Raw genomic sequence first — 57,671 nt, forward strand, 5'->3', positions numbered from 1 at the left:
CTGGAAGGGGTACCAGGAGTACGCCAAGGACAAGCTGGCGACGCGGACGCCGAAGATGTGGGGTTTCCAGGCGGAGGGCGCGGCGCCGATCGTGCGGGGCGCGATCGTCGAGAAGCCGGAGACCGCGGCGACCGCGATCCGGGTCGGGAACCCGGCGTCCTGGACGCTGGCCGAGGCGGCGCGGGACGAGTCCGGCGGGCGGATCGACCTGGTCACCGACCAGCAGATCCTCGACGCCCAGCGCGAACTCGCCGCCCGCGAGGGCGTCTTCGTCGAGCCGGCGTCCGCGGCGGGCGTCGCCGGCCTGCTGCTCGCCAAGTCCAACGGCGAACTCCCCGGCGGTTCCACAGTGGTCATCACCGTCACCGGTCACGGCCTGAAGGACATCGACACAGCCCTCTCACACGCCACCTTCGAAGAACCACCGGTCACCCCCGCGGACACCGATGCCGTCGCCCGGATCGCAGGTCTGGTCTGAGATGGAAGAGGTGGAGGCTGCCCGGCGGCCGTGTGATCAGGTTCGGGTGCGGGTGCCGGCTACCAGTGCGAATCTTGGGCCTGGGTTCGATGCGTTCGGGCTGGCTTTGACGTTGTACGACGAGCTGGTTGTCACCCCGGGCGGGTCCGGGGTGACGGTTCAGGTCAGCGGATGCGGTGAGGGTGAAGTGCCGCTGGACGAGTCGCATCTGGTGGTGCGGTCGATCCGGGCGGGGCTGGACGCGTTGGGGGCCTCGGTTCCGGGGTTCACGTTGCGGTGTGAGAACCGGATCCCGCACGGTCGTGGGCTCGGCTCCTCGTCGGCCGCGATCGTCGGCGGGCTGGCCGCGGCGTACGCGCTGGCCTGCGAGCAGCTCGACCGCGAGCGTCTCGTCGTACTCGCGAGCGAGATCGAGGGGCATCCCGACAACGTCGCCGCCGCCGCACTCGGAGCGTTCACTATCGCTTGGACAGACAGCGAAACCGGCCGCGCGGTGAAGTTGCAGCCGGCGGCCGGAATTGCTGCGACTGCTTACGTACCGGACAACCGCGTGCTCACCAAGGAGGCGCGCGGGCTGCTGCCGAGCGTTGTTTCCCACAGTTCGGCGGCAGCCAATGCGGGGAAGGCCGCATTGCTCGTCGCCGCGCTGACCGGGCGCCCGGAGTTGCTGTTCACCGCGACCGAGGACCTACTGCACCAGGAGTACCGCGAGCCGGCGATGCCGGAGAGCCTCGCGCTGGTACACAAGCTCCGCGGCGCCGGCCACGCCGCGATCATCAGTGGCGCCGGCCCCACGGTCGCCGTACTGGGGGCCGCCGGTACGCCGGACGCGCCGGACGGGTGGACGAAGTACGAGCTCGGGATCGATCCAGTGGGCGTACAGGTCTGGTCGATGGAGGCGGGCTGACCGGGAATGCGCCGCGGCGGACACGCGTTGAACCGGTTGGAGTCGGCAGAAGGCCCCGTAGTGGTGCTAGTCTCGACTCACCCGATCCCCTCCAGGTGATCGGTGTGCTCTCGCCACGATCCGGGCTGTGCTCCCGGCACCCTGTGTTGTGTGGCGACCCTCCTGTGGATGTGACCTTGCGCCGCCTGCGTCGGAGATGTCCGGGGGGACTCAGATCGAGCGAGAGACCTCCTGTACCCCGCGTGCCCGTTGTGTGGCCGTGGGTGGAATGAAATTTGGTCGATGAGCCTTGCGGGCCTTCGACGATCCGTGTGGGAAGGACCTCACGTGACAGAAACTGTTGAAGCCTCCAGCGCAGCGGACGCAGCGGCTACCACCGCCACGCGTCGCCGGAAAGCTGGCGGCGGCCTCGAGGGCATGCTGCTCCCCGAGCTCAAGCAGCTCGCCGGGACGCTCGGCATCAAGGGCACCGGCGCACTGCGCAAGGGCCAGCTGATCGAGGCGATCAAGGCCGCTCAGGCGGGGTCTCCCGCGAGTGGCTCTACCGGCCGTAGCCGGGCGAAGGCGACCCAGCCGACGCTCGACGAGGCGGCCGAGGCGCCGGCGGCGAAGACCGCCGAGGCGCCGGCCAAGCGCGAGGGCGGCAGTCGCCGGACCCGCGCCGCCGCGCAGAAGGACGCGGCCACCGACGGGGCGCCGAGCGATGCGCCCGTCCAGCAGAACGTGCAGCACGACGTACAGCAGAACGTGCAGCCCGAGGCCCGGCAGAACGGTGCCGCCCCCGAGGCCGCCGTCGAAGCGCCCGCGGCGCGGCAGACCCAGCCGGAGCCGTCGGTGCAGTACGGCGCCGACGAGCGTACGGACGACCGTGGTGAGAGCCAGGGCCGCAGCCGCGACCGGAACAACAACCGGAGCCGCGACGCCCAGAACCGTGACCAGAGCCGCGACCAGAACCGTGACCAGGGCCGGGACACCAACCGGGACGGTCAGCGCGACGGTCAGCGTGAGGGTGGCCGGGACCAGGGCCGCGACAACCAGGCCCGGGACAATCAGGGCCGGGACAACCAAGGCCGGGACAACCAGGGCCGCGACGGCAACCGGGACGGCGGGCGCGACAACCAGCGGAACCGTCAGGACCGGCAGGACCGGCAGGACCAGAGCGATCGGGGCGAGGAGGGCGACGGCCGGCGGCGGCGGCGCCGGGGCCGCGACCGGGACCGGAACCGCGACGGCCAGCCCAGCCGCGACGGTGGCCGGGACAGCGCGCGCGACGGCGGTCGTGACGGGGGCCGGGACAACACCCGCAACCGCGGCCGCGGCGAGCGGTACGACGCCGAGCCGACGATCACCGAGGACGACGTACTGGTCCCCGCGGCCGGCATCCTCGACGTACTCGACAACTACGCGTTCGTCCGGACCAGCGGCTACCTGCCGGGCCCGAACGACGTGTACGTCGCGCTCTCGATGGTGAAGCGCTACGGCCTCCGCAAGGGCGACGCGATCACCGGTGCGGTGAAGCAGCCGCAGGAGGGCGAGCGCAAGGAGAAGTTCAACCCGCTGGTCCGGATCGACACCGTGAACGGTGCGGACCCGGAGATCGCCAAGCAGCGGCAGGACTTCAACAAGCTCACCCCGCTGTACGCGACCGAGCGGCTCCGGCTGGAGACCGAGCCGGGCATCCTGACCACCCGGATCGTCGACATCGTCAGCCCGATCGGCAAGGGCCAGCGCGGCCTGATCGTCTCGCCGCCGAAGGCCGGCAAGACGATGGTCCTGCAGGCGCTTGCGAACGCGATCACCACGAACAACCCCGAAGTGCACCTGATGGTCGTGCTGGTGGACGAGCGGCCCGAAGAGGTCACCGACATGCAGCGCACGGTCAAGGGCGAGGTCATCGCCTCGACGTTCGACCGGCCGGCCGACGACCACACCACGGTCGCGGAGCTGGCGATCGAGCGGGCCAAGCGGCTGGTGGAGCTCGGCCACGACGTCGTCGTACTGCTGGACTCGATCACCCGGCTCGGGCGGGCGTACAACATCGCGGCTCCGGCCAGCGGGCGGATCCTGTCCGGTGGGGTGGACTCGTCGGCGCTGTACCCGCCGAAGCGGTTCTTCGGTGCGGCCCGCAACATCGAGGACGGCGGTTCGCTGACGATCCTCGCGACCGCGCTGATCGAGACCGGCTCGAAGATGGACGAGGTGATCTTCGAGGAGTTCAAGGGCACCGGCAACATGGAGCTCCGGCTGCGCCGCGAGTTCGCCGACCGGCGGATCTTCCCGGCGATCGACGTGGTCGCCTCCGGTACCCGCCGCGAGGAGCTGCTGATGTCGAAGGACGAGACCCAGGTGGTCTGGAAGCTCCGCCGGGTGCTGTCCGCCCTCGACGGCCAGGCCGCCCTGGAACTCCTGATCGGCAAGCTCAAGGAGAGCAAGTCGAACATCGAGTTCCTCCTCCAGGTGAACAAAACGACCCCGTCCACCGGCAGCACCCACAGCACCACGAACGGCGACTGACAAAAGACTGGGGGAGGCCGGCGGCCTCCCCCTTGTCGGTTGCTGAGGGTAGCTGAGAGAAGTTGTTCCAGGGGTTCATCTGGACCTCACCGAAGGTTTCTCCCCGGTGGAGATGTCTATCCCGTCAAGTAATCACTTCGGCGGGAGTTGTAATGCGCACAAGATGGCGACTGGCCACGGCCGCCGGGATCGCGCTGGTGGCGGTCACCGGTGTCGCGGTGGCGAACGTGGTGCCGGCCCGGCACGCGGGTCCGCAACCCGACGGTACGGCGAACACGACGTACGGCTGGCGGGTGACGCCGGCCGGCGACCAGACCAAGCTCGGCGAGAAGCCGTTCGGTTCGGCGCTCAGCCCGGACGGCAAGTACCTCGCGGTCAGCAACGACGGCACCCGGACGCAGAGCCTCTCGCTGGTCGAGGCCGCGACCGGCAAGGTCGTCCAGAACCTCCCGTACGCGAGCCCGGAGGCCCTCTTCATCGGCCTCGCCTGGAGCCCGGACGGCAGCAAGCTGTACGCCGCGGCCGGCGGCAACGACAAGATCCGCGTCTACACGCAGGCGAACGGGCTCCTCACCGAGACCACCCCGATCGCCCTCCCCAAGGGCACCTTCCCGGCGGGCCTCACGCTGAACGCCGACGGCAGCAAGCTGTACGTCGCCGGCAACGGCGCCGCCGCGATGTCCGCGATCGACACCGCGACCGGCAAGGTCCTCGGTAAGGTCGCCACCGGCCCGAACCCGTTCACCGTCGGCCTCACCGCCGACGGCAAGACGGCGTACGTCTCGAACTGGGGCACCAACACGGTCTCGGCCGTCGACACCACGACGCTGACCGTCCGCAAGACCCTCACCGTCGGCAGCCACCCGACCGCGATCCTGCGGAATCCGGCCACCGGCGAAATGCTCGTCGCGGTCACCGACGCCGACCAGGTGATCGGCATCGACCCGGCCACCGACGCGGTCACGCGCACGATCGAGCTGGCGCCGTACCAGCACGCCCCGGTCGGCTCGAGCCCGCAGGGCCTGGCGATCGACGGGACCACGCTGTACGTCGCGAACGCCGGCAACAATGACGTCGCGGTGGTGAACCTGCGGACCAACCACGTCACCGGGCTGATCCCGACCGGGTGGTACCCGACCACGGTCACCGTCACGCGCGACCGCCGGCTGCTGGTGACGAACGCGAAGGGTCTCGGCGCCGGCCCGAACCCGGCCGGCCCGCAGCCGACGAACCCGGTCGTCGACTACTCGCAGTACGTCGGCTCGATGATCATGGGCACGCTGTCGGCGATCGCCGTACCGGGCCGGGACCAGCTCGCGCACTACACGCAGCAGGTCCGCGAGAACGACGGCTTCAACGGCGCCCCGCACCCGAACGGCCCGGCGAACGTCGTCCCGGTCCGGCCGGGGGACGCGAGTCCGATCAAGCACGTGATCTACGTCGTGAAGGAGAACCGCACGTACGACCAGGTGTTCGGCTCGCTCGGCAAGGGCGACGGCGACCCGTCGCTGAACCTGTTCGGCGACGACTCCGCCCCGAACCAGCGGCAACTGGCGCGTCAGTTCGTCACGCTCGACAACTTCTACGCCGACGGCGCGGTCTCCTCGGACGGCTGGGAGTGGGCGACCGCGTCGGAGTCGAACGCGTACAACGAGCACCTCTGGCCGGTCGCGTACAGCGGCCGCGGCCGGGGCGACGACGTGTACACGAACCAGGCGACCGACCCGGGCAAGCTCACCGGCGACTCGCGGATCTGGGACCGGCTCGACGACGCCGGCATCTCGTACCGCAACTACGGCATGTGGGCGGGCGGCCCGTTGCCGGCCAAGGTGTTCGCGACCGAGCCGCGGCTGGCCGCGCACACCGACCCGAACTACGCCGCCCAGAACGGCGACATCCGGGACAACTCGCGCGTCGACGAATGGCTGAAGGAGTTCAACGCGTCCGGCACCCTGCCCACCATGCAGTTCGTCCGGCTCGGCAACGACCACACGTTCGGTACGTCGGTGGGCAAGCCGACGCCCAAGGCCGCGGTGGCCGACAACGACCAGGCGCTCGGGCGGATCGTCGACGCGGTGTCGCACAGCAAGTACTGGAAGGACACCGCGATCTTCGTCACCGAGGACGACGCGCAGAACGGGCCGGACCACGTCGACGCGCACCGGACCGTCGCGCTGGTGATCAGCCCGTACACGCAGACCGGCATGGTCGACTCGACCATGTACAGCACGGTGTCGATGATGCGGACGATGGAACTGATCGCCGGGATCGGCCCGCTGACCCAGTTCGACGCCGGCGCGACCCCGATGACCGCGAGTTTCACCGGGCAGCCGAACCTGGCGCCGTACGACGCCCGGACGCCGTCGCAGTCGCTGGACGAGAAGAACACCGCGTCCGCGCCGCTCGCCGCGGAGTCGTCGAAGATGAACTTCAGCGCGGCCGACCTGGCGCCGGAGCAGCAGCTCAACGAGGCGATCTGGAAGAGCGTGAAGGGCGCGAACAGCCCGATGCCGGCGCCGCGGGGCGCTCCGGCGAGCGGGGCCGAGGCGGCCGAGGAAGGCGGGCGCTGAGTGGCTTCCCGGCCCCGGATTTCCGCGTCCTCGGGCGCTCGTGGCACACTAGATGGCTGGTTCCGGTTCACGTTCGTACCGTGCGGACGACCCGGGGCACCTGATCCTAGGAGACTGTCTTGAAGAGCGACATCCACCCGACGTACGTGGAGACCACGGTGACCTGCACCTGTGGCGCCACGTTCACCACGCGCTCGACCGCGGAGAACGGCGTCATCCACGCCGACGTGTGCTCGCAGTGCCACCCCTTCTACACCGGCAAGCAGAAGATTCTGGACACCGGTGGCCGGGTCGCCCGCTTCGAGAAGCGGTACGCGAAGAAGTAGCTGTCTTTCCGCGCGCCGGTTCCGCATTCACTTGCGGAACCGGCGCGCGGTTTGTCATATCAGGGACGCTTGAAGGGAGGAGTGCGGCATGTTCGAAGCGGTACAGACGCTGAAGGCGGAGTACGCCGAGCTGGAGCGGCAGATGGCGGAGCCGGAGTTGCACTCCGACCAGGCCAACGCCCGCCGGGTCGGGAAGCGGTACGCCGCGCTCGCGCCGGTGGTGCGGACGTACGACGAGTGGCTGCAGACCGGCGACGACATCGAGGCGGCGCGTGAGCTGGCGGCCGAGGACCCGGCGTTCGCGGAGGAGGCCACCCGGCTGACCGCGCGGCGCGAGGAACTGGCGGACCGGCTGCAGACGCTGCTGGTCCCGCGGGACCCCAACGACGACAAGGACGCGATCCTCGAGATCAAGGCGGGCGAGGGCGGCGACGAGTCGGCGCTGTTCGCCGGGGACCTGCTGAAGATGTACCTGAAGTACGCCGAGTCGCAGAACTGGAAGACCGAGGTGCTCGACTCGGCCGAGTCCGACCTCGGCGGGTACAAGTCGATCACGGTCGCGGTGAAGGCGAAAGGTACGCCCGAGCCGGGCGACGCGCCGTACGCGAAGCTGAAGTTCGAAGGTGGCGTGCACCGGGTTCAGCGGGTGCCGGTGACCGAGTCGCAGGGGCGGATCCACACGTCCGCGGCCGGGGTGCTGGTGCTGCCGGAGGCCGAGGACGTCGACGTCGAGATCGACCAGAACGACCTGCGGATCGACGTGTTCCGGTCGTCGGGGCCGGGCGGGCAGAGCGTGAACACGACCGACTCCGCCGTACGCATCACGCACCTGCCGACCGGGATCGTGGTGTCGATGCAGAACGAGAAGTCGCAGCTGCAGAACCGCGAGCAGGCGATGCGGGTCCTGCGGGCTCGGTTGCTGGCGGCGGCGCAGGAGGCGGCGGACCAGGAGGCGTCGGACGCGCGGCGTTCGCAGATCCGTACGGTGGACCGCTCGGAGCGGGTCCGCACGTACAACTTCCCGGAGAACCGCTTCTCCGACCACCGCGTCGGCTACAAGGCCCACAACCTCGACCAGGTCCTCGGCGGCGACCTCGAACCGGTGATCAAGGCGCTGACGGAGGCGGACCTGGCAGCCCGCCTCGAGTCCGTCGACTCCCAGTGAGCCCAGAAGAAACCCGCCCCCTCGCTCCGTTCGGGGGCGGGGGAGTGGAGGGCGGCGTCGTCCCGGGGGCGGGTGCTCGGGTGCGGGAGCTTGTTGCCGCGGCGGCCGAACGCCTGCGGGAGGCGGGGGTTGCTTCGCCGGAGTTTGACGCCGGGGAGTTGCTTGCGTTCGTCACCGGGTCCAGTCGGTTGATGTTGCGTGAACCCAGTGCTGATGAGCTCGCCAAGTACGAGGAACTGGTCGGGCGGCGGGTACGGCGGGAGCCGTTGCAGCATCTGACCGGTACGGCGGCATTCCGGTACCGGGAGCTTGCGGTGGGGCCGGGGGTGTTCGTGCCGCGGCCGGAGACCGAGGTGATGGTCGGGTGGGTGCTGGAGCGGATCGCCGGCGTACCGAATCCGCTGGTTGTCGATCTGTGCAGCGGGTCGGGGGCGATCGCGGGCGCGGTGGCGACCGAGCGGCCGGACAGTACGGTGCACGCGGTGGAGCTGTCCGCCGACGCGGTCGCGTGGGCCCGGCGGAATCTGGAAGGTACCGGGGCGATCCTGCACGAGGGCGACATCGACGGGTGCCTGCCGGAGCTCGACGGGCGGGTGGACGCGGTGATCTCGAACCCGCCGTACATCCCGCTGACCGCCTGGGAGTCCGTCACGGCCGAGGTCCGCGACCATGATCCGGCGCTCGCGTTGTGGTCCGGTGACGACGGCCTCGACGAGATCAAGGTGGTCGCCGCCACGGCCGGCCGCTTGCTGAAGCCCGGCGGCTGGTTCGCCTGCGAACACGCCGACGTCCAGGGCGAGTCGGCCCCCGCGGTCTTCGCCGCCACCGCCCTGTTCACCGAAGTCCGGGACCAACTCGACCTCTCCGGCCGCCACCGCTTCACCACCGGCCGCCGGATCTAGCGACTGAGACCGCGGCGACCAGTTGCGGGACGAGCAGGTGGTCTGGCCAGATCCAGCGTGCGGCCGGTGGTGGGGGCGACCGGTGGTTGGTGGGTGAGGCGGCAGACGATCAGGTGGTGGTCGGCGCCGGGGAGCTGGACGACCTGCGTCTCGCGGGTGACCAGGTCGCGGGTGGAGAACAGCCGGTCGATCGAGCGGCCGTCCGGTGTCGTGGCCGGCGGTGGATCGCCGAACGCGTCCACCATCCCGAGTCGCTCACCGAAGAACTCCCGCGGGTTCGGCATGTTCAGATCACCCGCGACGACACCCCGCCGTACGCCCCGTGCCGCCAGCTCCGCCTTCAAATACCCAGCCATCTCCACCCCGTAGGCATGCCCTACCCCCTCGCGATACGAGTACTCGACCCCCTCGGCACTCCGGAACATGTGAATCGGACACACCTGCCCACCGACGATGTCGACCCCGCCCTCGGTCCGCGCGACCACGAACCCCTTCGGATGCGGATCCATCGGCTCCCCGGTCCGCCAGTGCCGGAAGTCGATCGGCGGATCCGGCAGGTCGATCCGCTCCAGCTCGGTCAGGCGGTACGTGGACACGATCCCCACGCCCAGCCGTTCCACCCCCGGGATGTGCGAGTCCGAGAACTCCTGCCGCGCGAACGACAGCTCCCGCCCCGGCATCGCCGCCGCCCCCAGCCGTTCCAGCTGGTCGCTCCGGGTGTCCAGCTCGGTCACGATCAGTACCTCGGCCCGCAGCCCGGCGAGCGCCCGCCCGAAGTCCGCCGTACGGTCTTCGCCGAGGTAGCCGGCCGGCCCGACCAGGCGCCCGCCGGCGACGTTCGCGAACGCGATCGAGATCATTCGTAGACCACCAGCTCCGGTCGCGGTTTCAGGGCCAGTACCTGCGGGGGCGTCATCAGCGGCCCGTGCCGCGTGTCCTCGGTGTAGAACAACTTGAACCCGGCATGCACCGACGCCGGCAAGTGCACGGTCAGCTTCGCCCACGTCTTCAGCTTGTCCTTGCGCGCACCGATCCCGTCGACGGACTTGATCGTCACCACGCCCGGGTGGGCCTTCAGCGCGCTCTCGCCGCTGACGATCTTCGTCGACAGCTGATGGAACACGAACACCTTCTCCGGCAAGCCTTGCGCCGTCACCAGGCCCGAGAGGTACGCCGCAATACTGTCGAGCTCGGCGCCCGTCGTATGCCCGAACACTTTGCCCGGCACCTGCGTCGGCCCGATCGCCCACTCCGGATCGAACGCCAGCCCGACGTCCGGCTCCTTCAGCCACCGCTCCAGCCGCTGTACCTCCGGCAGGATCTTCGCCCGGCCCGGCTGGATGTCCAGCAACAGCAGCATCTTGTGCTTTCGAGCAACCGAGAGGTACTGCGCGATCTTCGCGTCAGGCAGCCGCCCGCGGTACAGCCCGTCCTTCCCTCGCGACCCCCGCGCCACCACGGTGATCAGCTCCAGCACAGGCTGCGGCGTACGCCCGGCCGCGTAAGAACGCGCCAGGGTCTCCAACTTGGCGGCCTTCGCGTCCAGGTCCTTGTCCAGAGGCCCCAGCGCAGGAGAACCGGGCAGACCGACGTACGCGACCAGCTGGTACTTCGGGAACAGCACGCGCCCGCCCCGCGGCAAACCGCCGGGTGCCGCCGGAAGAGTCGGCGTGGGGGAGCTAGGCGGCGGAGGCGCCGCGGCCGGTGCCGGCTTGTCGCTGCAGCCCGCCAGGGCCAGCAGTACGACGGCTACCACCGCACAGGCTCTCCGCATCAGCCCAGCCAACCACACGTCACGCCGATGAACGCTCCAGCCCGTCAGCAGCCCGCTGGACCATCGACTCAGGACCCTCGCTCAACGCCAGCTCCAGTGCACGCGCGAAGTGCGGCCGTGCCTGTGCGAGATCCCCCTTGTCCAGAAGGCTTTCCGCCAGCCGCAAGTACGCGTTCTGCTGCGACTGCCGCGATTCACTCTCAAGCGCCAGCTCCAACGACCGACGCCCGACCTCGACCGCCTCGTCCCACCGCTCCTGCCGCGCGTACGCCGTACCCAGGAACGCGTAGGTGTAGATGAGGCTGTAGTCCGCGCCACGCTCCACCCCAAGGCCCCGGGCCGTGGTCAGCGCCTCAACAGCTTCGTCAACGCGTCCCAGCGCCAGCAGACACTCACCGATCCCGTTCAGCACCTCCGCCTGTACGGCGGGCTCCCCAAGCGCCAACGACTCCTGGTACGCCGCCAGCGCCTCCTCGAACTCGCGCCGGTCCCCGTACGCGACCCCGAGGTACGCCAGCACCCGCGACACGATCCCGACGTCGTCGGCCTGCCGCGCAACCGCCAACGCCTCGTCCAGTACGGCGATCGCGTCGCCGTCCGGATCCAGCTTCGCCTGGCTGTACCCGATCGACGCGAGCAGCCGCGCCCGCAACGTCAGGTCCGCGTCCGCCGGCAACTTGTCGCGGGCCTCCTGCAGCGTCCGCAGACTGGCCTCTGCGCCCCGCCGATATCGCCCGAGGCTGCCGATAGACAGCAGTACGCGCGCCTGCGCGGAAGCGTCTGGCGCCGCCCGCAGCGCCAGGTCCAGCGCCTCGTCCAGCTCGTACACCCGCCCGCGCTGGAAGAAGCAGGGCGCGATCGCCAGGCCCAGCTGCCACGCGTGATCAGCAGCACCGCTCGCCGCGGCGTACGCGATCGTCGCCAGCACGTTCGCGCCCTCGGTGTCGACCCACTCCAACCCGTCCGCGGCCGACGCGAATTCAGGCACCCGCACCGGAGGCGGCGACTGCTGTTGGCTGCCGAAGATCGCAGTACTCGCGGCCGTCGTCGCGTGGAGGTAGTAGTCGAGCAAACGCCGGACAGCATCCGGCTCCGGGTGCAGCGTCCGTGCGTACTGCCGCAGCAGGTCGTGGAACTGGAAACGCCCAGGGCGTAGCTGCAGCAGCAGGTTGGCGTCGACGAGCCGCTCGAGCAGGTCCTCCGCTTCGAACGCATCCACGTCGGCCAGTGCGGCCGCGGCGTACACCTCGATGTCCTGGCCGGTCATCGCGCCCAGCAGGCGGAACAGCCGCTGCTGGTCCGGTGGCAGGTGCTCGTACGACAAGGCGAACGCGGGGGAGACCCCACCGCTGTCCGTGCTGAGCTCAGCCAGCCGCCTGTCCTCCGCGTCGAGCCGTTTGCTCAGGTGCTCGATCGTCCAGCTCGGCCGGTGCCGCAACCGCGACCCGGCGACCCGAATCGCCAACGGCAGGTACCCGCACTGGCTGACAACCTGTGCCGCAGCAGGGTCCTTGGCGCGGTCGGGCCCGACGATCTCGGCCAGCAACTCCTGCGCGTCCTCTGCCCGCAGTACGTCGACCGCGAACCGGGCTGTCGCGTCGAGCCCGGACAACTGCCGACGGCTGGTCACCAGCACCCCACACCGCGGACTGCCGGCCAGCAACGGCAGCACTGCGGCACTGTCCGGCGCGTTGTCGAGTACTACGAGCATGCGTCGTCCTGACAGCTCAGAACGCCACAGGGCCGCCCGTTCCTCAAGGTCAGCGGGTATGCGGTCCGCCGGGACGGACAGGGTGCGCAGCAGACGATCCAATGCGTGCAGAGCGGACACAGGCTCGTGGCCAGGCGTGTAGCCGTGCAGATCAATGAAGAGTCGCCCGTCCGGGTACATGTCCGCCAGCTGACGCGCTGCCCGCACGGCTAGCGCCGTCTTGCCCACACCAGCCATACCGTCGATCGCCACGACCACAGGCGCCGGCGTACGCAGGGCAGCGACCACTTGGTCCAGCACGTCGTCCCGGCCGACGAACGCGGCACCGTCGTACGGCAGCTCGTCACGAACCGCCTGCCGGGCCAGGGGCTCGTCGTTGCGCAGCACGCGTTCGTGGATCGCCCGCAGCGCCGGACCGGGCTCCACACCGAGCTGGTCGATCAGCGTCTGCCGCGTCTGCGTGTAGGTGGCGAGCGCGTCCGAGCTCCGCCCGCTCCGCCAGTACGCCAGCATCAGCTGCCCGGCAAACTGCTCCCGCAGCCGATCCGCCTCGACCAGTGCGACCAGCTCCGGCACCAGGTCGGCGTACCGCCCGCGCTCGAGGTCCGCGTCGATCCGCTCCGCGAGTACCTTCAGCCGCCGCTCCGACAACCGGTGCCGCTCGACGCCCAGGTAGTGCCCGGGCAGGCCGCTCAACGGCTCGCCCCGGAACAACGCCAGGGCTTCCGCCAACCGGTCCGCCCGTACGTCGACGTCGTCCGTCGCATGCGCCTCGCCGACCAGCGCCTCGAAGCGGGTCAGGTCCGTTCCGACAAGCCGCAGGCTGTACCCGTCTCGCGAACGCACGAGCACGTCCTTAGGCAGTAACTGCCGCAACCGGTAGACGTACGGCGCGACAATGCGCGCGCCACTACCGGGTGGTGCGTCGTTCCACACCAAGTCGACCAACTCGTCGGCGGACAGCACCCGGTTGGCACGCAACGCCAGCACAGCCAGCAGCGCCTGCTGCCGCAACGGCCCGAGCTCGACCTCGCGCTCGCCTGCCCAGCCGCGCAACGGACCGAGCAGGTCGAGCCGCAGGTCGTCCGTCACGGACGACAGTTTGGCAGCTACCCGGCGTTGTTGCGTACGTACGTGTCGATCTCGGACACCAGGGCCGACTTCACCGAGTCCTCGGCGAACGACTCGCGGACCGCGGTCTTCGCCAGCTCGCCGACACCGGCCTCGTCCAGGTCGAGCAGCTTGGCCGCCACGGCGTACTCGTTGGTCAGGTCGGTGCCGAACATCGGCGGGTCGTCGGAGTTGATCGTCACCACCAGGCCGGCGTCGACCATCGCGCGCAGCGGGTGCACGTCGTACGAGTCGACCGCCTTGGTGGCGATGTTGGACGTCGGGCTGACCTCGAGCGGGATCCGGTGCTCGCCCAGGTAGTCGACCAGCGCCGGGTCCTGCATGGTCGACGTACCGTGGCCGATCCGCTCCGCCTTCAGCACCCGCAGCGCGTCCCAGATCGTCTGCGGACCGGTCGTCTCGCCCGCGTGCGGCAGGCTGTGCAGCCCGGCCGCGACCGCCGCCTCGAAGTGCGGCTGGAACTGCGGCCGCGGTACGCCGATCTCCGGGCCGCCGAGCCCGAACCCGATCAGCCCCTCGGGCCGGATCTCGGTGGCGATCCGCAGCGTCTCGTCGGCGGCCGGGATCCCCGCCTCGCCGGAGATGTCGAAGATCCACCGCAGCACCAGGCCGAACTCCTTCTCGGCCGCCACCCGGGCGTCCTCGATCGCCTCGCAGAACGCCTCCGCCTGGATCCCGCGGACGACCGACGTGTACGGCGTGACGGTCAGCTCGGCGTACCGCAGGCTCTGCTGCTCGGACATCTCGCGGGCGATCTCGTACGTCAGCAGCCGGACGTCCTCCGGCGTCCGGACCAGCTCGACGACGGACAGGTAGATGTCGATGAAGTGCGCGAAGTCGCTGAACTCGAAGTACTCCGCCAGCGCCGCCGGGTCGGCCGGCACCGGCGAGTTCGGGTGCCGGGCGGCGAGCTCGGCGACGATCCGCGGCGAGGCGGACCCGACATGGTGGACATGCAACTCGGCCTTCGGCAATCCGGCGAGGAACTCACGGCTCACAGTCATGGCAGGGATCCTAGGGATTCGGCGGCCCGGTCCGCGCGGAAGCTGACAATCGTTTGTCAGCAACGACCCGGGTAGAGCCGGGGCCCGCGTGAGTGGCACGATTCACTCCGTGAGTGAGCGCTTCGACTTCACCGGGGACGAACTGGCACCGGCGTACCGCGCAGCGGTGGACGCCATCGAGGCCGGCGACCTGGTCGTGCTGCCGACCGACACCGTCTACGGCATCGCCGCCGATGCCTTCAAGGCGGACGCCGTGCAGCGGCTGATGGACGCCAAGGGCCGCGGCCGGGACATGCCGCCGCCGGTGCTGATCTCGGTGGTGGAGTCGCTGGACGCGCTCGCCACCGACGTACCGGACGCCGGCCGGAAGCTCTGCGAGGAGTTCTGGCCCGGCCCGCTGACGGTGATCTGCCACGCGCAGAGCTCGCTGATGTGGGACCTGGGGGAGACCCAGGGCACGGTCGCGCTCCGGGTGCCGGACCACGAGAACACCCGCGAACTCCTGTCCCGCACCGGCCCGCTCGCCGTCAGCTCGGCGAACACCTCCGGCAAGCCCGCGGCACTGGACGTGTACGACGCCGAGGAGCAGCTGGGCGAGTCCGTCGCGGTCTACCTGGACGGCGACCGGGTCAGCGGCGGCCGCCCCTCCACCATCGTCGACATCACCGGCGAAACCCCCCGAGTCCTCCGCATCGGCGCCCTGTCCCTGGACCAACTCCGCACCATCGCCCCCAACCTAACCTCAGACGACGACCCCACCCCAGCCCTCGCCCCCACCTCACCCGGCGAAGCTGCCCCGTCCGCCGAAGCCGAGCCGGCCGAAGCAGCCAAGCCAACCGAGCCGGCCGAAGCACACGCCGTCGCCCCCGACCCCACCCCGGCCGACGCCCCTGCACCCACTCTGTCCACCGGAGCCGAGCCGACCGAAGCAGCCGCGCCGGCTGAGCCGGCTGAGGCGGGCGCCGGTGCCGCCGATCTCACCTCGGACGACGCGCCTGCACCCACCCCGGCCGCCGACGCCGCCTCGCCCGCCGGAGCCGAGTCGGCTGAAGGAGCCGGGCCGGCTGAGTCGGTCGAAGCGGGCGCCGGTGCCGCCGATCTCAGCTCGGACGGCGACTCCGCACCCACGCCGTCCGCCGAACCCGCCCCGGCTGGGCTGGCCGAAGGAGCCAAGCCGGCCGAGCCCGCCGAAGCCGCCCCGGCCGGAGCAGGCGAACCGGCTGATGAGCTTGCGGCTGGGGAGCCAACTGGAGGGGCGGTTGAGGCGTCCAACAAGGGCGAGGGGAAGTCGACCGATTCAGATGTGAGGCCTGCGGACTAGTGCGCGAGTACCTGCTGGTCCTGTTCGTGGCGATGGCCACGACCTTCCTGCTGACCGGCGTCGCCCGGCAGATCGCGATGCGGTACGGCGCGGTCGCCAAGGTCCGGGCCCGGGACGTGCACAAGGTGCCGATCCCGTACTTCGGCGGCCTGTCGATCCTCGGCGGCCTGATCGCCGGGTACGCGGTGGCCAGCAACCTGCCGTTCCTCGGCAACAGCCTGCAGGTCGCGCACGACGCCCGCGCGATCCTGGTCGGCGGCGTGGTGATCTGCGCGGTCGGCGTGGTCGACGACCTGTACGAGCTGGACGCGATCACCAAGCTGGCCGGCGAGGTGCTCGCGGTCGGCGTACTCGTTGTCCAAGGCATCCAGTTGTACTGGCTCCCGCTGCCCGGCGGCGTGATCTCCCCGTCGCCCGCGCAGCTCGCCGTACTCACCGCGGGCATCCTGCTGGTGTCCTGCAACGCGGTGAACTTCGTCGACGGTCTGGACGGTCTGGCGGCCGGCGTGACCGCGATCGGCGCCACCGCGTTCTTCATCTACTCGTACCTGCTGAACGTGCACGAGAACCTCGACCGCGCGACCACGTCGACGCTGATCACGGTCGCGCTGGCCGGTGCCTGCCTCGGGTTCCTGCCGCACAACTTCTTCCCCGCAAGGGTTTTCATGGGCGACTCCGGCGCCCTGCTGATCGGCCTGATGCTGGCCGCGTCGACGATCAGCCTGACCGGCCAGATGGACCCGAACGCGGTGCCGTACGAGGTCGGCGGCTCCAGCCTGCTGCCCGCGCTCCTGCCGTTGGTCCTCCCCATCGCCATCCTCGCGATCCCCGCGCTGGACCTGACGCTCGCGTACATCCGCCGTACCAAGGCCGGCCGTTCCCCCTTCGCCGCCGACAAGCAGCACCTCCACCACCGCCTCATGCAACGCGGCCACTCGCACCGCCGCGCCGTGCTGTTGATGTACCTGTGGACCGCCTTGATCGCGTACGGCGTGGTCGTCCTCGGCCTGGTCCTGTACTGGTGGACGGCCCTGATCGTGCTGGCCGTCGCGGTCGCCGCGGTGCTGCTCACGACGGGTCTCCCGTGGCATCGCCGGAAACCGCTCGCCAAAGTCTGAGCGCCGGCTGAGAGGGACCAGACCACCGGTCGGTGTGGCCTACCGATAAGGTGTGGCTGTACAGCGGCAGGGGGCTCGTTTTGCTGACCGTGCAGACTTTGTGCTAGTTTTCACAAGCACCAGCAAAGAACAGCGACACCCCTGACCCCGCCCACCCGACGAGCTGGCCGCGAGACCAGCACGCCAGCAGGACGGAACCACCAGATGGCTCCTACGGCCCACAGCCAGAAGATCGCCGGACAAGCGACCAAGCACCCGGCGCTGGCAATGCTGCGCGGCGCTTCGGTCGCCGCCCTTGTCGTCGGCCTGAACGCGACCGCCGTTTCCACCGTCGCGGCCGGTCTGCCGGGTCTCTGGGGAGCCCTTCTCGGACTGCTGATGGTGATGGTCTTCTCCGGCGCCGGCCTGTTCGCGCTGCACCTGTCCAGGCGGTCCACGCCGACGATGCAGCTCGCGATCGCGATGGCGTCGTACACCGGACGGATCGCGATCTTCGGCGGCCTGCTGGCGATCGCGCTCAGCTCGGACTCGCTGGCCAGGCACGTGAACCTGACCGTGCTCGGCGTGGTCGCCGTAGTGGTCGTGATGGGCTGGCTGGCCGGCGAGATCTGGTCCTGGTCCCGGCTCCGGGTGCCGATCTACGACCTCGACAACGAGGTGACCGCATGAGCACCGTGGGTAACGGCGTGAGCGAGCGCAGCGAGTTCACCATCGAGTTCCTCCCTGCTGTGGTGGACATTACGGACACCGGTGTGACCGGAACTGTCGCCAACTGGTACGTTTCGGGTGCCAATGAGCGAGAACCAGGATCCGAAGCCATCACCCCCCAATTCGGGCGACGGCTGGCGGGTCCTGTCCTACTTGATCGGCGGTGTCCTGGTGTACGGGGGCATCGGGTTCGGGTTGGACCGGCTCTTCGGCACCCAGTTCCTGGTTGTGGTCGGCATCGTTCTCGGCGCCGGCCTCAGCATTCTGATGTTGCACTTCCGGTACGGGCAGCGGTCCTGACGAAGGGCCCGGCCCCTACCGGGTCTGACGTTGTTGACCGCCATGCCCTGAGCCGCCCTGCCCTTTGCTACAAGGCGTCCGACTTGAGCACGACGCGAGAGGAGACCCGGTGATTGCCGGCGTTTCGACCGAGTTCACCCCACCCGGTCCAGAAAGCTTCAATCTCCCGCCGATCATCCCCGGCGTGGACTGGTTCACCAAGCCCGTCCTGGTGGCCGCGTTGTCCGTCGTGGTGATCGTCTGGTTCTTCTGGGGTGCGTCCCGCAAGGCCGCGATCGTGCCGAGCCGGCTGCAGTTCACCGGCGAGCTCGCGTACAACTTCGTCCGCAACTCGATCGCCCGCGACGCCATCGGCAGCCAGGAGCACATGAAGTACGTGCCCTACCTGTGCGGCCTGTTCTTCTTCATCCTGCTGAACAACGTGGCCGGTTCGATCCCGTTGATCCAGTTCCCGACCTTCAGCCACATCGGCTGGGCGTACGTCGCCGCCGTGATGAGCTGGGTGATCTACAACGCGGTCGGTATCAAGAAGAAGGGCCTGGCGGGCTACTTCAAGCACCAGACCATGCCGGCCGGCGTGCCGGTCTGGCTGATGCCGCTGATGATCCCGATCGAGTTCATCTCGAACATCCTGGTCCGGCCGATCTCGCTGAGCCTGCGGTTGTTCGCGAACATGTTCGCCGGCCACATCCTGCTCGGGGTGTTCGTGCTCGGTGGCGAGTACATGGTGTTCGAGTCCGGGAAGATCTTCCTCGGCGGCGTCGGCATTGTCACGTTCATCATGGCCATCGCGATCGCCGGGCTGGAGCTGTTCGTGCAGTCCATCCAGGCGTACATCTTCGTGGTGCTGACCGCGCAGTACATCGGCAGCGCCATCGCCGACGACCACTGATCTGCTGTACCCCCTTTGACCCCGTAGTAACGAAACCGGATAGCCCCTATCCGTACGGAAAGGAACCACCGCAATGAGCAACATCGCTCTTGAGATGACCGGCAGCATCGCGGTTCTCGGTTACGGCCTCGCCGCGATCGGCCCGGGCGTCGGCGTCGGCCTGATCTTCGCCGCCGTCATCAACGGCACCGCCCGTCAGCCCGAGGCGCAGAACAAGCTCCAGTCGATCGCGTGGATCGGCTTCGGCGTCACCGAGGTGCTCGCGATCATCGGTATCGCGCTCGCGTTCGTCTTCAAGTAAGCCGACCTTTCACTGACTGACAGGACTCAGATATGACGACGTTGGTGGTACCACTCGAGGCGGCGCCGAATCCGCTGCTGCCGCACACCGCCGAGATCATCTTCGGCTTCGTCTTCCTGGTCCTGCTGGCCATCGCCTTCGCCAAGGTGGTCGTCCCGAAGTTCGAGCAGGCGTACGCCGATCGGACCGCGGCGATCGAAGGCGGGATGAACGAGGCCAAGCAGGCCCAGGCCGAGGCGAAGGCGGCTTTGGAGAAGTACAACGCGCAGCTGGCCGAAGCCCGGCAGGAAGCTGCGAAGATCCGCGAGGACGCCCGCGAGCAGGGTGCGGTCATCATCGCGGAGATGCGTGAGCAGGCGAACGCCGAGGCCGAGCGGATCGTCACGCACGCGCGGGCCCAGATCGACGCCGAGCGGGCGCAGGCGGTGACCTCGCTGCGGGCGGAGGTCGGCACCATGGCGACCACGCTGGCCGGCCGGATCGTCGGTGAGTCGCTCGAGGACGAGGCCCGGCAGCGCCGGACCGTCGAGCGCTTCCTGGCCGAGCTGGAATCCTCGGAGTCGGCTCGTCAGGCAGTCGGAACGGACTCCTGATGCGCGGCGCGTCGAACGAGTCACTCGCCCGGGCCGAAGCGGCCCTGGCGAGTGTGGCCCCGGCCGAGGGGCTGGGCAGTGAGCTGTTCTCGATCGCCAAGCTGCTGGACGGCAGCGGCGCGCTCCGGCGCGCCCTGACCGACCCGGCGCGGCCGGCCGACGCCAAGGTCGGACTGGCCGGGCAGCTGTTCGGCGGCAAGATCTCCCACCAGGCGCAGGAGGTCCTGTCCGCCGCGGTAGCGGGCCGCTGGGTCAGCGGCCGCGACCTCGGCGACGCGCTGGACCAGCTCAGCGTCGAGGCCGAGGTGGCGTACGCCGACACCCGGCGCAAGCTCGACGAGCTCGAGGACGAGCTGTTCCGGCTGGACCGGGTGGTCGCCGTCGAGCGCGCGCTGGCCGACAAGCTGGGCGACCGGGGCATCCCGGTCGAGCACCGCCAGGCACTGATCCGCGGGCTGCTGCAGAGCAAGGCCGACGCCACCACGGTGCGGCTGGCCGAGCGGGCCGTGGACGGCCGGGGCCGCAGCTTCGCGGCGTCGATGCGGGTCTACCAGGTCGCCGCGGCGGCCCGGCGGAACGCCAGCATCGCGACCGTGCGGGTGGCCACCGACCTGTCCGAGGCGGAGCGCACCCGGCTCGCGGCAGCGCTGGGACGGCAGTACGGCCGGGACATCCAGCTGAACGTCGTCGTCGACCCGGGAGTGGTCGGCGGCGTCCGGGTGGACATCGGCGACGAAGTGATCGACGGAACCATCGCGGCCAGGCTCGACGACGCGCAACGGCGCATCGCGGGCTGAACGCCCCTTAACGACATACAGCGGCGCTAAGGGTCGGGAAAGCCTTTAGAGCCACAACAGGCCAGCAAGGGTCAAGGAAGCAGGAAACACAATGGCTGAGCTCACGATCAGGCCGGAGGAGATCCGGGACGCCCTGGATCGGTTCGTCACCGAGTACCAACCGGCCGACACCGCCGCCGAGGAGGTCGGCACCGTCGTCGACGCGGGTGACGGTATCGCCCACGTCGAGGGCCTGCCCTCGGTGATGACCAACGAGCTGCTCGTTTTCGAGAACGGCACCGAGGGCATCGCGCTGAACCTCGACGTCCGCGAGATCGGTGTCGTCATCCTCGGTGAGTACGACGGCATCGAAGAGGGCCAGCAGGTCCGCCGGACCGGCCGGATCCTGTCCGTCCCGGTCGGCGAGGGCTACCTCGGCCGCGTGGTCGACCCGCTCGGCAAGCCGATCGACGGCCTCGGCGAGATCACCGGCATCGAGGGCCAGCGGGCGCTCGAGATCCAGGCCGCCGGCGTGATGGACCGCCAGGAGGTCCGCGAGCCGCTGCAGACCGGGATCAAGGCCATCGACGGCATGATCCCGATCGGCCGCGGCCAGCGCGAGCTGATCATCGGCGACCGCAAGACCGGCAAGACCGCGATCGCGATCGACACGATCATCAACCAGAAGGCCAACTGGGAGTCCGGCGACCCGAAGAAGCAGGTCCGCTGCATCTACGTGGCGATCGGCCAGAAGGGCTCGACGATCGCCGCCGTCCGGGGTGCGCTCGAAGAGGCCGGCGCGATGGAGTACACCACCATCGTCGCCTCCCCGGCGTCCGACCCGGCCGGCTTCAAGTACGTCGCGCCGTACACCGGCTCCTCGATCGGCCAGCACTGGATGTACCAGGGCAAGCACGTGCTGATCGTGTTCGACGACCTGACCAAGCAGGCCGAGGCGTACCGCGCGATGTCGCTGCTGCTGCGCCGCCCGCCGGGCCGTGAGGCGTACCCGGGTGACGTCTTCTACCTGCACAGCCGCCTGCTCGAGCGTTGCGCGAAGCTGTCCGACGAGCTCGGCGCCGGCTCGATGACCGGTCTGCCGGTGATCGAGACCAAGGCGAACGACGTCTCGGCGTTCATCCCGACCAACGTCATCTCGATCACCGACGGGCAGATCTTCCTGCAGTCCGACCTGTTCAACGCGAACATCCGGCCGGCCATCGACGTCGGCATCTCGGTGTCCCGGGTCGGCGGCGCCGCGCAGGTGAAGGGCATGAAGAAGGTCTCCGGCACGCTGAAGATCGACCTCGCCCAGTTCCGCGCGATGGAGGCCTTCGCGATGTTCGCGTCCGACCTGGACGCCACCTCGCGCCGGCAGCTGGACCGCGGTCAGCGGCTCGTACAGCTGCTCCGCCAGCCGCAGTACTCGCCGTACCCGGTCGAGGAGCAGATCGTCTCGATCTGGGCCGGTACCACCGGGCACTTCGACGACGTGCCGGTGAACGACGTACTGCGCTTCGAGCGGGACTTCCTGGACTACCTGCGCCGGGAGAGCAAGGTGCTCGACGCGATCCGTGAGTCCGGGCTGTTCGGCGACGACGAGGCACAGGCCGTGACCGACGGGCTGAAGTCCTTCAAGCCGACCTTCCAGACCTCCGAGGGCACGCTGCTCGGCACCGAGGCCCCGGCCGAGGCGATGGACGAGGCGGATGTCGACCAGGAGCAGATCGTCAAGCAGAAGCGGGGCTGATCCACAGTGCCAGCCAACCTGCGGGAGCTTCGCGACCGGAAGGCCTCGGTCACGACGATCAAGAAGCTCACCCGCGCGATGGAGCTCATCGCGGCGTCCCGGATCGTCAAGGCGCAGCAACGCGCCGCGGCGGCCGGTCCGTACGCGCGTGAACTCACCCGTGCCGTGTCGGCGGTGGCGACGTTCTCGAACGTCGACCACCCGCTGACCACCGAGAAGGAGAACCCGCGGCGCGCCGCGGTGCTGCTGATCACCTCGGACCGCGGTCAGGCCGGGGCGTACTCGTCCAACGTGATCCGCGAGGGGGAGCGGCTGAACCAGCTGCTCCGCGAGGACGAGAAGCAGATCGTCCCGTTCATCAGCGGCCGCAAGGGCATCGCCTACTACACCTTCCGGCAGCGCGAGGTCGCGCAGTCGTGGGCCGGCGACTCCGACAACCCGAGCTTCGCCCGGGCCCGGGAGATCGCCGACGCGCTGATCGAGGCGTTCCTGACCCCGACCGAGGAGGGCGGCGTGGACGAGATCCACATCGTCTTCACCCGGTTCGTGTCGATGCTGACCCAGCGCGCCGACGTGATCCGGCTGCTGCCGCTGGAGGTCGTCGAGGGCGCGGAGCCCCCGGCCGCCGACGACGTGCTGCCGCTGTACGAGTTCGAGCCGTCCGCCGCCGAGGTGCTCGACGGGCTGCTGCCGAAGTACGTCGCCAGCCGGATCCACTGGTGCATGCTGCAGGCCGCGGCCTCGGAGCTGGCCAACCGGCAGCGGGCGATGAAGTCCGCGACGGACAACGCGCAGGACCTGATCGAGAAGCTGACGCGAGACCTGAACCAGGCCCGCCAGGCGCAAATTACCCAGGAAATCAGCGAGATCGTCGGTGGCGCGAGTGCGCTCGCCGACGCGAACGCCGGGAGCGAGTGAGAGAGATGACTGCCACGGTTACCGAGAAGAACAACGAGGCCGGCGCCCCGGGCGTCGGTCGCGTCGCCCGGGTGATCGGCCCGGTCGTCGACGTCGAGTTCGCGGCCGACGCGATGCCCGACATCTACAACGCGCTCGAGGTCGACATCACCCTCGGCGACAGCACCCAGACGATCACCCTCGAGGTCGCGCTGCACGTCGGCGACAACATCGTCCGGGCGATCTCGATGAAGCCGACCGACGGCCTGGTCCGCGGCGCCGAGGTGCGCGACACCGGCTCCGCGATCTCGGTCCCGGTGGGCGACGTCACCAAGGGCCGGGTGTGGTCCGTGACCGGCAAGTGCCTGAGCCAGGACGAGTCCGAGTTCCAGATCACCGAGCGCTGGCCGATCCACCGCAAGGCGCCGGCCTTCGACCAGCTCGAGTCGAAGACCGAGATGCTGGAGACCGGCATCAAGGTGCTCGACCTGCTGACGCCGTACGTGCAGGGTGGAAAGATCGGCCTGTTCGGCGGTGCGGGTGTCGGCAAGACGGTGCTGATCCAGGAGATGATCTACCGGATCGCCCACAACTTCGGTGGTACGTCGGTGTTCGCCGGTGTCGGCGAGCGCACCCGTGAGGGCAACGACCTCATCAACGAGATGGAAGAGGCCGGCGTCTTCAAGGACACCGCGCTGGTGTTCGGCCAGATGGACGAGCCGCCGGGCACGCGCCTGCGGGTCGCCCTGTCCGCGCTGACGATGGCGGAGTACTTCCGCGACGTCGCGCAGCAGGACGTGCTGCTGTTCATCGACAACATCTTCCGGTTCACCCAGGCCGGTTCCGAGGTCTCCACGCTGCTCGGCCGGATGCCGTCGGCGGTTGGTTACCAGCCGAACCTGGCCGACGAGATGGGCGTGCTGCAGGAGCGGATCACGTCGACCCGGGGTCACTCGATCACCTCGATGCAGGCGATCTACGTGCCCGCCGACGACTACACCGACCCGGCGCCGGCCACCACGTTCGCGCACCTGGACGCGACCACCGAGCTCTCGCGTGACATCGCCGCCCGGGGTCTGTACCCGGCCGTCGACCCGCTGACCTCGACGTCGCGGATCCTCGACCCGCAGTACATCGGCCAGGAGCACTACGACGTGGCTGTCCGGGTGAAGCAGATCCTGCAGAAGAACAAGGAGCTGCAGGACATCATCGCGATCCTGGGTGTCGACGAGCTCTCCGAAGAGGACAAGATCACCGTCGCGCGGGCGCGCCGGATCGAGCAGTTCCTCAGCCAGAACACCTACATGGCGGAGAAGTTCACCAACGTGCCGGGTTCGACGGTCCCGCTGAAGGACACCATCGAGTCCTTCAAGAAGATCGTCGACGGCGAGTGCGACCACATCGCCGAGCAGGCGTTCTTCAACGTCGGTTCGCTCGACGACGTCGAGCGCAAGTGGGCCGAGCTGCAGAAGGAAAACTGAGATGGCCGACGATTCTGCCAAGCACCTCGAGGTCGCGCTGGTCGCGGCCGAGCGGACCGTGTGGCAGGGCCAGGCCAAGATCGTCATCGCCCGGACCACGGACGGCGACGTCGGTATCCTGCCCGGCCACGCGCCGCTGCTGGGCCTGCTGCAGGGTGGCACCGTCCAGGTGCGGACCGTCGACGACGAGTACTTCGTCGCGGCCGCGCCGGACGGCTTCATCTCGGTGGCGAACGACCGGGTCTCGATCCTGGCCGAGAACGCCGAGATGGGCCACGACATCGACCTCGAAGAGGCCCGCCGGGAGCTCGAGCAGGCGCTGGCCGCCGGTCTCGACACCGACGGCGACCAGGACGAGGTACGACTCGCCGAGGCCAGGGTCCGGGCCGCCGAGCAGACGTCCTGACCGGACCTGCCATAATCGGCACAATCGAATATCGTCACTGACAGTACGGTTCTCCGGGGTGCCCGGGACAAGTACCCACACAAGGCACCGGAAATGGGGTCGGCAAGGTATGAGGACAGTCCTCGATGTCGTCGGGGTCTGTCTGCTTGCCGCCGTGCTGTTCATCGTGCTCGTCGCGTTCCGCCGTCGCTGGTTGTCCAGGGACGGCGGAACTTTTGATTGCAGCCTGCAGCTCGCCGAGAAGGACCACGGCCGCGGCTGGGCGCTCGGCCTGGCCCGCTACGTCGGCGACGACCTGCAGTGGTTCCGGGTCTTCAGCCTCGCCTGGTGGCCGAAGCTGGTCGTGAACCGCCGCCAGCTCGAGGGCGTGACCACCCGCCGCCCGATGGGCAACGAACCACTGGTCACGTACGCCGGCCACGTCATCGTGGACGCGAAGCTCAACGACAAGACCGTCCACTTCGCGATGACCGAAGAGGCGCTGACCGGCGTCCTCGCCTGGATGGAATCGGCTCCCCCGAGCACCCAGACCTACCTGTGATCGTAGGAGTGTCAGGGCCACGATAAGTACGTCGTGGACGCGCACACTGGAGCGATGGAATCGTGGGAGTTCGGCCGGGCGGTCCGTCGATGGCGGGACCGGGTCGCGCCCGGAGCGGTCGGTCTGCCGCCGGGGAGCCGTCGCCGCGCGACCGGTCTGCGGCGGGAGGAGCTCGCCGCCCTCGCGGGGATCTCGGCCGACTACCTGACCCGGCTGGAGCAGGGCCGGGCGACGTCTCCGTCGTCGCAGGTCGTCGAGGCGCTGGCCCGCGCACTCCGGGTCTCCGACTCCGAGCGTGAACTGCTCTTCGAGCTGGCCGGGCTGTCCGCGCCGGGCCCGGACGTCGTACCGTCGCGGATCAGCGCCAGCGTGCAGCGACTGCTCGACCGGATCGCGGACACGCCGGTGGCCGTGTACGACGCGACGTGGACGCTGCTGGACGCGAACACGCCGTACGACGCCTTGATGGGCGAGACGACGACGTGGCGGGGGCTCGAACGGAACGCGCTCTGGCGGAACTTCGTGGGTCCTGGTACGCGCGTCGTCCATTCGCCCGAGGAGAAGGCGGAGCTGCTGGCAGGGCAGGTCGCCGACCTGCGCCGGACCGCCGCACGTTATCCGGCGGACCGGCAGCTGCGGACGCTGATCCGCGAACTCACCGCGCACAGCCCGCACTTCGCGGACCTCTGGGCGCACGACGACCCGGAGCCGCGCACGGAGCCGTCGAAGCGGAAGGTGGTCGATCATCCGGCCGTCGGCCCGATCAGGCTCGACTGCGACGTCCTGTTCGTGGCGACCGACGACGTCCGGCTGATGATCTACACCGCCGAACCGGGGAGCGAGGACGCGGAGCGGCTGGCCCTCGCCGTCGTCCTCGGCACGCAGCAGCTCGTCGACCGAGCCGATCCTGGTCCTGCCGGTCCTACGAAAACCGGACGGCTGTCTGACCGCTGACGGCCGTCCGAGACTCGTTGTATGAACACATGGATCATCACTGGGCCGACGTCAGGTATCGGCCGTCGTACCGCCCTCGAGCTGGCCGCGCACGGCACGGTCGTGCTGGTCGGGCGCGATCCGGCGAAGCTCGCCGAGGTCGAGCAGCAGATCGGGGCGAGCGGGGGCCGCGCGGTGCCGGTGGTCGCCGACTTCTCCGATCTCGGCAGCGTACGGCGGGCCGCCGCGGAGATCGTCGCGCTCGGCCGGCCGATCGCCGGCGTGCTGAACAACGCCGGCGTCTTCCCGCTGGAGCGCCGTACGACGCCGCAGGGGTGGGATCTCACCTACGCGACCAACCATCTCGGCCCGTTCGCGTTCACCGAGGCCCTGATGCCGCGGTTGCCCGACGGCGCGAACGTCGTGTTCGTCTGCTCCGGGGTGGAGGATCCCGAACGCCGGCCCGCTGTCGTGGCCGGCTTTCGCGGCGCCCGGTTCCTCTCGGTCGAGGCGAGCGTGCGCGGCGAGTGGAAGCCCGGCGGCTCCACCCGGCCCGGCTTCGACGCGTACGCGACCTCGAAGCAGGGCAATCTCGCGACCGTGCTGGCCTTCGCGAGGGAGACGCCGCGGCTCCGCTTCAACGCCGTCGAGCCGGGATTCAGCCCCGGCAGCGCGCTCGGCCGCGACGCCGGTCCGATGGTGGGGTTCGTGTCGAAGTACGTGCTTTCACCGCTGGCTCCGATGATCAGGTACTGGAGCACACCCAAGCGCGCCGCCCGGGTGATCGCCGAGGTCCTGACCGCCGACTCCGCCGCGTCCGGTGTCTACTACGACGAACGAGGTAAGCCGATGCAGGGCTCGGTCGAGGTCCGCGATCCCGGATTCAGCGACCGCGTGGTCGCCGAGACCCGAGCCCTGCTCGCTGCCGTGGATCGCGACAGGTCAGTGGACGTCGAGGGCCTGGAGCAGCATCGGGAGTGAGGCGTGCAGTTCGCGCTGCCAGTAGGCCCAGCCGTGCGTGCCCGGGCCGTAGAAGTTCGTCGTCAGGTGCTTCGCGCCGACCTGCTCGAGCTGGGCGGCGAGGGCGTGGTTCTGCCGGTTGAAGTCGGCCTCCAGCGCGTCGGTCTTGCCCGGCGGGTCGAACGGGCCGGCGGTGCCGTCGCCGCAGGACAGGTACACCGGTAGCGACTTGAGCCGGTGGGCCAGGTAGTACGGGTCGTGCGCCTGCCAGATGCCGCGCTGGGCGACCGGGTCTCCCCAGACGCGCCGCGGGTCGTTGCCCTGGCCGGCGAAGAAGCCCATGATCCGGTTCACCGACTCGTCGTTGAGCAGCGGATGCGCGGAACCGGAGTACGCCGCGACCGCGCGGAACATGCCGGGGTGCCGGGCGGCGTACAGCAGCGCGCCCTGGCCACCCATCGAGAGACCGGCGACGACGCGGTCCGAGCTCGCGCCCCAGCCGTGTTCGAGGAGGTGTGACAGCTCGACGGTGTGGAACGTCTCCCAGGCGGGGTCGCCGCCGGCGCCGTAGTTCCACCAGTCGCTGTACCAGCCGTTCCAGCCGGCCTCGGGCATCACGACCAGGACCTTGCGCAGGCTCGGGATCTTCGCGATGTCGGTGCCGGACCAGGACGTGTAGTCGCCGCAGCAGCCGTGCAGCAGCCAGAACGTCGGCCAGTGCTGACTGCGGTCGGCGGGATCCCAGCCGTCCGGGGTGAGCAGGCGAACGTTGACCGTGCGGCCGCCGAGCGCCTGGGAGCGCACGGTCAGGTCGGTCAGCCGGTCGGCTACCTGCTTGACCGCAACGACCTCGGCACCGCGGGGCGCCGCCTGGACGGTCGTCGGGCTGGGCGCAGCTTGGGCGGCAGGTGCGAGCGGGACAAGTCCGATCAGCAGCGCTGCGGCGAGGCGGGCGAGCTTGGGCATGGGCGTACCTCCTGGGCGGGGAAGGTGGCTGAAGGACATGTACCCCCGAAAACCGGTGGGTACTCCGGAGCGGGTGTGCCAGGATCGCGGGCATGAAGAGTTTCTTCTTCCGACTGGGCTAGCTCCGCCGGCCCCTTCGTGTGGCGTTCTGCCCTTGGCCGGCGAGGCGGGAGTGGCCGGTTGGCTGCTCCCGGACTCTTGCCGGGAGATTCTTCATGCGTTCTGCGCTCATGCTCGTGCGCACTGTTGCTGGTTTGGAATGGCTGGTGGCCGAGGAGGTTACCGCCGCGGGATGCCGGGTGGTTGAGGTGTCCAGGCGGCAGGTGGTGGTCGAGGGTCTGGTGGCGCCGCCGCGGATGGCCGACGACGTGTTCGAGGTGTATGGCGTGGCGCCGGATCCTGGCCGTGCCCGCGCCGGGCTGGCGGCCGCGGTGCGGGCCGCGTTGCGGTCGGCACCGGGTGGTGGGGTGTTCGCGGTGTCGGCGTCGTTCGTGGGGAAGCGGAACTTCAACCGGTACGACGTCGAGGACCTGGTGGGGCAACGCCTCGCGCGGTTGACCGGCGGGCAGTATCACTCGCGGCGCGACGGCGTCGTACCGCCGGACGAGCGCACCGAGTGGCGGGTGGTGCTCGACGGGAAGACGCTGTGGGTGGCGCGCCGCCCGTACGCCGTACCCCTCCATCGGCGCCCGTGGCGGCAACACACCGTCCGCGGAAGTCTGCACCCACCGGTAGCGGCCGCCATGGCCCATCTCGCTGACCTGGCGCCTGGACACCGAGTATTGGACCCGTTCTGCGGCGCGGGCACGGTCCTGCTCGAAGCCCGCCTGCTTGAACCGGCCGCCAACTACCTAGGCGTCGACCGAGACCCAGCCGCAATCGCCGCAGCACAAGCGAATGCGGCGCAGATGATTGGGGCGTCCATCAACTGGCGGGTAGGGGACGCGCGGCGGATCGGCGGGAGCTTCGACCGGATCGTGAGCAATCCGCCGTGGGGTGTGCGGGTGGATGCGGCCGACGTCGCCGCGGGGATCCGGCGGTGGCGGGAGGTCCTGCGGCCGGGTGGGGTGGCGGTGGCGCTGGTGATGGGGGAGCAGGTCCCATGCGGCTGGCAGGTGCGTGGCCGGTATCAGTTGGCGGTGGCGGGCAGGCATCCGCTGATCGTGGTTCTGGGGCCGTCTCGGTATTGACATGCGCGGAGAACGTTCGTAGGTTCCTGCGCATACGTAAGAGCAACCCTCCATTAGCTCATATTCGAGTGCTCATACGTATGAACGTGCAGCCGCTCTACATCTGAGGTGAGGAATATGCGCAGTCGATGGCGGGTGTTTTTGGCGGTCGGCGCAGTGCTGGTCGCGGGGTGCTCAGGCCCCGCGACCGGTCCGGCGGCGACCGGGTCGGCGGGTGGCGCGAGCATCGTCTACGCGAAGACCGACGGCGGTACGACGTTCGTCCGCAACTACAACGTGATGGGCCCGGCGACCGACAAGGCGCCGAACGCGGAGCTGGTGTACGAGCCGCTGATGCGGGTCGACTACAGCGACGGCGGGGTGGTGAAGCCGTGGCTCGCGCAGAGCTGGGCGTTCTCCGACCAGGGGAGGACGTTGACGATCAAGCTGCGCACGGACGTGAAGTGGTCCGACGGCCAGAAGTTCACCGCCGACGACGCGGTCTACTCGCTCGGCCTGCCGATCGAGAAGAAGGACTTCAGCATCGCGGGTGTCACCTACAAGTCGGTGACGAAGGTCGACGACAGCTCGGTCAGGGTCACCTTCGCGGAGCCGTCGTACGCGACCCTGAACCAGTTCGCGAACATCCTGCTGCCGATGGTCCCCAAGCACATCTGGTCGACCCAGAACCTGAACACCTGGACCAACCCGGACCCGGTCGGCACCGGCCCGTTCACGGTCAAGGAGTTCAAGCCGCAGCAGATCACGCTGGGCGCGCGCTCCGACTACTGGGGCGGCAAGTTGCCGATGACAACGTTCAAGATCGTCCCGACCGCGGGTGAGGCACTGAAGGCGCAGCTGCTCAAGGGCGAGCTCGACTGGGCGTCGGCCGGCTGGGCGAACGGCGAGAAGGAGTACGTCGCCAAGGACCCGGACAAGCACCTGTACCAGCTGTACTCCAACGGCGGCGCGATGTCCGTGCTGTTCAACACCGGCAAGGCCCCGTTCGACGACGTGCACGTACGGAAGGCCCTCGCGCTGACCATCGATCGTACGGCGGTCGTCACCACGCTGCAGCGTCCTGGTACCGAGGCCGGCCCGACCGGTCTGTCCGAGCAGCTGTTCGGCGACTGGCTGGACCCGGCGTACAAGGGCCAGGTGCAGAAGGTCGACGCGGACGCCGCGAAGGCCGAGCTGGCCAAGGGCGGCTGGACGATCGAGAACGGCGCACTGGTCAAGGACGGCAAGCGGTACCAGCCGAGCATCCTGTTCAACGCGGACTGGGGCTGGGGCAGCTACGCCGACATCCTGATCAACACCTGGAAGCAGACCCTCGGCCTGACCGTGAAGAGCGCCGGCCAGCCCAGCGCCGGGTACTACGACAAGCAGAACCTGGGCCAGTTCGACCTGGCGGCCTCGTCGACCGGCGGCGCGAGCGTGTACGGCGTCTACCGGTTCCTGTCCAGCCAGTACCTGACCCCGATCGGCAAGTCGGCCACCCTCGACCAGGGCCGCTGGAGCGACCCGGAGACCGACAAGATCATCAAGGCGATGGAGCGGACCGACAACGTCGACGAGTTGAAGACGCTCGGCAAGCAGCTGCAGAAGATCGTCGTCGACCAGGTGCCGTTCAGCCCGATCTACAACAACTTCTACTTCATCGACATCAACTCGACCCGGTGGACCGGCTGGCCGACGCCGCAGAAGTTCGACGCGATCCCGTTCCCGGGGATGGGGCCGGACACCATCCTCACGCTGCTGAGCCTGCAGCGCCGGGGGAACTGACGATGCGGTGGGCCTTCCTGGCCCGGCGGCTGGGTTTCTACCTGGCCGCCGCGGCCGCCGCGATCGGCCTGAACTTCCTGCTCCCGAGGCTGATGCCGGGCGACCCGTCGTCGGCGATCGTGGAGGAGCTGGAGCGGGTCAGCGGCCAGCAGGTGCCGGCCGAGACGCTGGAGTCGATCCGCGCGATCTTCGGCAACCCGCACCAGAACCTCGGCCGGCAGTTCCTGGACTACCTAGGCCAGCTTTCGCACGGCGACCTTGGTGTGTCCGTGGTCAACTTCCCGGTCCCGGTCGCCGACCTGGTCTGGCAGGCGTTGCCGTGGACGCTGCTGCTGGTCGGCACCACGACGGTCACGGCGTTCGCGATCGGCACCCTGCTGGGGGTCGTCGCGGGCTGGAAGGCGGGCAGCAGGTTCGATGCGATCCTGACGCCGCTCACCACGTTCCTGTCCAGCGTCCCGTACTTCTGGGTGGCGCTGCTGGCGCTCTGGGCATTCGGCTTTGTGCTCGGCTGGACGCCGATGTCCGGCGGCTACGACCCCGACCTCCCGCAGGGCGTCAGCCTGGCGTACGTCGCGAGCGTGCTGCACCACGGGATCTTGCCGGCGGCAACCATCGTGTTCTCGGCGTTCGGCGGCTGGCTGCTCGGGATGCGGAACATGACTGTCACCACGGTCCGCGAGGACTACGTGCTGCTGGCCCAGGCGAAGGGCCTGTCGTCGCGGCGGGTGATGTTCCGGTACGCCGCCCGGAACGCGATGCTGCCGAGCTTCACCGGTTTCGCGATGGCGCTCGGGCACGTGATCGGCGGCGCGCTGCTGACCGAGATCGTGTTCAGCTACCCCGGGATCGGCTACCTGATGTACGAGGCGCTGCAGAAGCGCGACTACCCGATGATGCAGGGCGTGTTCCTGCTGATCACGCTCGCGGTGCTGCTCGCGAACCTGATCGCGGACCTGGCCTACGTACTGCTCGATCCGCGAATCCGGGCGAGGGGATGACCATGCTCAGGAGCTGGAAGGTCCGCTTCGGACTCGGCGTACTGCTGTTCTTCGTCGTGCTCGCGATCGTCGGCCCGCTGCTGCCGCTCGATCCGCGCGCGAACGACTTCACCGCGATCTCGCAGCCGCCGAGCGGCAAGCACCTGTTCGGTACGACGCAGTTCGGCCAGGACGTGCTCGCGCAGACCGTCGCGGGCGCCCGCGGGTCGATGCTGGTCGGCATCGTGGCGGCCTTGATCGGTACGACGATCGCGATCCTGGTCGGCGTCCCCGCCGGGTACTTCGGCGGCGCGGTCGACAACGGCCTGAACTTCCTCACGAACCTGTTCCTGGTGATGCCGGTCCTCCCGCTGATCCTGATCGTGGCCGGCTACGTCCAGGGCACCGGCCCGTGGGTGATCGCGCTGATCATCGGCCTGTTCGGCTGGTCGGGCGGTGCGCGGACGCTGCGGGCGCAGTCGCTCAGCCTGAGCAGCCGCGACTTCGTGCTGGCGATGCGGATGGTCGGCGAGCCGCACTGGCGGCTGATCTTCTTCGAGGTGCTGCCGCACCTGACCGGCTGGATCTCGGCGATGTTCCTGCACGGCGTGATCGGCGGCGTGATGGCCGAGGCCGGGCTGGCGTTCCTCGGCATCACCGACTCCGGGTCGATCAGCTGGGGGACGATGATCCAGGCCGCCCAGCAGCAGAGCGCCGTACTGCGCGGGTTCTGGTGGTGGTTCGTACCGCCGGGGCTGTGTATCGCGCTGATCGGGACCGCGGCGACGATGGTGAACTTCGGCGTCGACGAGGTGTCGAACCCGAAGCTGCGGATGGCCCGGCGCTCGGTCGTGGTCCGGACCCGGAAGGTGGCCGAGGCATGAGCGTGCTGACAGTCGAAGGTCTGACTGTGGACTACCTGACCGCAGACAAGCCGGTGCGGGCGTGTGACGACGTGTCGTTCGAGCTGCAGCGCGGCGAGATCCTCGGCGTGGCGGGGGAGTCGGGGTCGGGCAAGTCGACGCTGATCACCGCACTCACCCGGCTGCAGCGGCCGCCGGCGGTGACCACGGCCGGCCGGATCGAGTTCCACGGGACCGACCTGGTCGGACTGAGTGCCGACGAGCTCCGGAAGCTGCGCTGGACCTCGCTCGCGATCGTGCTGCAGAGCGCGATGGACGCGCTCAATCCGGTCATGCGGGTCGGCGCTCAGTTCGTCGACGTACTGCGCTCACACGACAAGGGCCTGCGCCGCCGCGAGGCGTGGGACCGGGCAGCGGAGCTGCTCGCGATGGTCGGCATCTCCGCCGACCGGGTCCGCGCGTTCCCGCACGAGCTGTCCGGCGGCATGCGGCAACGCGCGAGCATCGCGCTCGCGCTGGCCTGCGGTCCCGAGCTGGTCGTGATGGACGAGCCGACGACGGCCGTCGACGTGGTGATGCAGCGCCAGATCCTCGCGCAGGTACTGCGACTCCGCCGGGAACTGGGGTTCGCGGTCGTGTTCGTCACGCACGACCTCTCGCTGCTGCTGGAGCTCGCCGACCGGATCGCGATCATGTACGGCGGCCGGATCGTCGAGATCGGCACCGCCGAAGCGCTGTACGCCAAACCACGGCATCCGTACACCCGCGGCCTCCGCGACTCGTTCCCGCCGCTGCGCTCGGAACTGCGCAGACTCACCGGCATCCCGGGCAGCCCGCCGGACCTGCGCACGCCGCCACCCGGCTGCGCGTTCCACCCGCGCTGCCCGGACCGCTTCGACGGTTGCGACCGGCAACGACCGGAGCTGCTGACGATCGAGAACCACGCCGTCGCCTGCCGGCTCTACCCCTCGGGAGATGATCAGGTATGAGCCAACCGGTACTCGAGGCTCGTGGGGTCTCGAAGCATTTCACCGCCGGCCGGGCGACCGTGCGGGCGGTCGAGGACGCCACGCTCGCCTTGCTGCCCGGGCGGATCGTCGCGCTGGTGGGGGAGAGCGGGAGCGGGAAGACAACGCTCGCCCGGCTGCTGGCCCGCTTCTACCCGCCCACCGCGGGGGAGATCCGGCTGCGCGGCGAGCCGGTGAAGGGCAACCAGCGCGCGTACTACCGCGACGTACAGCTGATCTTCCAGGACCCGTTCGGGTCGTTGAACCCGTTGCACCGGGTGCGGTACAACCTGGAGCGGGCGGTGAAGCTGCATCACGAAGTGCGCTCCAAAGAAGAGGTGGAGCAGCGAGTCGTGGAGTTGCTGGAGCGGGTGAGCCTTACCCCGGTCGAGCAGTTCGTGGACAAGTTCCCGCACGAGCTGTCCGGCGGGCAGCGGCAGCGGGTGGTGATCGCGCGGGCGCTGGCTGTCGAGCCGAAGGTGCTGCTCGGCGACGAGCCGATCTCGATGCTGGACGTGTCGATCCGGCTGGAGATGCTGAACCTGCTCGACCGGCTGCGGACCGAGGACGGGCTAGCGCTGCTGTACATCACCCACGACATCGCGAGCGCGCGCTACCTGTGCGACGACATCGTGGTGATGTACGCCGGCCGGATGGTCGAGGGCGGCCCGAAGGAAGCGGTGATCGCGGACCCGCTGCACCCGTACACGCAACTGCTGATCGACTCGTCGCCGGATCCGGAACGCGACCGCACCGATCGGGCGGCACTGTTCGACGCCGAGGACCTGGGCGAGCCGCCGAGCCTGATCGACCCGCCCGCGGGCTGCCGGTTCCATCCGCGCTGCCCGGTGGCGATGGACATCTGCCGGACCGACGTACCGCCGCGGACCGAACTGCCCGATGGCCGCTGGACCCATTGCTGGCTGCAGGAGAACAAATGAAGGCACCACGACAGTCCGACGTCGCCCGGCTCGCGGGCGTCTCCCAGTCCGCGGTCTCCCGGGTGGTGAGCGGCGACGTGGACAGGATCCCGGTGGAGACCCGGGACCGGATCCTCGCGGCGGTGAAGGAGCTCGGGTACGTCCCGAACGCCGCCGCGCGGAACCTGCGGAACAAGCGCAACCGGCTCCTCGGCGTCCATACCTTCGAGGCCGTGTTCCCGCACGCCCGCGAGGACTTCTACTTCGAGTTCCTGCTCGGGATCGAGGAGCGGGCCGAGGAGATCGGGTACGACCTGGTGCTGTTCACCTCGACCGGGACCAGCGACGGCCGGCGGCGGATCTACCGGGACGGGACCAACCGGCTGAACCTCGCCGACGGGACCGTCCTGCTCGGTGCCGCGACCGACCGCGAGGAGCTGGCCCGGTTGTGGCACGACGGGTACCTGTTCGTGCACATCGGCCGCCGCGAGGTGCCCGGCGCGGAGATCCCGTGCATCGTCCCGGACTACGTGGCGGCCGCGGACCGGCTGGTGACGTCGCTGGCCGACCGCGGCCACCGGCACTTCGCGTACCTGCGCGAGGGCATCGAGCAGGAGGCGTACGTCGACCGGCGGCAGGGCTACCGGGCCGCGGTCGAGCGGCTCGGGCTGCAGGACCGATCGCCCGGCTTCCGGGGCGAGCCCGGGCTGACCGAGGAGTGGCTGGACGAGCTCGCGGCCGGGCCGGAGACCGCGGTGGTTGCCGAGGGCATCCGGTTGGCCGAGGAGCTGCGGACCGGACTGACCGCGCGCGGGCTGAGCATCCCGGCGGACCTGTCGGTGGCGGTGCTGGAGGGATCGGGCGACGAGCCCGGGCACCGCTGGGACTGCCTGGTGATCCCGCGCAAGGAGATCGGCCGGATCGCGATCGACGCGCTGGTGGCGCGGGTCGAGGATCCGGATGCGGAACCGGTCAGCCAGTTGGTGGCCTGCGATCTGGTGGCCGGCGAAACCGTCGCCGCGCCAAGACCTATGGAGGGATGAACGGGTGGAAACAGATGTCCTCGTAGTCGGCGGCGGACTGGGCGGGGTCGCCGCCGCGCTGACCGCGGCACGCCTCGGGCGGAGCGTCGTCCTGACCGAGCCGACCGACTGGCTGGGCGGGCAGCTGACCAGCCAGCTCGTCCCGCCGGACGAGCACCCGTGGATCGAGCAGTACGCCGCCACCGGGTACGCCGAGCTGCGCAACCGGATCCGGGAGTACTACCGCCGCAACTACCCGCTCACGCCCGAGGCCGCCGCGAACCCGCTGCTCGACCCGGGTCTCGGCGTGGTCAGCCGCTTCTGTCACGAGCCGCGGGTCGCCGCCGCCGTACTGGAGGAGATGCTCGCGCCGTGGCGCGCGTCCGGCCGGCTGGTCGTGCTGATGGAGCACGAGCCGATCGCGGCCGCCACCAACGGCGACGAGATCGAGGCCGTCACGTTCCGCGGGATGGGCCGCGAGCTGACGGTCGAGGCGACGTACGTCGTGGACGCGACCGAGCTGGGCGACCTGCTCGAGCTGGCCGGAGTCGAGCACGTGATCGGCGCCGAGGGCCGCGACGAGACCGGCGAGCTGCATGCGCCCGAGGTCGCGAATCCCCTGGACCAGCAGGCGTTCTCGTGGTGTTTCGCGCTGGAGCACCGGCCGGGGGAGGACCACACGATCGACCGCCCGGCCGGGTACGAGCACTGGCGGGACACGGTCGCGCCGTTCTGGCCCGGGTCGCAGCTGTCCTGGACGGACGTCGTACCGGTGACGCTGGAGCAGCGGGAGTGGAAGCTGCTGGACGCGAACCCGGCGAAGCGCGCGCCGTTCTCGCTGTTCCGGTACCGGCAGATCCTTGCCAGTAGCAACTTTGTCGACAAGGCGATCCCGGACGTCACAGTGGTGAACTGGCCGCAGCTCGACTACTGGGAGAAGCCGCTGCTCCCGGATCCCGCCGACGCGCTGGCGGCAAGTCGCGACCTGTCGCTCTCCTTCCTGTACTGGATGCAGACCGAGGGCGGGTACCCCGGGCTGCGCCTGCGCCCCGACGTCACCGGTACGGCGGACGGCCTGGCGAAGGCGCCGTACATCCGGGAGTCCCGCCGGATCCGGTCCGAGTTCACGGTGCTGGAGCAGCACGTCGGCGTCGAGGCGCGCCCCGACGGCGCGGGCAGCGAGGTGTTCGCGGACACGGTCGGCCTCGGGCGCTACCGGATCGACCTGCATCCCAGCACGGCGGGCCGGACGTACGTCGACATCGAGGCGTACCCGTTCCAGATCCCGCTCGGTGCGCTGATCCCGGTCCGGGTCGACAACCTGCTGCCGGCCAACAAGAACATCGGGACGACGCACATCACCAATGGTTGCTACCGCCTGCACCCGGTCGAATGGAGCATCGGCGAGGCGGTTGGCGCACTGGCCGGGTTCTGCCTGGCCGAAGGCCTGTCACCACGCAAGGTCCGCAACGATCCCACCCACCTGGCCGACTACCAGCGGCTCCTCGCCAACGACCTGCGCATCAAGCTCGCCTGGCCGGAGGAGATCCGCACGCATCGCGACTGACTGAAGGGATGTAGCTGTGCTCCGAAAGTCTTTGGCCGCCCTGTGTACCGCCCTCCTGCTCTCCGCCGCCTCCTTGGTGAACGCGACGGCGAGCACTACCGCCCTCCCCGCCCTGCACACCGAAGGCAATCGCATCAAGAACAGCGCCGGTACCGCTGTCACGCTCCAAGGCGTCTCCGTCATCGCTCCCGAACAGAACGCGGTCTGCACCGACTGCAACAACAAGCCGATCAACGACCTGATCGACATGACCGTGTCGAACGGCTGGCACTCCAAGATCCTCCGGCTGCTGGTCACCGAGGCGATCGGCAAGGACCTGAACGCGTACGACGCGACGTACATCAAGCCGTACGTCGACCACGCCGTCGCCAAGGGTCTGTACGTGATCATCGACCTGCACCTGGTCCGGAACTACGGCGACGCCGCGGGCGCCGTACCGCAGTCGGACGTGAAGGGGTTCTGGGACTTCATCGCGCCGCGGTATGCGAACAACCCGAACGTGCTGTTCGAGGTGTTCAACGAGCCGATCGCGCCGGACAACTGGGCCAGCTGGAAGTCGTACATCCAGCCGGTCGTCGACTCGATCCGCTCGGTCGCGTCGAACGTGATCCTGATGGGCAGCCCGTCCTGGAGCACCCGGCTGAACGGCGCGCTGACCGACCCGATCACCGGCGGCAACATCGCCTACGTCTACCACCTGTACCCGAACATGGGGCCCGCGACCGCAGCGAACCTGGATCCCAAGTTCGGTACGGCGTCCGCGACGCTGCCCGTCGTACTGACCGAGTTCGGGTGGGACCCGTCCTCGACGGCGAACGACGTCACCGCCGGGAGTACCTCCGGCTGGGGCCTGCCGCTGCGGCAGTACCTGGACGCCCGGCCGCAGATCGGCTGGATCGGGTGGATCTTCGACAACTTCTGGCAGCCTGTCATGTTCGACAAGAACTGGAACCTGCTGACCGGCGAGTACGAGGGTGGTTTCATCCGGGACTGGCTGGCCGGTGCGCCCGCGACCTCGCCCTGCAGCGACCATCTCGCCCGCGGTGCGACGGCCACCGCGTCCTCGTCGTACACCGCGGACTCGGGGCCGGAGAAGGCCGTCGACGGGTCCTGCCTGGACAGCGGGCGGTGGATGTCCGCGGTCGGCGACACCACGCCGACGCTCACGCTGAACCTCGGCGCGTACAAGACCGTCAAGCAGGTCGATGTGTACAGCGGGTACCAGTACCCGAGGGTCGCGACCGGGACCGTCCTCGTCGCGTTCAAGGTCGAGGCGCACACGTCGGCCGGGTGGGTCCAGCTGGGCAGCGTCACCGGGAACACCAGGTCGCTGGTCTCGATGGCCGGTCCGTCCGGGACAATTGACCAGCTACGCCTGACCGTGACCGACCCGTCGAACACCACCCCGGACATCGCCCGCGTGTACGAGGTGGCCGCTCACTGACCGTGCCGAGGAGGTCCGCTGACATCCCGACCAGGCCGGATCGTCGCCGCGCTGCTCGCCGGTGCGCTGGTCTTCCCGCTGGTGCCGGCGGTCACCTCACGGCCGGTGAAACTGCAGGTACTGTCCAGCCGCGCGGACATGGTGACCGGCGGTGACGCTCTCGTGCACGTGGACGTGTCCGAGGCGGACCTGGACGACGTACGGGTGACTCTGAACGGTAAGGACGTGTCGTCGGTGTTCAGCGCCGACGACACGGGCCTTACCGGTCTGGTCGACGGGATCCGGCTCGGGAAGAACGTGCTGCGGGCCGAGGCGGGCGGCCGGCGTACGACGCTCGAGGTGCGGGACTCGCCGCGGCAGGGGCCGGTGTTCGCGGGGCCGCACGAGCAACCGTATGTCTGCGAGACCGCGAACGCGACGGTCCCCGTGGTCGGCGGCACGCTCGGCGCACCGCTGGACGACGACTGCACGATCACGCCGCGGGTCGACTACTTCTACCGGACCAGGTCCGGGAAGTACGCGAAGTGGCCGGCGGGCGCGACCAGGTACCCGGCGGACCTCGCCGACACCGCCGCCGGCGATCCGTTCATCGTCCGGATGGAGACCGCGAGCGCGGACCGGGCGATCGTCCGCACGACGATGCTGCACGACCCGCTGGACGAGGCCGCGCCGACGCCGACCCGCCGATCGAAGGGCTGGAACGGGCGGGCGATCTTCACCCTCGGCGGCGGCTGCGCCGGCGGGTGGTACCGGTCCGGGCGGACCACCGGCGGGGTGACCGACGCGTACCTGCTCGGGCAGGGGTACGCGCTGCTGTCGTCGTCGCTGAACGTGTTCGCGCAGAACTGCAACGACCTGATCGCCGCCGAGGCCGCGATGACGACGAAGGAACTGTTCGTCGAGCACTACGGCCGGCCAGAGTTCACGGTCGGGTTCGGGTGCTCGGGCGGCTCGTACCAGGCGCACCAGATCGCCGACAACTACCCGGGCATCTTCGACGGGATCATCGTCGGCTGCTCGTTCCCGGACGTCGGCTTCGGGACGGTCCCGGTGATCACCGACGCGTGGCTGCTGACGGCGTACTTCGCCCGCTCGGGTCTCGCCTGGACGCCGGAGCAGCAGCGCCAGGTGGCCGGTTTCCGGAACTACCGGACGCTGGCGAGTACGGCGCTGAGCGCCCGGCGGATCGACCCGCGACGGAACTGCGGGAGCGTCCCGATCGGCCTGCGGTACGACCCGGTGCGGAACCTGCGCGGCGTCCGGTGCGACGTGTACGACCACACGGTCACGGCGTACGGGAAGGACCCGCTGACCGGGTTCGCCCGGCGGCCGCTGGACAACGTCGGCGTCCAGTACGGGCTGAAGGTGCTGAAGTCCGGGGCGATCACGCCCGCGCAGTTCCTCGACCTGAACCGGCGGATCGGCGGCTTCGACGCGGACGCCAACCTCGTCCCGGAGCGGACCGAGGCAGACCCGGAGGCGGTCCGGGCGGCGTACCGCACCGGGCGGCTGACCAACGGCGGCGGCGGGCTGCGGGACGTGCCGATCATCGACTACCGCGCGTACGCCGACAACCAGCCGTGGGGCGACATCCACCTGCGGTACCACACGTTCTCGATGCGCGCCCGGCTGGAGAAGGCGAACGGTACGTCGGCGAACCAGGTGAGCCTGCTGGAGGACGCTCGCTACGGCCTGTTCTCCACCGCGAGTCCGTTGCTGCGGCACGCGGTCAAGGAGATGGACCATTGGCTGACCCAACTGACCGCGGACGGTACGTCGCGGCCGCGGATCGAGAAGATCGAGGCGGCGCGGCCGTCCGGGCTGGCCGAAGGGTGCCGTGGGCCGCACGGGTTCATCGCGCAGCCCCTCGACCGGGACCCGGCGTCGCGGTGCGAGCAGCTGTTCCCGTCCGCGTCGTACCCGCGCGAGGTGGCCGGCTCCGGGGTGGCGGCGGACGTGATCAAGTGCCAACTGGTCCCGCCGGTGCGGTCGGAGTACCCGAAGTTCACCGACGAACAGTGGGAGCAACTGCGGGAGATCTTCCCGGACGGCGTCTGCGACTGGTCGAAGCCGGGCGTCGACCAGTCGCCACCGGACGGGACGTGGCTCAGCTTCCCAGGCTGAAGCTGAACGTGTGCGGTCGTGCCTGGAGGTCGTGCGGCGGGAGGATCGGCGCGCCGCTGGTCGGGCTGCCCAGCCCGTGCTGGAGGGCGTCGAGGGTGATCCAGACGGTGTCGCTCGGGCGGAGGTCGGCCGGGTGGTCGGCGGCGGCCAGGTCGGCGGTCGTCCAGCGGCGTACGGTCAGCGCGAGACCACCGGTGATGCGCAGCCGGCCCGCGGAGCCGGAGAGCTCCGCCCAGCGGACGTTGCCTCGGGCACCGTTCTCCTGCGGGTACAGGTACGGCACCTGGAGGTCGTCGATCGTGCTGGTGTAGCGGCCGATCCTCGCCGCCGCCTGCGAGTCCGGATACGCCTGTCCCGGGCCCTTCCCGAACCACGTCATACCGTGAAACCCACCCGGCACCCCGAACGTCACCCCGAGCCGCGCCCAAGGCACCGTCCACCCACCCAACGGCTCCACGTCCACGTCGGCCGTCACACTGCGCCCGTCGGTGGTCCACCGGTAGGTCGTCAACACCCGCGCATCGGTGGCGGCCGCCCCCACCATCGTCACCACGGTCAGCTCGTCATCCTGCTGCTGGACCGAAACCGTCCGATACCGCAACCGATCCAGCCCCGCATTGGCCCACCGGGTCTTCCGGTCCAACGTCGTCGCGTCCCACGTCCGCCCGTCGTGCTGAGTAGGCGCCCGCCACAACTCCAACGGAACATGCGTCACCTCCCACCCCCACAACCTCACCAGCCGCCCACTCCGCGGATCGAACCTCCCCGGCCCAACCGCAAGCGCCTTCCTGGGAGCCCGCACAACAGCCCGCTCGAACAGCTGAGCCTGCGCAAACGCAACCTCGTGCCCAGCAGGCGCCCACACCTCGTCAGCACCCAACACAGCGCGAACCGTCAACCACCTCTCCCGACCACCAGGAGGTTGTACTTGAGGGAGGGAAACGGTGGTGGACATGCCGGGGGTGAGGGTGGGGAAGGGGAGGGTGCCTTGGGCAAGCGGCTGGCCCTCGTCTGTTGTTTCCCAGAGGAGGGTCAGGTGGGAGGTGTCGCGGGTTTGGTATCTGCTGGTGATTGTGAGGAGGTTGTCCGTGATGGACAACCGGACCGGCTCGTAGGTCTTGTGTACCTCGGCGAGGACCGGTTGTGGTGTGAGGTCGGGGAAGACCAGGCCGTCCAGCACGTACGTACCGTCGTGCAGTTCCTCGCCGAAGTCGCCGCCGTACGCGTACGAACCATCCGCGCGGAGGATGCCGTGCTCCATCCACTCCCACAGGAACCCGCCCTGGCACCGCTCGTACCGGTCGAACAGCTCCTCGTACTCCGGCAACCCGCCAGGACCGTTGCCCCCGGCATGCGAATACTCACACAAGATGAACGGCATCGAACGCCGTCGCGCGTCCAGCACCGGATCCTCCAATGGCGTCTCGGCCCGCTTCCCGATCGCCTCGACCTCCGCATGTGACGCATACATCCGGCTGTACACGTCGACATCCGCACACGTCGGATCCCCCTCGTAGTGCACCGGCCGCGACGGATCCCGCTCGCGCGTCCATTCCGCCATCGCGGTCAGGTTCGACCCGACGCCGGCCTCGTTCCCGAGCGACCACATGATCACCGACGGGTGGTTCTTGTCCCGCTCGACGGTCCGCCGCATCCGGTCCACCGACGACTCCAGGAACCGCGGGTCGTCGGCCGGGTTCCCGCGCCAGTCGATCAGCATGAACCCGTGCGTCTCGTAGTCGCACTCGTCCAGCACCCAGAACCCGAGCTCGTCGCACAGCTCCAGCAGCCGCGTGTCCGGCGGGTAGTGGCTGGTCCGGATCGCGTCGATGTTGTGCCGCTTCATCACCAGCAGCTCGGCCCGCAACCGCTCCTCGGGTACGGCGCGCCCGAACACGGGATCGTGCTCGTGCCGGTTCACCCCGTGGAACACGATCCGCCGCCCGTTGACCCGCAGTACGCCGTCCACGATCTGCACGGTCCGGAACCCGATCCGCAGCGACACGACCTCACCCGGCAGCTCCACCATGGCGTCGTACAACCGAGGCTCCTCCGCCGACCAAGGCTGCACGCCCGGGATCGTCACCCGCTCACCGCACGCCGCCTCCACACCAAGTGCAGGAATCCGCACCACGGCACCCGGCGCCGACTCCACCAGCAACACCCCGGCGCCGTCCACGTAGTCCGCGTGCACGAACACATCCGCGTCCACCGGCCGCGCGATCAGCGTGACGTCGCGGAAGATCCCCGGCAGCCACCACATGTCCTGGTCCTCGAGGTACGACCCCGACGACCACTGGTGCACCCGCACCGCCAGCACGTTCCGCCCTGGCCGCAGCACCGGTCCGACCGCGAACTCGGCCGGCAGCCGCGACCCGCGCGTCACCCCGAGCTCGACCCCGTTCAGCCACACCCGCGCACACGAGTCCACCCCGTCGAACCGCAGTACCGCGGGCCCGTCCCACCCGTCCGGCACCGTGAACTCCAACCGGTGGTCCCCGGTCGGGTTCTCGTCCGGCACGTACGGCGGATCCACCGGGAACGGGTACTTCTGGTTCGTGTACTCCGGGATCCCGTGCCCGTGCATCGGCCACGACGAGGGCACCGGCAACCAGTCCCAGTCCGAGTCGTCGAAGTCCACCGCCTCGAACCCGGCGTCCAGCACGTACGGCGACAACCGGAACCGCCACTGTCCGTTCAAACTCAACCGCGGCGCATCTGACCGCACCGCAGCCCGCGCCGGCAACACGCCGTACCCGGGACCGGGATCCTCCCAGTAGTTCACGCCTCCTCCCGGATCCACACCGTCATCGGGCCGACCTCGCGGTTCGCCCACGCGTAGTACGGGATCGCGGTCAGTGTCCCGTCCCGGGCCGGCACCTCGACGGTTGTCACGCCGCCGAGCAGCCCCGGCTCCTCCCGCTCGACCAAGGGGCCCTCGACGACGGCGGTCGAGTCCAGCACCACCGACGCGTCCTGCTGCTCGAAGCAGTACACCAACGGCCCGCGCTCGATCGCGACGCATCCGCGCACCGAGTCGATCCGCTCGTCCGGCGTCGTCCGCCGGGCCGCTACCGGCAGCTCCAGCACGACCTCGTCGCCGACCGACCACACCCGCTGCAACGGCCCGTCGTGCCCGTTGACCGTCAGCCGATAGCTCTCAGCCCAGCCAGGAATCCGCAACCCGAGCGTCCACGGCGAGTCAGGCGTGGAAGTGATCCGCACCCGCACAGTCCCGTGCCACGGATACTCGGTCTCCACCTCGAAGCCGATCTCGCCGACCCGCACGGACGCAGGCGCATACAGCTGAAGCTGAACCCCGTCGTCATCGCACGTGGCAACCATCTGATCCAGCGACGACAACGTCCGCATCACGTTCGGAGGACAACAAGCAGTCCCGAACCACGGCTGCCGCCCACCCACCGCCGACCGCTGGTCGTCGGCGAACGCCCCGTCCCGCACCTTCAACGTGTTCACGTAGAAGAACTTGTCACCGCTCAGCGCAACCCCGGAGATCACCGCGTTGTACAGCGTCCGCTCGATCAGATCGGCGTACTTGCTCTCCCCGGTCGCGAGTAGTAGCCGCCAGCTCCACTGCACACTCGCGATCGCCGCACACGTCTCGCAGTACGCCGTGTCCGGCGGCAGCTCGAACGGATCGCCGAACGCCTCGCCGTACCACCGCGACCCCACCCCACCCGTCAGGTACGTCTGGCTCTCGACCATCGTCGACCAGGTCGCCCGCAACGCGTCGAGCAGCTCCGCGTCGCCGGTCTCCACCGCGACATCGGTGGCGCCGGCGGCCAGGTACAACGCCCGTACGGCGTGCCCCGCGAGCGTCCGCACGTCCCGCACCGGCAGGTGATCCTGGAAGTACGCCGGCCCGTGATGCCCCGGCACCGTGAGCGTCCCGTGCCCGCGGGCCTCGACGAAGTACGCGGCGAGCTCGAGGTACGCCCCGGTCCCGGTCTCCCGGTACAGCTCGACCAGCGCCATCTCGATCAGCGGATGCCCGTCGACCCCTTCCAGCCGTCCCGGCCCGAACGTCTTGCACAGCTGATCGGCGAACCGGCACGCGACGTCGAGCAGCGTGCGATCCCCGGTGGCCCGCACCTGCGCGACGGCCGCCTGGAACAAGTGCCCGGCGCAGTACAGCTCGTGGCCTTTCTCCAGGTCGCCGTACCGCCGTCCGCCGAGCACCAACCGCGTGTGGTTGTTCAGATAACCGTCGGCCTCCTGCGCGGACGCGACCAAGGCACTCGCCGACGCCTGCCAGGAGGCGAGCTCGGCCGAAGGCGAGCGCAGCTGCTCCCAGGCGACCGCTTCGAGCCACTTGTAGACGTCGGTGTCGGCGAAGAGCTTGCCCGCGAACGGCCCGGCCCCGAAGTTCTGCAGGGTGCCGACCTCGGAGAGCCGGTCCGCGGCGGCCGGGATGGTCGTCTCGCGGTTGATCCGCTGACGCTCGGACCAGAACCCGCCGGTGAGTTTCGTACCGCCGAGGGGGAGTGGGCGCAAAGGCATGGAGGCTAGGTAACCACCGCTCGCAACACCAGGGCAAGAGTTCAATGCAAACGATTGCGAGTGCGGATTCCGCAACGTGCAATCGTTTGCAATTCATCGGCGTCACGCCCTTGACATCGGCTCGTAACCTCCGTGACCATGAGGGCCGTCGTTCCATTCGGACTTGACTAGATATTCAGACAGCGCCCCCTGAGATGAGGCATGGACGATGACCGAAACCCCCTCTTCCGTCCCACCCGGCTGGTCCCGACGCGGATTCGTCGGCACCACGGCGGCCGCCATCGGCGTCGCCTCGCTCGGGATCACCCCGGCCGCGAACGCGATGACCGCCGCCACCACCGCGAACGACGACCAGCTGCCGGCCTTCCCCGGTGCCGAGGGCGCCGGCAAGTGGTCGAAGGGCGGCCGCGGCGGCTCCGTGTACGAGGTGACCACGCTGGCCGATTCCGGACCCGGCTCGCTCCGGGACGCGGTCTCCGGCTCCGACCGGACGATCGTGTTCCGGGTCTCCGGCACGATCCAGCTGCAGACCGGGCTGCTGATCGCCGGCAACAACCTGACGATCGCCGGCCAGACCGCGCCTGGTGGCGGGATCTGCGTGGCGGGACACAGCACGAACATCAAGGGCAGCGCGCACGACATCGTGATCCGCTACCTGCGCTTCCGGCTCGGTGACGAGAACGAGATCGCCGACGACGCGTTCAACACCAACGTCCCCGGCTCGGTCAGCCCGCAGATCCGCAACCTGATCATCGACCACTGCTCGTTCAGCTGGGGCGTCGACGAGTGCCTGTCGCCGTACGGCAACTTCGACGTCACCGTGCAGTGGTGCATCGTCTCCGAGGGCCTCGCGCTGTCCGCGCACCCGAAGAACCGGCACGGGTACGGCGGCATCTGGGGCGGCCAGCGGAACACGTACCACCACAACCTGATCGCCCACCAGGGCGGCCGGAACCCGCGGTTCGGCTACACCGAGGGCATCACGCTCGAGGTCGACCACTACAACAACGTGGTCTACGACTACGGGTACACCTCGCTGTACGGCGGCGAGTGGGCCAACGGCATCAACATCATGAACAACTTCTACAAGCCGGGCCCGACCACCCAGGACGAGGTCGCGCCGGTGGTGCTGAGCGCGAACCGCGGCGGCCAGTGGTACGTCGCCGGCAACGAGGTCGAGGGCCACCCCGAGGTCACCACGCACAACCGCAACGGCATCCGGTACCCGATCGGCGGCATCGTCGAACTGACCCAGCCGCACCCGATCCCGGGCCGTGGCGACCTGCAGGCGCCGAACAAGGCGTACGAGGCGGTCCTGGCGAATGCCGGCGCGATCCTGCCGAAGCGGGACGCGGTCGACGCGCGGGTGATCGCGGAGGTCCGCAACGGCACCGGCCGGCTGATCAACTCGCAGAAGGACGTCGGCGGCTACCCGGACCTCGTCCAGACCGAAGCGCCGGTGGACTCCGACCACGACGGCATCCCGGACTGGTGGGAGCAGGCCAACGGCCTGGACCCGAACGACCCGTCCGACGCGCAGAAGATCGCACCGAACGGCTACACCTACCTGGAGAACTACCTCAACTCGCTCGTCCCGGAGCCGGTGGGCAACCCGACGGTCGCGATCACCAGCCCGACCCAGGACCAGACGATCCCGGGCCGCACTGCTCCGACCGTCACGATCAAGGCCGACGCTGCCGCGGCCAAGGGCGGCCAGCTCGCCAAGGTGGAGTTCTTCGTCGCCGACCAGCTGATCGGCACGGCTACCAGCGCGCCGTACCAGGTCCAGTGGAAGAACGTTGCCGACGGCTCCTACTGGCTGACCGCGCGGGCCACTGACAAGAACGGTACGGCGACCCAGTCGACCGCGGTCCAGACCCACGTCAACCGGCAGACCGGGACCGGCGCCTGGACGTCGACCGCGGTGGGCAAGCCGCCGGTGCCCGGCTCGGGCAACCTGGAGAACGGCGTACTGACCGTCAAGGGGTCGGGCCGGATCTACGGGCGGAGCAGCAACTTCCACTACGTGTACCGCAAGCTCCAGGTCGGCGGCGCCGGCGCGGTCTCGCAGGTCACGGCGCGGCTGGACAGGATCAGCAAGGTCGCGAACGGCCTGACCGCGGGTCTGATGATCCGCGACAGCCTCGACCCGGCCGCCCCGTTCATGTACGGCGGCATCGGGTACGGCGTGGCCGGCGGGTACGGCACCGTGAACGACAACGCGAGCGCGGCGCCGACCGCGACCGACGACGGCGGCATGAAGGCACAGGCGATCCGGATCCAGACCGACGGATCGGTGCCGAGCGTCGGTCCGTGGCCGTGGGACGGGACGTACCTGGACCACACGAAGGTCTACTGGCTGCGGCTGCTCCGGCGCGAACGCCCGGACTACGGCGACGTCGAGTTCGAAGCCTTCATCTCCACCGATCAGGTCACGTGGGACCGCTTCGGCTACGAGAAGCTCGTGATGCCGAGCCGGACCTTCTACATCGGGTTCGCCGTCGACGGCGGCCGGATCGACAACGCGCTCGTGGACTACGGGACCGCGCAGTTCAGCAACATCACGCTCGAGCAGCAGTGAGGTAACCACGATGACAGATATCAACCGACGGCGGCTGCTGCAGGGCGGACTCGGACTGCTCGCGGTCGCGACCGTCCCCGGGTGCGGCTTCTTCGACACCAAGCCGGCCGGTTCCGGCGCGCAGGCGGCCACGGCCGGCGAGAAGGAGTCGCCGATGCTGAAGGCCCTGGTGGACAAGGGATCCCTGCCCGCGCTCGCGGACCGGCTGCCGAAGAACCCTCCGGTGATCAAGCCGCTCGAGGGCAAGGCGCAGTACGGCGGCACCTGGCGGTCGGCGATGCTGACCCAGGAGGACACCCAGTGGCTCTGGTACGCGTTGCGCTACGACCCGCTGCTGCGCTGGAAGCCGGACAAGGTCGGCAAGCCCGGGTACGACGAGATCGAGGCGAACACCTGCGAGTTCACGGTCGACGCCGAGAGCAAGGTGTACACGTTCACGCTGCGTGAGGGCCTGAAGTGGTCGGACGGCAAGCCCTGTACGGCGGACGACCTGATGTTCACGATCCTCGAGGTGCAGTGCGACGAGGGCCTGCACCCCGACGGCCTGTACGACGCGTTCACCTCGCCGGACACCGGCAAGCTGGCGAAGGTCGAGAAGGTCGACGACCGGACGGTCAAGATGACCTACAGCTCGCCGCAGCCGTCGCTGCTCGTCCAGATCGCCGACGCGATTTTCGAGCGTGAGGGCGCGTACGGGATGCTGCTGCCGAAGCACTACTTCCAGCAGTTCCACCTCAAGTACAACAAGAACGCGAACGCGCTGGCGAAGCAGGCCGGCGTCGGCAGCTGGACCGACCTGTTCACGCAGAAGCAGAACCCGTGGACGAACCCGGACCAGCCGACGCTCGCGGCCTGGAAGGTCGAGACCCCGCTCGGCAAGAGCTCCGCGGTCACGCTGACCCGGAACCCGTACTACTGGAAGGTCGACGACGCCGGCCGCCAGCTGCCGTACATCGACAACTGCCGCGTCGAGGTGGTTCAGGACGCGCAGGTCGAGCTGCTGAAGGTGATGAACGGCGAGTTCGGCATGCAGTACCGGAACTTCGGCACGCCGCAGAACAAGCCGGTCGTCGCGCAGAACCGGGAAAAGGGCGGCTACAAGATCTTCGAGGTGCCGACCCAGCTAACCAACACGATGGTCATCGGCCTGAACATGACCCACAAGGACCCGGTGAAGCGGGCGCTGTTCGCGAACAAGGAGTTCCGGGCCGGCCTGTCGCACGCGATCAACCGCAAGGAGGTCATCGACGCGGTGTACGCCGGCCAGGGTGAGCCCTGGCAGGGCGCGCCGCCGAAGGACTCGCCGTACTACAACGAGCAGCTGGCCACGCAGTACCTGGAGTTCGACGCGGCCAAGGCGAACCAGCACCTGGACGCCGCGGGTCTGACCAAGAAGTCGGCGGACGGCAAGCGGCTCGGCGCCGATGGCAAGCCGGTGTCGGTCGCGGTCCTGGTCAGCGAGTCCTTCCCGGACCACGTCGAGGGCATCGAGTTCGTCAAGAAGCGCTGGGCCGCGGTCGGGATCGAGCTCCGCACCCAGGCGGTCAGCGAAGACCTCTACAAGGAACGGGTCAAGGGCAACGACCACGACGCCGGGACCTGGACCTGCGGCACGTTCGTGCTGCCCACCGGTGCGGGCGGCGACCACTACTGGGTGCCGACCAACGACGGCAGCGCGCGGTACGCGATCGGCTGGGCGCAGTGGTACCAGTCGAAGGGCGAGAAGGGCAGCAAGCCGCCGGCCGAGGTACAGAAGCAGATGGAGCTGTTCACCCAGGCCCGGCAGGAGCCGGACCCGGGCAAGACGCTCGAGCTGGGCAAGCAGATCCTGCAGATCGCGGCCGACCAGTTCTACTACATCGGCATCAGCTCGGTCCCGAACACGTACGGCGTGGTCAAGAACACCTTCCACAACGTGCCGTCGACGATGAACGAGTCGGTTGCCCCAGGCATCGTCCACCCCGAGCAGTTCTCGATGGAGCAGTAGCCGATGCTGCGCTTCGTGGCCCGGCGGGTCGTCTGGATGTTCGTCACGCTGGCGGCGATCTCGTTCGTCACCTTCGTGGTCATCAAGCTCCCGCCGGGCGACTACACCACCACGGTGATCGCGAACGCGGAGGCCCGCGGCCAGGACATCCCGGACTCACAGATCGCCGAGCTGAAGCGGCACTACGGGCTCGACAAGCCGTTCATGGTGCAGTACCTGACCTGGATCGGGGGCGTCGTACTGCACGGCGACCTCGGCCAGTCGTTCGCCTGGAACCAGTCGGTGGCGAGCCTGATCGGGAGCAGGGTGCTGCTGTCGATGGTGCTGTCGATCGCCAGCCTGCTGTTCGTCTGGGCGATCGCGTTCCCGATCGGCATCTACAGCGCGCTCCGGCAGTACTCCGCCGGTGACTACCTCGCGTCCTTCCTCGGCTTCATCGGGATGGCCGTCCCGGAGTTCATGCTCGCGCTGGTGATGATGTACGTCGGGTTCCGGTACTTCGGGCAGAGCGTCGGCGGGCTGTTCTCACCGCAGTACGCCGACGCCGCCTGGAACCTGGGCAAGGTGCTCGACCTGCTCGGGCACCTCTGGATCCCGATCGTGGTGGTCGGCGTGGCCGGCACCGCGGGCCTGATCCGGATCACCCGCGCGAACCTGCTCGACGAGCTGCACAAGCCGTACGTCGCGACCGCCCGGGCGAAGGGCCTGCCGGAGTGGAAGCTGCTGCTCAAGTACCCGGTCCGGATGTCGCTCAGCCCGTTCTTCAGCACGGTCGGCTGGCTGCTGCCGGGCTTGATCAGCGGCGAGACGATCGTCTCGGTCGTGATGAGCCTGCCGACCAGCGGCCCGCTGCTGCTCGGCGCGGTGAAGAGTCAGGACATGTACCTGGTCGGCAGCTTCGTACTGATCCTCAGCACGCTGACGGTGATCGGCACGATGCTCAGCGACCTCGCACTGGCCTGGTGGGATCCGCGGATCCGCACCCGGTTCTCGAAGGGATAGGCCGGATGCTGAAACCAGCCGAACCAGAGGTCGTCAAGAGCCTCAAGGATCATGGCGCGTTGCCGCAATGGCGGCTGATGTGGCGCCAGTTCCGCCGGCACAAACTCGCCGTGATCGGCCTGATCGTACTGATCCCGATCTACTTCGTCGCGCTCTTCGCCGGCTTCTTCGCCCCCTCGAACGCCGACACCGCGCACACCGCGCTGCCGTACGCCCCGCCGCAGCGGGTGCACGTCTCCGCCGAGCACGGGATGTTCGTGTACGGGTACTCGTCGACGCGGAACCAGGAGACCTTCGAGCAGACCTTCACCGTCGACAAGTCGAAGATCGTGCGGGTCGGGCTGTTCGTGCACGGCGACGAGTACTCGCTGCTCGGGCCGATCAAGTCCGACATCCACCTGATCGGCCCCACCAAGGCCGGCGAGGCGTTCTTCCTGGTCGGCGCCGACCAGTCCGGGCGGGACCTGCTGTCCCGGCTGATCCACGGCGCCCGGGTGTCGCTGTCGATCGGCCTGGTCGGGGTGTTCGCGAGCTTCCTGCTCGGCATGCTGATCGGCGGCATCTCCGGCTACCTCGGCGGCACGGTCGACAACCTGATCCAGCGGGTCATCGAGTTCATCATGTCGATCCCGACGCTGCCGCTGTGGATGGCGCTGTCGGCCGCGCTGCCCGGCAGTTGGGGGCCGTTGACCAGGTACTTCGCGATCACCGTGATCCTGTCGCTGATCGGCTGGACCGGCCTGGCCCGGGACGTCCGCGGGCGGTTCCTGAGCCTGCGCGAGGAGGACTTCGTGACGGCCGCCCGGCTCGACGGAGTGGGCCGGACCGGGATCATCTTCGGCCACATGGTGCCGTCGTTCGCCAGCCACATCATCGCCTCGGTGTCGATGGCGGTGCCGCGGATGATCCTCGGCGAGACCAGCCTGTCGTTCCTCGGCCTCGGCCTGCAACCGCCCGCGGTCAGCTGGGGCGTGCTGCTCGAGGGCGCGCAGAACGTCCGCGCGGTCGCCACCGCCCCGTGGCTGCTCACCCCGGGCCTCGCGGTCGTGGTCGTCGTACTCGCGATGAACTTCGTCGGCGACGGCCTCCGCGACGCCGCCGATCCCTACAAGTAGGAGGCTTTCGTGCACAAGCTGTTGGAAGTACGGGGGCTGCGGACGCACTTCGAGCTCGGCGACGGGGTCGTGAAGGCGGTCGACGGTGTCAGCCTGACCGTCCAGCGCGGCAGGACCCTGGCCGTGGTGGGGGAGTCCGGGTGCGGCAAGAGCGTCACCGCGCGGTCGATCCTGCGACTGGTGGAGAAGCCGGCCCGGATCGTCGGTGGGGAGATCCTGCTGTACGACGACGCCGCAGGCACCGAGCCGCTGGATCTGCTGGCCGCGAAGGACAAGCGGCTCCGCCAGGTCCGCTGGGCCGACATCGCGATGGTGTTCCAGGAGCCGATGGCCTCGCTCAGCCTCGTGCACACGATCGGCGACCAGATCGTCGAGGCCGTCCGGCTGCACGAGAACGCCGGCAAACAGGCCGCCCGGGAGCGCGCGATCGAGATGCTCGACCGGGTCGGGATCCCGGACCCTCGCCGGCGGGTGGATTCGTACCCGTTCGAGCTCAGCGGCGGCATGCGGCAGCGCGCGATGATCGCGATGGCGCTGTCCTGCCGGCCGCGGCTGCTGATCGCGGACGAGCCGACCACCGCGCTGGACGTCACCACGCAGGCGCAGATCCTGGACCTGCTGCAGGACCTCCAGCAGGAGTACGGGATGGCGATCATGCTGATCACCCACGACCTCGGCGTCGCGGCGCAGGTCGCGGACGAGGTCGCGGTGATGTACCTCGGCGAGGTCGTCGAGCAGGGCCCGGCGTCCGCCGTACTGACCTCGCCCAAACACCCTTATACGCAAGCGCTTGTGCGTTCGGTGCCCCGGCTCGGGCAGAGCCGGCAGGAGCGGCTGGTCGCCGTACGGGGGACCGTGCCGCCGCCGTACGAACGTCCGTCGGGGTGCCGGTTCCATCCGCGATGCGACGCGTTCATGGCGGGGAAGTGCGACACGACGGTGCCGGCGCGGGTTCGGAGCGACGAGATCGACGTCGCGTGTCTGCTGTACGGCGAGGAGAGCTGATGAGCCTGTTGGAGACGCGCGGACTGACGATGCACTTTCCGCTGAGCGGCGGGTTTCTCGGCCGGAACCGCGGGTATGTGAAGGCCGTCGACGGTGTCGACCTGTCGATCGAGGCCGGGCGGACGCTCGGGCTGGTCGGTGAGTCCGGCTGCGGCAAGACCACGCTCGGCCGCTGCATCGTGCGCGCGTACGAGCCGACGTCCGGCAGCATCATGTTCGACGGTGTCGACCTGGCGCCGCTGCGCGAGAAGCAGCTGAAGCCGTACCGGGCGCAGGTCCGGCTGATCTTCCAGGACCCGCACTCCTCGCTCGACCCGCGCAAGACGCTGCGCGACATCATCGCCGAGCCACTCAAGGTCCAGGACGCCGGTTCGCGCTCCGAGATCGACGACAAGGTCGCCGCGTTGCTGCGCCGGGTCGGGCTGCGGGCGGAGTACGCGCATCGCTACCCGCACGCGTTCAGCGGTGGTGAGCGGCAGCGGGTGGTGATCGCGCGGGCGCTCGCGACCGAGCCGCGGCTGGTGGTCGCGGACGAGGCGGTCAGCGCGCTCGACGTGTCGGTCCGCGCCCAGATCCTGAACCTGCTGCGCGACCTGCAGGAGGAGTCCGGGCTCACCTACCTGTTCGTGTCCCACGACCTCGGCATCGTCGAGCACGTCGCCGACGACGTCGCGGTGATGTACGTCGGCAAGCTCGTCGAGAGCGCGTCGACCGAAGAGCTGTACACCAAGCCCCTGCACCCGTACACCGAGGCGCTGCTGAGCGCCGTACCGGATCCCGATCCCGCGTCGCGCGGACAGCGCGAGCGGATCAAGCTGCGCGGCGAGATCGCGGATCCCTCGAAGGTACCGGCCGGCTGCCCGTTCCATCCGCGCTGCGGGTACGCCGAAGACCGGTGCGCCACCGAAGTGCCGCAGCTGCGCGACCTCAACGGCCGCAAAGTCGCCTGCCACCTAGCCGACCAGCTCGACCTGAAGGGTGTCCTCACGGCCACCACCGCCCCGTAAGAGAGGTCTTTCCATGTCTGAGTCAAACCTGTCCCGTCGTGGTCTGTTGCGTAACGGCGCACTGATCGGCGGCCTCGCCGCGTTCGGTGGTGCGCTGCAGACCACGCCGGCCAGCGCGAGTTCCACCACCGCCGTCCCGCGCGGGACCGCGCAGTCCGCGGCCGGGACCGTTGATATCCCGAACAAGTACAACGTGCCGTTCTCGGTCGATGACGACGAGTTGTTTGTTTTTGCGGCGAACTTCAAGCCGTTCGAGCTCGGTGGCAACGACCAGGGTCGCGAGGCGCACCGGTACTTCGACGCCGTGTTCGGCGACGCGATCCGGGCGAAGTTCCCGAACATCAAGGTCAAGTACGCGACCTGGGACTACCCGGTCCGCTACGAGGACCTCGCCAAGGCCGGCCGGGTACCCGACCTGATCCTCGAGGACCCGCGACTGCGGATCGACCGCGACCTCGAGCCGCTCGGCTGGACCCAGGACATCACCGCGCTCGTACAGAACGCCGGCATCGACCTGACCAAGCTCAACCTCGGCTCGGTCGAGCAGATCAAGTCCCGCTCCGACGGCGGCCTGTACGGCGTCCCGCTGTGGATCGACGAGAGCCTGCTGTTCTACAACAAGCTGATCTTCGACAAGTTCCGGGTGAAGTACCCGACCGTCGGCTCGACGTACGACGACGTGTTCAAGCTGGCGGAGAAGCTGACCCGGCAGGACGGGATCGACCACTACAAGGGCTACATGCAGCACCCGGACAACTACCTCGCGATGAACCAGCTCGGGCTGTACCCGTTCGTCCCCGGGGACAGCGAGCAGCCGGCACCGGAGGACGTCAAGGTCAACCTGACGACCCCGGAATGGAAGTCGGTCGCGGACAACCTGTACCGGTTCCTGATGATCCCTCGGAACAACTTCACCACGGTGGACGACTTCTTCAAGGGCGACATGAGCTTCCCGGGCCACCTCGCGATGGCGGTGAACAGCCTGTCGAAGCTGAACGCATACGCCCTCAGCCCGTACTACATCGAGGCGGACGACGCCGCGCAGTACGCCGAATGGGCGAAGAGCGTGCAGATCGGCGTCACCTCGATGCCGGTGCTGTCCCGCGGGGCGCGGACCATCTACCAGCCGGACACCCGGGCCGCGTTCATCCCGCCGCAGTCCAAGCACCAGGACCAGGCGCTGGACGTGGTCAAGTACCTCGTCTCGGAGGAGATGCAGACCCGGATCTCGTCGTACGGGATGAAGGCGGTGCTGAAGACCGACGCGGTCGTGAACGCGTTCGGTACGGCGATCCCGGAGCTGGCGGCGATCGACACGTCGGCCGTGTACTGGGGCGACAACGCGGTGATCACGAACTACCAGAACACCGAGTACTGGGACATCCCGCTGTACAAGGTGTTCCGGCAGCATGTGCTGAAGGACGGCATGGATGTGGCGTCGTCGCTGCAGGTCACCGAGCAGCAGGACATCCCGGACTACATCGAGGCGCAGGTCGCCCGCGGGCTCACATGGTGACCGATCCCAGGTTCGACGGCCGCATCCGCGAGGGTGCGGCCCTCCTGCCCACCCTGCACCCCGGCGACAGCCACGCGGTAACCCTGGCGGAAACCCCCGCCGGCGACCTCCTCGCCGCCTGGTTCAACGGCCCCGGCGAGGGCGAACCCGACACCAACATCGTCCTCTCCCGCCTCCCAGCCGGCTCGGACACCTGGCTCCCCCCACAACAACTCTCCTCCGACCCCCACCGCTCCGAACAGAACCCCCTCCTCTTCGTCACCCCGCCTACGGCGGGCCAAGGCGGGGAAGCGAGGGCCGCCGCCGGAGACGCCCACGGCGATGCCGGGGCCGACGCGTACGCACCCGGTGGCGGTGAGGCCGACGCGTACGCGCCCCGTGGCGGTGAGGCCGGCGTGGACGTGCCTGGTGGTAGGGCTGAGGTGGACGCGCCCGGCGGGACTCGGATGGACGCGTCCGGTGGTGGGGCTCGGGTGGATGTGCCTGGCGGGACTCGGATGGATGCGTCCGGTGGTGGGGCGGGGGCTGCAGCGGATGCGTTCGCCCGCAGGGCGCTGGACGGTTCTGGGTCGGCGGGTGGTGAGGTCTGGTTGTTGCATACGTCCAACGAGCCGCACGATCAGTCGACCTCGCGGGTGGTTCGGCGGGTGTCGCATGACGGTGGGCTCACCTGGGGGCGGAGTGAGGTGCTGTTCGATCAGGTGGGGAGTTTTATCCGGAATCCGGTGGTGGTGTTGGGCAACGGGGACTGGTTGTTGCCGGCGTACGACTGTGACAAGGCGGCTGAGCGGACCGTGGTGAAGTTGAGCACGGACCGGGGGGAGAGCTGGACGCAGGTGGAGGTGCCGGAGGCGGTCGGGCAAGTGCAGATGAGTGTGGTGGAGCTGTCGCCGGGTGAGCTCGTCGGGTACTTCCGCAGCCGCGCCGCCGACCGCATCCACCGGTCCGTCTCGAAGGACAACGGCCGCACCTGGACCGCCCCCGAGAAGACCACCCTGCCGAACAACAACTCCGCGATCCAGGTGCTCCGGCTGACCGACGGCCGGCTCGTCATGGTGTTCAACGACTCGACCGCGGAGCGCGACCAGTTCCGCTGGGTCGACGACGGCCGGGGCGGCGTACGCCGGAAGACCCTGCGTACCCCGCTCACACTGGCGTTGTCCGAGGACGACGGCGCCACCTGGCCGTACTGGCGCAACCTTCAGGTGCAGGACGCGGAGTACCGCGACAACGAGTTCGGCTACTCGTACCCGACGCTGCTGCAGACCCGCGACGGGCGGCTGCACGTCGCGTACTCGTACCTGCGCAAGACCATCAAGCACGTGATCCTGGCGCCCGAGTGGATCCAGGCGGGAGACCGACTGCCATGAGTATCGAGAAGTGGGGCCTGCACGAGCTCACCCTGACCGGACCGAGCGACGGCAACCCGTTCGCGGACGTGGAGTTCCAGGTCACCTACCAGTTCCGGAACCGGATGGTGACCGTCGACGGCTTCTACGACGGCGACGGGACCTACCGCGCGCGGTTCTCCCCGGACCGCGCCGGCGAGTGGTCGTACGTCACCTCGAGCTCGGCGGTGGAACTCGACGACCACCGCGGCACCTTCACCTGCACACCACCCGGCCCGGACA

The 57,671-nt window shown here is 69.2% G+C and carries 48 protein-coding genes (2 of these 48 cut by a window edge); 41 read left to right on the top strand and 7 right to left on the bottom strand.

The genetic code is table 11. The annotated features are described in order from the left end of the window. The 7 genes from thrC to prmC form a co-directional block, all read left to right on the top strand. Positions 1-478, top strand: partial view of a threonine synthase gene (thrC, locus tag ACQHIV_RS00540; RefSeq protein WP_427890546.1) — the end only. 587 nt of this gene lie to the left of the window's left edge; the window shows 478 of its 1,065 coding nt (coding positions 588-1,065); its start codon lies beyond the left edge, outside the window; it ends in the stop codon at positions 476-478. A 52-nt stretch (positions 479-530) separates the two neighbouring features. Continuing rightward, on the top strand, positions 531-1,385 hold the full coding sequence (thrB, locus tag ACQHIV_RS00545) for a homoserine kinase (protein ID WP_427890548.1): 855 nt from the start codon (positions 531-533) through the stop codon (positions 1,383-1,385). Between the two features lie 327 nt (positions 1,386-1,712). After that, entirely contained in the window at positions 1,713-3,899 is a 2,187-nt protein-coding gene (rho, locus tag ACQHIV_RS00550; RefSeq protein WP_427890550.1) for a transcription termination factor Rho, read from the top strand. Between the two features lie 152 nt (positions 3,900-4,051). Then, complete coding sequence (locus ACQHIV_RS00555) at positions 4,052-6,469, top strand: glutaminyl-peptide cyclotransferase (RefSeq protein WP_427890552.1); 2,418 nt, start codon at positions 4,052-4,054, stop codon at positions 6,467-6,469. A 119-nt stretch (positions 6,470-6,588) separates the two neighbouring features. Continuing rightward, positions 6,589-6,795, top strand: coding sequence for a 50S ribosomal protein L31 (gene rpmE, locus ACQHIV_RS00560; RefSeq protein ID WP_209693871.1), 207 nt, complete (start codon positions 6,589-6,591; stop codon positions 6,793-6,795). An 88-nt stretch (positions 6,796-6,883) separates the two neighbouring features. After that, a complete protein-coding gene (gene prfA / locus ACQHIV_RS00565; protein ID WP_427890554.1) occupies positions 6,884-7,960 on the top strand; it encodes a peptide chain release factor 1 in 1,077 nt (358 codons plus the stop codon). Between the two features lie 80 nt (positions 7,961-8,040). Then, positions 8,041-8,862: a peptide chain release factor N(5)-glutamine methyltransferase gene (gene prmC / locus ACQHIV_RS00570; protein WP_427890556.1), complete on the top strand. Its 822-nt coding sequence runs from the start codon at positions 8,041-8,043 to the stop codon at positions 8,860-8,862. Here the strand turns inward: prmC and ACQHIV_RS00575 are convergent. Genes ACQHIV_RS00575 through ACQHIV_RS00590 form a run of 4 tightly spaced genes read right to left on the bottom strand, consistent with a single transcriptional unit; the run spans position 8,859 to position 14,482 of the window. Then, positions 8,859-9,722, bottom strand: coding sequence for an endonuclease/exonuclease/phosphatase family protein (locus tag ACQHIV_RS00575; RefSeq protein WP_427890557.1), 864 nt, complete (start codon positions 9,720-9,722; stop codon positions 8,859-8,861). The genes prmC and ACQHIV_RS00575 overlap by 4 nt on opposite strands. Continuing rightward, positions 9,719-10,636, bottom strand: coding sequence for a hypothetical protein (locus ACQHIV_RS00580; RefSeq protein WP_427890559.1), 918 nt, complete (start codon positions 10,634-10,636; stop codon positions 9,719-9,721). The genes ACQHIV_RS00575 and ACQHIV_RS00580 overlap by 4 nt, the downstream gene beginning before the upstream one ends. A 19-nt stretch (positions 10,637-10,655) precedes the next feature. Continuing rightward, positions 10,656-13,439, bottom strand: a complete 2,784-nt coding sequence (locus ACQHIV_RS00585) for a BTAD domain-containing putative transcriptional regulator (protein ID WP_427890561.1) — start codon at positions 13,437-13,439, stop codon at positions 10,656-10,658. A gap of 17 nt (positions 13,440-13,456) precedes the next feature. Further along, complete coding sequence (locus ACQHIV_RS00590; protein ID WP_427890563.1) at positions 13,457-14,482, bottom strand: adenosine deaminase; 1,026 nt, start codon at positions 14,480-14,482, stop codon at positions 13,457-13,459. Positions 14,483-14,591: 109 nt separating this feature from the next. Between ACQHIV_RS00590 and ACQHIV_RS00595 the strand changes: the two genes are divergently transcribed. From ACQHIV_RS00595 to ACQHIV_RS00665, 15 genes are all read left to right on the top strand, one after another. Beyond that, positions 14,592-15,803 (top strand): L-threonylcarbamoyladenylate synthase, encoded by a 1,212-nt coding sequence (locus ACQHIV_RS00595; RefSeq protein ID WP_427890565.1) that lies wholly within the window; start codon positions 14,592-14,594, stop codon positions 15,801-15,803. Continuing rightward, entirely contained in the window at positions 15,803-16,921 is a 1,119-nt protein-coding gene (locus ACQHIV_RS00600) for a glycosyltransferase family 4 protein (protein WP_427890567.1), read from the top strand. Before ACQHIV_RS00595 ends, ACQHIV_RS00600 begins: the two co-directional genes overlap by 1 nt. A 204-nt stretch (positions 16,922-17,125) precedes the next feature. Next, entirely contained in the window at positions 17,126-17,590 is a 465-nt protein-coding gene (locus tag ACQHIV_RS00605) for a hypothetical protein (RefSeq protein WP_427890569.1), read from the top strand. Positions 17,591-17,713: 123 nt separating this feature from the next. Further along, positions 17,714-17,929, top strand: coding sequence for an AtpZ/AtpI family protein (locus ACQHIV_RS00610; RefSeq protein ID WP_427890571.1), 216 nt, complete (start codon positions 17,714-17,716; stop codon positions 17,927-17,929). Between the two features lie 109 nt (positions 17,930-18,038). Next, positions 18,039-18,821 (top strand): F0F1 ATP synthase subunit A, encoded by a 783-nt coding sequence (gene atpB, locus ACQHIV_RS00615; protein ID WP_427890573.1) that lies wholly within the window; start codon positions 18,039-18,041, stop codon positions 18,819-18,821. Between the two features lie 73 nt (positions 18,822-18,894). Next, complete coding sequence (gene atpE / locus ACQHIV_RS00620) at positions 18,895-19,122, top strand: ATP synthase F0 subunit C (RefSeq protein ID WP_427890575.1); 228 nt, start codon at positions 18,895-18,897, stop codon at positions 19,120-19,122. Positions 19,123-19,154: 32 nt separating this feature from the next. Further along, the gene (locus ACQHIV_RS00625) at positions 19,155-19,715 is read left to right on the top strand and encodes a F0F1 ATP synthase subunit B (RefSeq protein WP_427890577.1); all 561 of its coding nucleotides are present in this window, start codon (positions 19,155-19,157) and stop codon (positions 19,713-19,715) included. Then, positions 19,715-20,512 (top strand): F0F1 ATP synthase subunit delta, encoded by a 798-nt coding sequence (locus tag ACQHIV_RS00630; protein WP_427890579.1) that lies wholly within the window; start codon positions 19,715-19,717, stop codon positions 20,510-20,512. The genes ACQHIV_RS00625 and ACQHIV_RS00630 overlap by 1 nt, the downstream gene beginning before the upstream one ends. A gap of 91 nt (positions 20,513-20,603) precedes the next feature. Continuing rightward, positions 20,604-22,241, top strand: a complete 1,638-nt coding sequence (atpA, locus tag ACQHIV_RS00635; RefSeq protein WP_427890581.1) for a F0F1 ATP synthase subunit alpha — start codon at positions 20,604-20,606, stop codon at positions 22,239-22,241. A 6-nt stretch (positions 22,242-22,247) separates the two neighbouring features. Next, positions 22,248-23,159: a F0F1 ATP synthase subunit gamma gene (locus tag ACQHIV_RS00640; RefSeq protein ID WP_427890583.1), complete on the top strand. Its 912-nt coding sequence runs from the start codon at positions 22,248-22,250 to the stop codon at positions 23,157-23,159. A 5-nt stretch (positions 23,160-23,164) separates the two neighbouring features. Further along, a complete protein-coding gene (gene atpD, locus ACQHIV_RS00645; RefSeq protein ID WP_427890585.1) occupies positions 23,165-24,619 on the top strand; it encodes a F0F1 ATP synthase subunit beta in 1,455 nt (484 codons plus the stop codon). Between the two features lies 1 nt (position 24,620). Continuing rightward, positions 24,621-25,025 carry a F0F1 ATP synthase subunit epsilon gene (locus ACQHIV_RS00650; RefSeq protein WP_427890586.1) on the top strand — a complete coding sequence of 135 codons (405 nt, stop codon included), beginning with the start codon at positions 24,621-24,623 and terminating at the stop codon, positions 25,023-25,025. Between the two features lie 109 nt (positions 25,026-25,134). Continuing rightward, entirely contained in the window at positions 25,135-25,566 is a 432-nt protein-coding gene (locus tag ACQHIV_RS00655; RefSeq protein WP_427890588.1) for a DUF2550 domain-containing protein, read from the top strand. A gap of 54 nt (positions 25,567-25,620) precedes the next feature. Continuing rightward, positions 25,621-26,520, top strand: coding sequence for a helix-turn-helix transcriptional regulator (locus tag ACQHIV_RS00660; RefSeq protein WP_427890590.1), 900 nt, complete (start codon positions 25,621-25,623; stop codon positions 26,518-26,520). Between the two features lie 21 nt (positions 26,521-26,541). After that, complete coding sequence (locus ACQHIV_RS00665) at positions 26,542-27,480, top strand: SDR family NAD(P)-dependent oxidoreductase (RefSeq protein WP_427890592.1); 939 nt, start codon at positions 26,542-26,544, stop codon at positions 27,478-27,480. Here the strand turns inward: ACQHIV_RS00665 and ACQHIV_RS00670 are convergent. Further along, complete coding sequence (locus ACQHIV_RS00670) at positions 27,442-28,425, bottom strand: alpha/beta hydrolase (RefSeq protein ID WP_427890594.1); 984 nt, start codon at positions 28,423-28,425, stop codon at positions 27,442-27,444. The genes ACQHIV_RS00665 and ACQHIV_RS00670 overlap by 39 nt on opposite strands. Before the next feature lie 215 nt (positions 28,426-28,640). Here ACQHIV_RS00670 and ACQHIV_RS00675 point away from each other — a divergent pair, with 215 nt between their 5' ends. From ACQHIV_RS00675 to ACQHIV_RS00720, 10 genes are all read left to right on the top strand, one after another. Further along, entirely contained in the window at positions 28,641-29,615 is a 975-nt protein-coding gene (locus ACQHIV_RS00675; protein ID WP_427890596.1) for a methyltransferase domain-containing protein, read from the top strand. Between the two features lie 117 nt (positions 29,616-29,732). Next, entirely contained in the window at positions 29,733-31,379 is a 1,647-nt protein-coding gene (locus ACQHIV_RS00680; RefSeq protein ID WP_427890597.1) for an ABC transporter substrate-binding protein, read from the top strand. Positions 31,380-31,381: 2 nt separating this feature from the next. After that, entirely contained in the window at positions 31,382-32,380 is a 999-nt protein-coding gene (locus ACQHIV_RS00685; RefSeq protein WP_427890599.1) for an ABC transporter permease, read from the top strand. Positions 32,381-32,382: 2 nt separating this feature from the next. Beyond that, on the top strand, positions 32,383-33,243 hold the full coding sequence (locus tag ACQHIV_RS00690; RefSeq protein ID WP_427890601.1) for an ABC transporter permease: 861 nt from the start codon (positions 32,383-32,385) through the stop codon (positions 33,241-33,243). Further along, the gene (locus tag ACQHIV_RS00695; protein WP_427890603.1) at positions 33,240-34,211 is read left to right on the top strand and encodes an ABC transporter ATP-binding protein; all 972 of its coding nucleotides are present in this window, start codon (positions 33,240-33,242) and stop codon (positions 34,209-34,211) included. Before ACQHIV_RS00690 ends, ACQHIV_RS00695 begins: the two co-directional genes overlap by 4 nt. After that, positions 34,208-35,170, top strand: coding sequence for an ABC transporter ATP-binding protein (locus ACQHIV_RS00700; protein WP_427890605.1), 963 nt, complete (start codon positions 34,208-34,210; stop codon positions 35,168-35,170). The genes ACQHIV_RS00695 and ACQHIV_RS00700 overlap by 4 nt, the downstream gene beginning before the upstream one ends. Beyond that, complete coding sequence (locus tag ACQHIV_RS00705; RefSeq protein ID WP_427890607.1) at positions 35,167-36,192, top strand: LacI family DNA-binding transcriptional regulator; 1,026 nt, start codon at positions 35,167-35,169, stop codon at positions 36,190-36,192. Before ACQHIV_RS00700 ends, ACQHIV_RS00705 begins: the two co-directional genes overlap by 4 nt. A gap of 4 nt (positions 36,193-36,196) precedes the next feature. Beyond that, positions 36,197-37,738, top strand: coding sequence for an FAD-dependent oxidoreductase (locus tag ACQHIV_RS00710; protein ID WP_427890609.1), 1,542 nt, complete (start codon positions 36,197-36,199; stop codon positions 37,736-37,738). A gap of 16 nt (positions 37,739-37,754) precedes the next feature. Continuing rightward, entirely contained in the window at positions 37,755-39,182 is a 1,428-nt protein-coding gene (locus tag ACQHIV_RS00715) for a cellulase family glycosylhydrolase (RefSeq protein ID WP_427890610.1), read from the top strand. Between the two features lie 105 nt (positions 39,183-39,287). Beyond that, positions 39,288-41,306: a DUF6351 family protein gene (locus ACQHIV_RS00720; protein ID WP_427890611.1), complete on the top strand. Its 2,019-nt coding sequence runs from the start codon at positions 39,288-39,290 to the stop codon at positions 41,304-41,306. Here the strand turns inward: ACQHIV_RS00720 and ACQHIV_RS00725 are convergent. Further along, positions 41,290-44,091 carry a glycoside hydrolase family 2 TIM barrel-domain containing protein gene (locus ACQHIV_RS00725; protein WP_427890613.1) on the bottom strand — a complete coding sequence of 934 codons (2,802 nt, stop codon included), beginning with the start codon at positions 44,089-44,091 and terminating at the stop codon, positions 41,290-41,292. The genes ACQHIV_RS00720 and ACQHIV_RS00725 overlap by 17 nt on opposite strands. Beyond that, a complete protein-coding gene (locus ACQHIV_RS00730) occupies positions 44,088-45,827 on the bottom strand; it encodes a glycoside hydrolase family 127 protein (protein WP_427890615.1) in 1,740 nt (579 codons plus the stop codon). Before ACQHIV_RS00730 ends, ACQHIV_RS00725 begins: the two co-directional genes overlap by 4 nt. 208 nt (positions 45,828-46,035) lie before the next feature. On the opposite strand from ACQHIV_RS00730, the gene ACQHIV_RS00735 reads away from it, so the two are divergent. The 9 genes in view from ACQHIV_RS00735 to ACQHIV_RS00775 are tightly spaced (at most 13 nt apart) and all read left to right on the top strand, a layout consistent with a single transcriptional unit that may run on beyond the window. Beyond that, entirely contained in the window at positions 46,036-48,408 is a 2,373-nt protein-coding gene (locus tag ACQHIV_RS00735; protein ID WP_427890617.1) for an Ig-like domain-containing protein, read from the top strand. Between the two features lie 10 nt (positions 48,409-48,418). Further along, positions 48,419-50,395 (top strand): ABC transporter substrate-binding protein, encoded by a 1,977-nt coding sequence (locus tag ACQHIV_RS00740; protein ID WP_427890618.1) that lies wholly within the window; start codon positions 48,419-48,421, stop codon positions 50,393-50,395. A gap of 3 nt (positions 50,396-50,398) precedes the next feature. Further along, on the top strand, positions 50,399-51,397 hold the full coding sequence (locus tag ACQHIV_RS00745) for an ABC transporter permease (RefSeq protein WP_427890620.1): 999 nt from the start codon (positions 50,399-50,401) through the stop codon (positions 51,395-51,397). Between the two features lie 5 nt (positions 51,398-51,402). Next, complete coding sequence (locus tag ACQHIV_RS00750; protein WP_427890622.1) at positions 51,403-52,512, top strand: ABC transporter permease; 1,110 nt, start codon at positions 51,403-51,405, stop codon at positions 52,510-52,512. 9 nt (positions 52,513-52,521) lie between these two features. Further along, entirely contained in the window at positions 52,522-53,517 is a 996-nt protein-coding gene (locus ACQHIV_RS00755) for an ABC transporter ATP-binding protein (protein ID WP_427890624.1), read from the top strand. Further along, positions 53,517-54,524, top strand: a complete 1,008-nt coding sequence (locus ACQHIV_RS00760; protein ID WP_427890626.1) for an ABC transporter ATP-binding protein — start codon at positions 53,517-53,519, stop codon at positions 54,522-54,524. Before ACQHIV_RS00755 ends, ACQHIV_RS00760 begins: the two co-directional genes overlap by 1 nt. 13 nt (positions 54,525-54,537) lie before the next feature. Continuing rightward, entirely contained in the window at positions 54,538-56,040 is a 1,503-nt protein-coding gene (locus ACQHIV_RS00765; protein ID WP_427890628.1) for an ABC transporter substrate-binding protein, read from the top strand. Further along, a complete protein-coding gene (locus tag ACQHIV_RS00770) occupies positions 56,037-57,410 on the top strand; it encodes a sialidase family protein (protein ID WP_427890630.1) in 1,374 nt (457 codons plus the stop codon). The genes ACQHIV_RS00765 and ACQHIV_RS00770 overlap by 4 nt, the downstream gene beginning before the upstream one ends. Beyond that, positions 57,407-57,671: the start of a DUF5060 domain-containing protein gene (locus ACQHIV_RS00775; protein WP_427890632.1), read on the top strand. The gene runs 1,133 nt beyond the window's last position; the window shows 265 of its 1,398 coding nt (coding positions 1-265); the start codon lies at positions 57,407-57,409; its stop codon lies beyond the right edge, outside the window. The genes ACQHIV_RS00770 and ACQHIV_RS00775 overlap by 4 nt, the downstream gene beginning before the upstream one ends.

This window comes from Kribbella polygonati (genome assembly GCF_050320105.1).
Lineage (GTDB): Bacteria > Actinomycetota > Actinomycetes > Propionibacteriales > Kribbellaceae > Kribbella.

Bases quoted from the DNA above. Each gene is read 5' to 3' on its own strand.
- ACQHIV_RS00590 (WP_427890563.1), bottom strand. From the start codon at position 14,482: ATGACTGTGAGCCGTGAGTTCCTCGCCGGATTGCCGAAGGCCGAGTTG.
- ACQHIV_RS00630 (WP_427890579.1), top strand. From the start codon at position 19,715: ATGCGCGGCGCGTCGAACGAGTCACTCGCCCGGGCCGAAGCGGCCCTG.
- ACQHIV_RS00555 (WP_427890552.1), top strand. From the start codon at position 4,052: ATGCGCACAAGATGGCGACTGGCCACGGCCGCCGGGATCGCGCTGGTG.
- ACQHIV_RS00605 (WP_427890569.1), top strand. From the start codon at position 17,126: ATGGCTCCTACGGCCCACAGCCAGAAGATCGCCGGACAAGCGACCAAG.
- ACQHIV_RS00745 (WP_427890620.1), top strand. From the start codon at position 50,399: ATGCTGCGCTTCGTGGCCCGGCGGGTCGTCTGGATGTTCGTCACGCTG.
- ACQHIV_RS00660 (WP_427890590.1), top strand. From the start codon at position 25,621: ATGGAATCGTGGGAGTTCGGCCGGGCGGTCCGTCGATGGCGGGACCGG.
- ACQHIV_RS00765 (WP_427890628.1), top strand. From the start codon at position 54,538: ATGTCTGAGTCAAACCTGTCCCGTCGTGGTCTGTTGCGTAACGGCGCA.
- ACQHIV_RS00670 (WP_427890594.1), bottom strand. From the start codon at position 28,425: ATGCCCAAGCTCGCCCGCCTCGCCGCAGCGCTGCTGATCGGACTTGTC.
- ACQHIV_RS00750 (WP_427890622.1), top strand. From the start codon at position 51,403: ATGCTGAAACCAGCCGAACCAGAGGTCGTCAAGAGCCTCAAGGATCAT.
- ACQHIV_RS00730 (WP_427890615.1), bottom strand. From the start codon at position 45,827: ATGCCTTTGCGCCCACTCCCCCTCGGCGGTACGAAACTCACCGGCGGG.
- ACQHIV_RS00680 (WP_427890597.1), top strand. From the start codon at position 29,733: ATGCGCAGTCGATGGCGGGTGTTTTTGGCGGTCGGCGCAGTGCTGGTC.
- ACQHIV_RS00665 (WP_427890592.1), top strand. From the start codon at position 26,542: ATGAACACATGGATCATCACTGGGCCGACGTCAGGTATCGGCCGTCGT.
- ACQHIV_RS00675 (WP_427890596.1), top strand. From the start codon at position 28,641: ATGCGTTCTGCGCTCATGCTCGTGCGCACTGTTGCTGGTTTGGAATGG.
- atpD (WP_427890585.1), top strand. From the start codon at position 23,165: ATGACTGCCACGGTTACCGAGAAGAACAACGAGGCCGGCGCCCCGGGC.
- ACQHIV_RS00580 (WP_427890559.1), bottom strand. From the start codon at position 10,636: ATGCGGAGAGCCTGTGCGGTGGTAGCCGTCGTACTGCTGGCCCTGGCG.
- ACQHIV_RS00625 (WP_427890577.1), top strand. From the start codon at position 19,155: ATGACGACGTTGGTGGTACCACTCGAGGCGGCGCCGAATCCGCTGCTG.
- ACQHIV_RS00575 (WP_427890557.1), bottom strand. From the start codon at position 9,722: ATGATCTCGATCGCGTTCGCGAACGTCGCCGGCGGGCGCCTGGTCGGG.
- ACQHIV_RS00650 (WP_427890586.1), top strand. From the start codon at position 24,621: ATGGCCGACGATTCTGCCAAGCACCTCGAGGTCGCGCTGGTCGCGGCC.
- ACQHIV_RS00740 (WP_427890618.1), top strand. From the start codon at position 48,419: ATGACAGATATCAACCGACGGCGGCTGCTGCAGGGCGGACTCGGACTG.
- ACQHIV_RS00735 (WP_427890617.1), top strand. From the start codon at position 46,036: ATGACCGAAACCCCCTCTTCCGTCCCACCCGGCTGGTCCCGACGCGGA.
- ACQHIV_RS00760 (WP_427890626.1), top strand. From the start codon at position 53,517: ATGAGCCTGTTGGAGACGCGCGGACTGACGATGCACTTTCCGCTGAGC.
- ACQHIV_RS00655 (WP_427890588.1), top strand. From the start codon at position 25,135: ATGAGGACAGTCCTCGATGTCGTCGGGGTCTGTCTGCTTGCCGCCGTG.
- prfA (WP_427890554.1), top strand. From the start codon at position 6,884: ATGTTCGAAGCGGTACAGACGCTGAAGGCGGAGTACGCCGAGCTGGAG.
- atpE (WP_427890575.1), top strand. From the start codon at position 18,895: ATGAGCAACATCGCTCTTGAGATGACCGGCAGCATCGCGGTTCTCGGT.
- ACQHIV_RS00705 (WP_427890607.1), top strand. From the start codon at position 35,167: ATGAAGGCACCACGACAGTCCGACGTCGCCCGGCTCGCGGGCGTCTCC.
- ACQHIV_RS00700 (WP_427890605.1), top strand. From the start codon at position 34,208: ATGAGCCAACCGGTACTCGAGGCTCGTGGGGTCTCGAAGCATTTCACC.
- atpA (WP_427890581.1), top strand. From the start codon at position 20,604: ATGGCTGAGCTCACGATCAGGCCGGAGGAGATCCGGGACGCCCTGGAT.
- ACQHIV_RS00690 (WP_427890601.1), top strand. From the start codon at position 32,383: ATGCTCAGGAGCTGGAAGGTCCGCTTCGGACTCGGCGTACTGCTGTTC.
- ACQHIV_RS00685 (WP_427890599.1), top strand. From the start codon at position 31,382: ATGCGGTGGGCCTTCCTGGCCCGGCGGCTGGGTTTCTACCTGGCCGCC.
- ACQHIV_RS00695 (WP_427890603.1), top strand. From the start codon at position 33,240: ATGAGCGTGCTGACAGTCGAAGGTCTGACTGTGGACTACCTGACCGCA.
- ACQHIV_RS00610 (WP_427890571.1), top strand. From the start codon at position 17,714: ATGAGCGAGAACCAGGATCCGAAGCCATCACCCCCCAATTCGGGCGAC.